Origin of the sequence: Streptomyces sp. NRRL F-5630, assembly GCF_000719475.1 — a bacterium.
Lineage (GTDB): Bacteria > Actinomycetota > Actinomycetes > Streptomycetales > Streptomycetaceae > Streptomyces.
Genome location: NZ_JOGO01000006.1, coordinates 1 through 56,897, shown reverse-complemented (window position 1 = coordinate 56,897; position 56,897 = coordinate 1). Strand labels below are relative to the sequence as shown.

General features: G+C 72.4%; 51 protein-coding genes, 1 tRNA gene and 1 pseudogene (1 of these 53 running past the window's edge). 36 read left to right on the top strand and 17 right to left on the bottom strand.

Annotated features, from left to right (window positions below; genetic code table 11):
* Together IF99_RS0104525 and IF99_RS0104520 are read right to left on the bottom strand one after the other, a co-directional pair.
* Positions 1-726 carry the 5' portion of a response regulator transcription factor gene (locus IF99_RS0104525; protein WP_030995013.1) on the bottom strand. The gene continues 12 nt to the left of window position 1, outside the view, so the window shows 726 of its 738 coding nt (coding positions 1-726); it begins with the start codon at positions 724-726; its stop codon lies beyond the left edge, outside the window.
* Positions 727-922: 196 nt separating this feature from the next.
* On the bottom strand, positions 923-1,645 hold the full coding sequence (locus IF99_RS0104520) for a spermidine synthase (protein ID WP_030995012.1): 723 nt from the start codon (positions 1,643-1,645) through the stop codon (positions 923-925).
* Between the two features lie 301 nt (positions 1,646-1,946).
* On the opposite strand from IF99_RS0104520, the gene lon reads away from it, so the two are divergent.
* Positions 1,947-4,361, top strand: coding sequence for an endopeptidase La (lon, locus tag IF99_RS0104515; RefSeq protein WP_030995011.1), 2,415 nt, complete (start codon positions 1,947-1,949; stop codon positions 4,359-4,361).
* 51 nt (positions 4,362-4,412) lie between these two features.
* Here the strand turns inward: lon and IF99_RS0104510 are convergent, their stop codons facing one another.
* Positions 4,413-5,246 carry a lysozyme gene (locus IF99_RS0104510; RefSeq protein ID WP_030995010.1) on the bottom strand — a complete coding sequence of 278 codons (834 nt, stop codon included), beginning with the start codon at positions 5,244-5,246 and terminating at the stop codon, positions 4,413-4,415.
* A 219-nt stretch (positions 5,247-5,465) separates the two neighbouring features.
* Between IF99_RS0104510 and IF99_RS0104505 the strand changes: the two genes are divergently transcribed.
* On the top strand, positions 5,466-5,891 hold the full coding sequence (locus IF99_RS0104505) for a MarR family winged helix-turn-helix transcriptional regulator (RefSeq protein WP_030995009.1): 426 nt from the start codon (positions 5,466-5,468) through the stop codon (positions 5,889-5,891).
* A gap of 77 nt (positions 5,892-5,968) precedes the next feature.
* Here the strand turns inward: IF99_RS0104505 and IF99_RS0104500 are convergent, their stop codons facing one another.
* Positions 5,969-6,811, bottom strand: a complete 843-nt coding sequence (locus tag IF99_RS0104500) for a protein phosphatase 2C domain-containing protein (RefSeq protein ID WP_030995008.1) — start codon at positions 6,809-6,811, stop codon at positions 5,969-5,971.
* A gap of 409 nt (positions 6,812-7,220) precedes the next feature.
* Between IF99_RS0104500 and IF99_RS0104495 the strand changes: the two genes are divergently transcribed.
* From IF99_RS0104495 to IF99_RS0104475, 5 genes are all read left to right on the top strand, one after another.
* On the top strand, positions 7,221-10,667 hold the full coding sequence (locus IF99_RS0104495) for a nitrate- and nitrite sensing domain-containing protein (RefSeq protein ID WP_030995007.1): 3,447 nt from the start codon (positions 7,221-7,223) through the stop codon (positions 10,665-10,667).
* Positions 10,664-11,284 (top strand): roadblock/LC7 domain-containing protein, encoded by a 621-nt coding sequence (locus IF99_RS0104490; RefSeq protein ID WP_030995006.1) that lies wholly within the window; start codon positions 10,664-10,666, stop codon positions 11,282-11,284. The genes IF99_RS0104495 and IF99_RS0104490 overlap by 4 nt, the downstream gene beginning before the upstream one ends.
* Positions 11,281-11,688 carry a DUF742 domain-containing protein gene (locus IF99_RS0104485; RefSeq protein WP_030995005.1) on the top strand — a complete coding sequence of 136 codons (408 nt, stop codon included), beginning with the start codon at positions 11,281-11,283 and terminating at the stop codon, positions 11,686-11,688. The genes IF99_RS0104490 and IF99_RS0104485 overlap by 4 nt, the downstream gene beginning before the upstream one ends.
* A complete protein-coding gene (locus IF99_RS0104480; RefSeq protein WP_030995004.1) occupies positions 11,669-12,334 on the top strand; it encodes an ATP/GTP-binding protein in 666 nt (221 codons plus the stop codon). The genes IF99_RS0104485 and IF99_RS0104480 overlap by 20 nt, the downstream gene beginning before the upstream one ends.
* 132 nt (positions 12,335-12,466) lie before the next feature.
* The gene (locus IF99_RS0104475) at positions 12,467-13,705 is read left to right on the top strand and encodes a styrene monooxygenase/indole monooxygenase family protein (RefSeq protein WP_030995003.1); all 1,239 of its coding nucleotides are present in this window, start codon (positions 12,467-12,469) and stop codon (positions 13,703-13,705) included.
* 208 nt (positions 13,706-13,913) lie between these two features.
* Here IF99_RS0104475 and IF99_RS0104470 read toward each other — a convergent pair whose 3' ends face one another.
* Positions 13,914-14,183 (bottom strand): hypothetical protein, encoded by a 270-nt coding sequence (locus IF99_RS0104470; protein ID WP_030995002.1) that lies wholly within the window; start codon positions 14,181-14,183, stop codon positions 13,914-13,916.
* A gap of 70 nt (positions 14,184-14,253) precedes the next feature.
* Positions 14,254-15,183: an AurF N-oxygenase family protein gene (locus tag IF99_RS0104465; RefSeq protein ID WP_030995001.1), complete on the bottom strand. Its 930-nt coding sequence runs from the start codon at positions 15,181-15,183 to the stop codon at positions 14,254-14,256.
* Positions 15,184-15,356: 173 nt separating this feature from the next.
* Here IF99_RS0104465 and IF99_RS0104460 point away from each other — a divergent pair, with 173 nt between their 5' ends.
* Positions 15,357-16,637 carry a hypothetical protein gene (locus tag IF99_RS0104460; RefSeq protein WP_037826451.1) on the top strand — a complete coding sequence of 427 codons (1,281 nt, stop codon included), beginning with the start codon at positions 15,357-15,359 and terminating at the stop codon, positions 16,635-16,637.
* 147 nt (positions 16,638-16,784) lie between these two features.
* Here the strand turns inward: IF99_RS0104460 and IF99_RS0104455 are convergent, their stop codons facing one another.
* The 5 genes from IF99_RS0104455 to ligD form a co-directional block, all read right to left on the bottom strand.
* Positions 16,785-18,257, bottom strand: coding sequence for a penicillin-binding transpeptidase domain-containing protein (locus IF99_RS0104455; protein ID WP_030994999.1), 1,473 nt, complete (start codon positions 18,255-18,257; stop codon positions 16,785-16,787).
* Positions 18,254-19,660, bottom strand: a complete 1,407-nt coding sequence (locus IF99_RS0104450) for an FtsW/RodA/SpoVE family cell cycle protein (protein WP_030994998.1) — start codon at positions 19,658-19,660, stop codon at positions 18,254-18,256. The genes IF99_RS0104455 and IF99_RS0104450 overlap by 4 nt, the downstream gene beginning before the upstream one ends.
* Positions 19,661-19,748: 88 nt before the next feature.
* Positions 19,749-20,153 (bottom strand): hypothetical protein, encoded by a 405-nt coding sequence (locus tag IF99_RS0104445; protein WP_030994997.1) that lies wholly within the window; start codon positions 20,151-20,153, stop codon positions 19,749-19,751.
* A 105-nt stretch (positions 20,154-20,258) separates the two neighbouring features.
* Positions 20,259-21,173: a DNA ligase gene (locus IF99_RS0104440; protein ID WP_051703370.1), complete on the bottom strand. Its 915-nt coding sequence runs from the start codon at positions 21,171-21,173 to the stop codon at positions 20,259-20,261.
* A 241-nt stretch (positions 21,174-21,414) separates the two neighbouring features.
* Complete coding sequence (gene ligD / locus IF99_RS0104435) at positions 21,415-22,296, bottom strand: non-homologous end-joining DNA ligase (protein ID WP_030994995.1); 882 nt, start codon at positions 22,294-22,296, stop codon at positions 21,415-21,417.
* Positions 22,297-22,379: 83 nt separating this feature from the next.
* Here ligD and IF99_RS0104430 point away from each other — a divergent pair, with 83 nt between their 5' ends.
* On the top strand, positions 22,380-23,351 hold the full coding sequence (locus IF99_RS0104430; RefSeq protein WP_030994994.1) for a Ku protein: 972 nt from the start codon (positions 22,380-22,382) through the stop codon (positions 23,349-23,351).
* Between the two features lie 69 nt (positions 23,352-23,420).
* On the opposite strand, the gene IF99_RS0104425 is transcribed toward IF99_RS0104430, so the two are convergent.
* The 3 genes from IF99_RS0104425 to IF99_RS0104415 all read right to left on the bottom strand — a co-directional run bounded on the left by IF99_RS0104425 (position 23,421) and on the right by IF99_RS0104415 (position 25,629).
* Positions 23,421-24,107, bottom strand: a complete 687-nt coding sequence (locus IF99_RS0104425; RefSeq protein WP_234340586.1) for a hypothetical protein — start codon at positions 24,105-24,107, stop codon at positions 23,421-23,423.
* Positions 24,108-24,840: 733 nt separating this feature from the next.
* On the bottom strand, positions 24,841-25,218 hold the full coding sequence (locus IF99_RS0104420; RefSeq protein ID WP_030994992.1) for a VOC family protein: 378 nt from the start codon (positions 25,216-25,218) through the stop codon (positions 24,841-24,843).
* 339 nt (positions 25,219-25,557) lie between these two features.
* Positions 25,558-25,629, bottom strand: a tRNA-Arg gene (locus IF99_RS0104415).
* Positions 25,630-25,809: 180 nt separating this feature from the next.
* On the opposite strand from IF99_RS0104415, the gene IF99_RS0104410 reads away from it, so the two are divergent.
* The 24 genes and pseudogenes from IF99_RS0104410 to IF99_RS0104295 all read left to right on the top strand — a co-directional run bounded on the left by IF99_RS0104410 (position 25,810) and on the right by IF99_RS0104295 (position 51,001).
* The gene (locus tag IF99_RS0104410) at positions 25,810-26,232 is read left to right on the top strand and encodes a response regulator (protein WP_078654987.1); all 423 of its coding nucleotides are present in this window, start codon (positions 25,810-25,812) and stop codon (positions 26,230-26,232) included.
* 75 nt (positions 26,233-26,307) lie between these two features.
* On the top strand, positions 26,308-27,288 hold the full coding sequence (nrtL, locus tag IF99_RS0104405; RefSeq protein ID WP_030994990.1) for an ArgS-related anticodon-binding protein NrtL: 981 nt from the start codon (positions 26,308-26,310) through the stop codon (positions 27,286-27,288).
* 21 nt (positions 27,289-27,309) lie between these two features.
* Complete coding sequence (lysA, locus tag IF99_RS0104400; RefSeq protein WP_030994989.1) at positions 27,310-28,707, top strand: diaminopimelate decarboxylase; 1,398 nt, start codon at positions 27,310-27,312, stop codon at positions 28,705-28,707.
* 201 nt (positions 28,708-28,908) lie between these two features.
* Complete coding sequence (locus tag IF99_RS33320; RefSeq protein WP_030994988.1) at positions 28,909-30,210, top strand: homoserine dehydrogenase; 1,302 nt, start codon at positions 28,909-28,911, stop codon at positions 30,208-30,210.
* Positions 30,211-30,216: 6 nt separating this feature from the next.
* Positions 30,217-31,278, top strand: a complete 1,062-nt coding sequence (gene thrC / locus IF99_RS33315) for a threonine synthase (protein WP_030994987.1) — start codon at positions 30,217-30,219, stop codon at positions 31,276-31,278.
* Between the two features lie 477 nt (positions 31,279-31,755).
* Positions 31,756-32,673, top strand: coding sequence for a homoserine kinase (gene thrB / locus IF99_RS0104385; protein ID WP_030994986.1), 918 nt, complete (start codon positions 31,756-31,758; stop codon positions 32,671-32,673).
* Between the two features lie 437 nt (positions 32,674-33,110).
* Positions 33,111-35,156 (top strand): transcription termination factor Rho, encoded by a 2,046-nt coding sequence (rho, locus tag IF99_RS0104380; RefSeq protein WP_030994985.1) that lies wholly within the window; start codon positions 33,111-33,113, stop codon positions 35,154-35,156.
* A gap of 312 nt (positions 35,157-35,468) precedes the next feature.
* Positions 35,469-36,398 (top strand): annotated as a pseudogene (locus IF99_RS0104375) (LCP family protein); the annotation flags it as partial.
* Positions 36,399-36,701: 303 nt separating this feature from the next.
* On the top strand, positions 36,702-36,929 hold the full coding sequence (rpmE, locus tag IF99_RS0104370) for a 50S ribosomal protein L31 (protein ID WP_030994982.1): 228 nt from the start codon (positions 36,702-36,704) through the stop codon (positions 36,927-36,929).
* A 153-nt stretch (positions 36,930-37,082) separates the two neighbouring features.
* On the top strand, positions 37,083-38,156 hold the full coding sequence (prfA, locus tag IF99_RS0104365) for a peptide chain release factor 1 (protein ID WP_030994981.1): 1,074 nt from the start codon (positions 37,083-37,085) through the stop codon (positions 38,154-38,156).
* A 115-nt stretch (positions 38,157-38,271) separates the two neighbouring features.
* The gene (prmC, locus tag IF99_RS0104360) at positions 38,272-39,117 is read left to right on the top strand and encodes a peptide chain release factor N(5)-glutamine methyltransferase (protein ID WP_030994980.1); all 846 of its coding nucleotides are present in this window, start codon (positions 38,272-38,274) and stop codon (positions 39,115-39,117) included.
* Positions 39,118-39,253: 136 nt separating this feature from the next.
* Positions 39,254-39,901: an L-threonylcarbamoyladenylate synthase gene (locus IF99_RS0104355; RefSeq protein ID WP_030994979.1), complete on the top strand. Its 648-nt coding sequence runs from the start codon at positions 39,254-39,256 to the stop codon at positions 39,899-39,901.
* Positions 39,898-40,542, top strand: coding sequence for a low molecular weight phosphatase family protein (locus IF99_RS0104350; protein WP_030994978.1), 645 nt, complete (start codon positions 39,898-39,900; stop codon positions 40,540-40,542). Before IF99_RS0104355 ends, IF99_RS0104350 begins: the two co-directional genes overlap by 4 nt.
* A gap of 214 nt (positions 40,543-40,756) precedes the next feature.
* Positions 40,757-42,106 carry an MraY family glycosyltransferase gene (locus IF99_RS0104345; protein ID WP_030994977.1) on the top strand — a complete coding sequence of 450 codons (1,350 nt, stop codon included), beginning with the start codon at positions 40,757-40,759 and terminating at the stop codon, positions 42,104-42,106.
* A 354-nt stretch (positions 42,107-42,460) separates the two neighbouring features.
* Positions 42,461-42,901 carry a hypothetical protein gene (locus tag IF99_RS0104340; protein ID WP_030994976.1) on the top strand — a complete coding sequence of 147 codons (441 nt, stop codon included), beginning with the start codon at positions 42,461-42,463 and terminating at the stop codon, positions 42,899-42,901.
* Positions 42,902-43,126: 225 nt separating this feature from the next.
* Positions 43,127-43,948 carry a F0F1 ATP synthase subunit A gene (gene atpB / locus IF99_RS0104335; RefSeq protein WP_030994975.1) on the top strand — a complete coding sequence of 274 codons (822 nt, stop codon included), beginning with the start codon at positions 43,127-43,129 and terminating at the stop codon, positions 43,946-43,948.
* Positions 43,949-44,024: 76 nt separating this feature from the next.
* The gene (locus IF99_RS0104330; RefSeq protein ID WP_030994974.1) at positions 44,025-44,276 is read left to right on the top strand and encodes an ATP synthase subunit C; all 252 of its coding nucleotides are present in this window, start codon (positions 44,025-44,027) and stop codon (positions 44,274-44,276) included.
* 41 nt (positions 44,277-44,317) lie between these two features.
* Positions 44,318-44,863 carry a F0F1 ATP synthase subunit B gene (locus IF99_RS0104325; RefSeq protein WP_030994973.1) on the top strand — a complete coding sequence of 182 codons (546 nt, stop codon included), beginning with the start codon at positions 44,318-44,320 and terminating at the stop codon, positions 44,861-44,863.
* Positions 44,860-45,675 (top strand): F0F1 ATP synthase subunit delta, encoded by an 816-nt coding sequence (locus tag IF99_RS0104320; protein WP_030994972.1) that lies wholly within the window; start codon positions 44,860-44,862, stop codon positions 45,673-45,675. Before IF99_RS0104325 ends, IF99_RS0104320 begins: the two co-directional genes overlap by 4 nt.
* Before the next feature lie 229 nt (positions 45,676-45,904).
* The gene (gene atpA / locus IF99_RS0104315) at positions 45,905-47,497 is read left to right on the top strand and encodes a F0F1 ATP synthase subunit alpha (protein ID WP_030994971.1); all 1,593 of its coding nucleotides are present in this window, start codon (positions 45,905-45,907) and stop codon (positions 47,495-47,497) included.
* 20 nt (positions 47,498-47,517) lie between these two features.
* On the top strand, positions 47,518-48,435 hold the full coding sequence (locus tag IF99_RS0104310; protein ID WP_030994970.1) for a F0F1 ATP synthase subunit gamma: 918 nt from the start codon (positions 47,518-47,520) through the stop codon (positions 48,433-48,435).
* Complete coding sequence (gene atpD, locus IF99_RS0104305) at positions 48,435-49,877, top strand: F0F1 ATP synthase subunit beta (protein WP_030994968.1); 1,443 nt, start codon at positions 48,435-48,437, stop codon at positions 49,875-49,877. The genes IF99_RS0104310 and atpD overlap by 1 nt, the downstream gene beginning before the upstream one ends.
* Positions 49,878-50,039: 162 nt before the next feature.
* A complete protein-coding gene (locus IF99_RS0104300) occupies positions 50,040-50,414 on the top strand; it encodes a F0F1 ATP synthase subunit epsilon (protein WP_030994967.1) in 375 nt (124 codons plus the stop codon).
* A gap of 140 nt (positions 50,415-50,554) precedes the next feature.
* Positions 50,555-51,001, top strand: a complete 447-nt coding sequence (locus IF99_RS0104295; RefSeq protein ID WP_030994966.1) for a DUF2550 domain-containing protein — start codon at positions 50,555-50,557, stop codon at positions 50,999-51,001.
* Positions 51,002-51,431: 430 nt separating this feature from the next.
* Here the strand turns inward: IF99_RS0104295 and IF99_RS0104290 are convergent, their stop codons facing one another.
* The gene (locus tag IF99_RS0104290) at positions 51,432-53,297 is read right to left on the bottom strand and encodes a glycoside hydrolase family 18 chitinase (RefSeq protein WP_030994965.1); all 1,866 of its coding nucleotides are present in this window, start codon (positions 53,295-53,297) and stop codon (positions 51,432-51,434) included.
* A 130-nt stretch (positions 53,298-53,427) separates the two neighbouring features.
* The gene (locus tag IF99_RS32015; protein ID WP_234340584.1) at positions 53,428-53,826 is read right to left on the bottom strand and encodes a response regulator transcription factor; all 399 of its coding nucleotides are present in this window, start codon (positions 53,824-53,826) and stop codon (positions 53,428-53,430) included.
* Between the two features lie 110 nt (positions 53,827-53,936).
* Between IF99_RS32015 and IF99_RS0104285 the strand changes: the two genes are divergently transcribed.
* Entirely contained in the window at positions 53,937-54,374 is a 438-nt protein-coding gene (locus IF99_RS0104285) for a PPOX class F420-dependent oxidoreductase (RefSeq protein ID WP_030994964.1), read from the top strand.
* An 89-nt stretch (positions 54,375-54,463) separates the two neighbouring features.
* On the opposite strand, the gene IF99_RS0104280 is transcribed toward IF99_RS0104285, so the two are convergent.
* On the bottom strand, positions 54,464-55,036 hold the full coding sequence (locus tag IF99_RS0104280; protein WP_030994963.1) for a cob(I)yrinic acid a,c-diamide adenosyltransferase: 573 nt from the start codon (positions 55,034-55,036) through the stop codon (positions 54,464-54,466).
* 292 nt (positions 55,037-55,328) lie between these two features.
* Here IF99_RS0104280 and IF99_RS0104275 point away from each other — a divergent pair, with 292 nt between their 5' ends.
* Together IF99_RS0104275 and IF99_RS0104270 are read left to right on the top strand one after the other, a co-directional pair.
* Positions 55,329-56,177, top strand: a complete 849-nt coding sequence (locus tag IF99_RS0104275; protein WP_030994962.1) for a 3-hydroxyacyl-CoA dehydrogenase family protein — start codon at positions 55,329-55,331, stop codon at positions 56,175-56,177.
* Positions 56,178-56,383: 206 nt separating this feature from the next.
* Positions 56,384-56,686 (top strand): STAS domain-containing protein, encoded by a 303-nt coding sequence (locus IF99_RS0104270; protein WP_007821973.1) that lies wholly within the window; start codon positions 56,384-56,386, stop codon positions 56,684-56,686.
* The last annotated feature ends 211 nt before the right edge of the window (positions 56,687-56,897 follow it).

The following is a 56,897-nucleotide window of genomic DNA, read 5'->3' as shown; positions in this document are numbered from 1 at the left end:
GGTCTCCAGCGCGTAGCCCACGCCGTGCACGGTCCTGATCCGCTCCGCGCCGATCTTCCGGCGCAGCGCCTTGATGTGGCTGTCGACGGTACGGGTCCCCGAGGCGTCCGCCCAGTCCCAGACCTCGGCGAGCAACTGCTCGCGCGAGAGCACCGCGCGCGGTGTCCCCGCCAGGCACACGAGCAGGTCGAACTCGGTCGGCGTCAGGTGCACGTCCTCGCCCCGCACCCGCACCCGTCGCTGCGCGTGGTCCACCTCCAGCTCGCCCAGCCGCAGCACCCCGCTGCGCGGCGTGGAGGCGGCGAGCGCGGCCCGCTCGACGCGGCGGAGCAGCACGTGCACGCGCGCCGCGACCTCGCGCATCGAGAACGGCTTCGTCATGTAGTCGTCCGCGCCCACGCCGAGCCCGACGAGCATGTCCGTCTCGTCGTCGCGGGCGGTGAGCATGAGGACGGGCACCGGGCGGTGCGCCTGCACGCGGCGGCACACCTCCAGGCCGTCGAACCCGGGCAGCATGACGTCGAGGACCAGCAGATCCGGCTGCCACGCCTCGGCGGTCTCCACCGCCGAGGGGCCGTCCTGCGCGGTCTGCACGAGGAAGCCCTCGGCGCGCAGCCGGGCCGCGACCGCGTCCACGATCGTCGGGTCGTCCTCGACCACGAGTACGCGCCGCTGTGCCCCGGCGGCCGGTGCCGCGCCGCTGTGGGAGGTCTGTGTCTGCTCCATCGCCCCGCCCTGAAGGTACGTGTGTCGTCCGTTCCGCTTCTGCCCCCGGCCCGCGAGGCCAGACATGAGTCTGCTCACTCGCGGGAACACGCACGGGAACACGTCCGTCCGACGCGCGCGCCCGGCCGTCAACACGGGGGCCGGGGGTGGGGGGTCCGCGGTCCGACAGAGCGTACGGGCAGGGGGTGCCGCTTAGCTATGCGGGCCGCAGGGCGAGATGCACGACGTCCGGAACGCCCCGGGCAACAGGGACTTCTTCGGTACGCACCCCCTGGAACCCGGCATTCCGCAGGGCTTCCTCGAAGGGCGGCGAGGGCTGGGCCGACCACACCGCGAGCACCCCGCCGGGCGTCAGGCGCTCCCGGCAGGCGGCGAGCCCGGCCGCGTCGTACAGCCCGCCGTTGCCCTCGTCGACCGTCCAGCCGGGGCCGTTGTCGATGTCGAGGCACAGCGCGTCGAAGCGCTCCCCGGGGGCGCGCAGGTACGCGACGAGGTCGGTGCGCAGGATCTCGGTACGGGGGTCGGCGAGTGCCCGCGCGGTGTACGCGCCGAGCGGGCCCGCGCGGTGCCACTCCACGATCGCCTCCTCGCGCTCGGCGACGGCGATCCGCCCCCAGCGCTCCTGTCCCGCCGCGCGGACGAGCGAGAAGCCGACCCCGAGCCCGCCGATGAGCACGGAGGGGGCGGGCCGCGCGTCGAGCGCGCCGAGCGCGGCGTCGATGAGCAGCCGCTCGGAGCGCCCGTCCGAGGTGTCCATGAGGAACGTGCCGTTGGCGATGATCTGGAGCAGGTCCCCGTGCCGTCGCAACACCACCTCGCCGTACGGCCCCTCGCGCCGGTCGAGCATCTGCGGCGGTGTGCCGGGTCCCGGGCCGAAACGGGCGCCGGGGAACTCCTCGTCCGGCAGAGCGGTGCTCATCGCACGTACCTCCTGTGTCGATCGCGCCCCGCCATCCTCCGGCGCCGGGCCCCGCCCTCGCAAACGGCCGCGCTCCCGAGCGGGCCGGGCCCCCTTCGGCCACCGGGGAGCGCGCCACCCGCGACGACGAGCGCTTCCGCGAGCAGGGAACAGGCGGGCCGGTCCGGGCGCTGGGGTACGGCACGGGGGGTTTCGCCCGGCCTTCCGGATGATCGCTGTGGGCGAACAAGCGAGCGGGAACACCAGGGGCTCCGCGGGCATTGAGTCGGTACAGCTCAACTTGACTGCCGAAGGGGAGATCATGGCTCTCACGTCCGCACCGCTCACCCTGCCCGTGCTGCCGCTCGACGACGAGGTCGTCCTGCCCGGCATGGTCGTGCCCCTCGACCTCTCGGACGGTGAGGTGCGCGCGGCCGTGGAGGCCGCCCAGGCCGCCGCCCGCTCCAGCGGCTCCGGGGGCAAGCCGGAGGTGCTGCTCGTGCCGCGCCTCGACGGGGACTACGCCGCCACCGGCGTGCTCGGCACCGTCGAACAGGTGGGCAGGCTCGCCGACGGCCACTCGGGCGCCCTCGTCCGGGGCCGCGGGCGCGTGCGCATCGGCGCGGGGACCACGGGGCCCGGCGCGGCGCTGTGGGTCGAGGGGACCCGGGTCGAGGAGACCGTGCCCGAACCGCTGCCGGGCGCCGTCACCGAACTCGTCACCGAGTACAAGGCGCTCGCCACCGAGTGGCTCAAGAAGCGCGGCGCCTGGCAGGTCGTGGACCGCGTCCAGCAGATCGACGACGTGGCAGCCCTCGCCGACAACTCCGGGTACTCGCCGTTCCTCACCACCGCCCAGAAGACCGAGCTGCTGGAGACCGCCGACCCCGTCGCGCGCCTCAAGCTCGCCACGCTCCAGCTCCGCGAGCACCTCGCCGAGCAGGAGATCGCCGAGACGATCGCCAAGGACGTCCAGGACGGCGTGGACAAGCAGCAGCGCGAGTTCCTGCTCCGTCGTCAGCTCGAAGCGGTCCGCAAGGAGCTGCGCGAGCTGAGCGGCGAGGACGGCGAGGACGGGAGCGACGACTACCGCGCCCGCGTCGAGGCCGCCGACCTGCCCGCCAAGGTCCGCGAAGCCGCGCTCAAGGAGGTCGAGAAGCTGGAGCGCGCGAGCGACCAGAGCCCCGAGGGCGCCTGGATTCGCACGTGGCTCGACACGGTGCTGGACCTCCCGTGGAACGAGCGCTCCGAGGACACGTACGACATCCGCGGCGCCCGCGCGGTGCTCGACGCCGAGCACGCGGGACTCGACGACGTGAAGGACCGCATCACCGAGTACCTCGCGGTGCGCAAGCGCCGCGCCGACCGGGGCCTCGGCGTCGTCGGCGGACGGCGCGGCGGCGCGGTGCTCGCGCTCGTCGGGCCCCCCGGCGTCGGCAAGACCTCGCTCGGCGAGAGCGTGGCGCACGCGATGGGCCGCTCCTTCGTCCGGGTGGCGCTCGGCGGCGTGCGGGACGAGGCGGAGATCAGGGGCCACCGGCGCACCTACGTGGGCGCCCAGGCCGGGCGCGTCGTACGGGCGATCAAGGAGGCGGGCTCGATGAACCCGGTGGTCCTCCTCGACGAGATCGACAAGGTGGGCTCCGACTTCCGGGGCGACCCGGCGGCGGCCCTCCTCGAAGTGCTCGACCCCGCGCAGAACCACACCTTCCGCGACCACTACCTGGAGGTCGAACTCGACCTCAGCGACGTCGTCTTCCTCGCCACGGCGAACGTCCTGGAGTCGATCCCCGAGGCCCTGCTCGACCGCATGGAGCTGGTCCGGCTCGACGGCTACACCGAGGACGAGAAGGTCGTCATCGCCCGCGACCACCTGCTGCCCCGCCAGCGCGAGCGGGCCGGGCTCACGGAGGACGAGCTGACCGTGGACGAGAGCGCGCTGCGCAAGCTCGCGGGCGAGTACACGCGCGAGGCGGGCGTGCGGAACCTGGAGCGGTCCCTCGCGCGGCTCCTGCGCAAGCTCGCGGCCCAGCACGAACTGGGCGAGCGGGAACTGCCCTTCACGGTGACGGAGGCGGAGCTGCGCCCGCTGCTCGGGCGGCCCCACCACGTGCCGGAGTCCGCGCAGGACCCCGCCGAGCGGCGCACGGCGGTGCCGGGTGTCGCGACCGGGCTCGCGGTGACGGGCGCGGGCGGTGACGTCCTCTACGTGGAGGCCTCGCTGGCCGACCCGGAGACCGGCGGCGCGGGGCTGACGCTGACGGGTCAGCTCGGCGACGTCATGAAGGAGTCCGCGCGGATCGCGCTCTCCTTCCTGCGTTCGCACGGCGCGGAGCTGGAGCTGCCCGTCGGCGACCTCAAGGAGCGGGGCGTGCACATCCACTTCCCCGCCGGGGCGGTCCCGAAGGACGGGCCGAGCGCGGGCATCACGATGACGACGGCACTCGCCTCGCTCCTGAGCGGGCGCCAGGTGCGGCCCGAGGTCGCGATGACGGGGGAGGTCTCGCTCACCGGGCGGGTGCTGCCGATCGGCGGGCTCAAGCAGAAGCTGCTCGCCGCCCAGCGCGCCGGAATCACGACCGTCGTGATCCCCAAGCGGAACGAGCCGGACCTCGACGACGTCCCCGCAGAGATCCTCGCGAAGCTCGACGTCCACCCGGTCACGGACGTCCGCCAGGTCCTGGAGCTGGCCCTCGCCCCGGCCGGCGCCGGGGAACGGGAGGCGCTGGCCGCCTGACGGGACGGTGGGCCGGGACCCGGGCGGGTCCCGGCCCACCGGAGTGCGGCCTCAGCCGTTGGCGAGGGCCCGGACGCGGTCCAGGGCGCCGTTGAACTTGTTGTGGTCGCCCACCGTGGGGCCCGTCGAGGTGTACTGCCACATCGTGTAGAAGCCCCAGCCGGCCGGCAGGGTCCCCACCGAGGAGGCGTAGCGGGCCACCCAGAGCGGGTTCGTGGAGCCGAAGGCGGCGGAGTTGCCCGTGCAGGTCTTCCACCAGCTCGTCGCCGTGTAGATCACGACGTCGCGCCCGGTGCGGGACTTGTACGTGTTCGCGAAGTCCTTGATCCAGCTGACCATCGCGGAGGCCGACTTGCCGTAGCACTGGGCGCCGTACGGGTTCCACTCGATGTCGAGGACACCGGGCAGGGTCTTGCCGTCCTTCGACCAGCCGCCGCCGTGGGCCACGAAGTAGTTGGCCTGCGTGCCACCGCTCGTCGTGTCCGGGGTCGCGAAGTGGTACGAGCCCCGGATCATGCCGACGTTGTACGAGCCGTTGTACTGCTGGGTGAAGGAGGGGTTGGTGTAGTACGTCCCTTCGGTGGCCTTGGTGTACGCCCACTTGACGCCGCTGTTCCACAGGGCGCTCCAGTTGACGTTCCCCTGGTAGCTGGAGACGTCGACACCCTCGGTCTGGACGGCCCGGGTGTCGCGGGGGAGTCCGCCCACGCCGTCGTGCTCGGCGACTCCCATGCCGAGGTAGGCGCTGCCGCGCTCGGGCACGGACGGCTCGTCGGCGGCCTGGGCGGCCACCGGCAGGGCGAGGAGGAGGGACAGGGCTGCGAGGAGAGGCCCGGCCGCTCTGAAGCGGGAGCGGCGGGCTGATCGGATCGTATGCACGGACATAGCGTGCCTCCGAGAGGTCCGGCTTGTGGGGAACCTGACGATATGTGCCGCGGCCGGGTCGGGGGCCGTGGTCATGTCAAAAACGGAAGCTACGCGAGTAGAGCCGGGGCGGGGTAGGGCACCTTTTGGCCGTCACTGGTCCAGTCCTGGGAAATACTGTGCAGGCTGCGATTTCACCCCCGAGAGAGGGCTGTTTTTCAGCCGCCAGGAACGGACGTCATGACCGAGAACGCCTTTCTCGCCCTGGAGCGCGAACTGAGCCTCCTCCTGCGCCGGGCAAGGGCCACGTCCGCCGAACTCGCGGGCGAGGTCCACCCCGGCCTGGAGTCGGCCGCGTACGGCTTCCTCATCCGTCTGGAGAGCGCCGGGCCCCAGCGCGCCACGGATCTCGCGCTGTACTTCGGCGTCGGCAAAGCGACCGTCAGCCGCCAGATCCGCGCCCTCGAACGCCTCGGTCTCGTCACCCGCGCCCCCGACCCCGACGATGGCCGCGCGAGCCTCGTACGTCTCACCCCGGAGGGTGAGGCCCGCTTCCGCCAAGTGCGCGAACGCCGCCGCGCCGGCTACGTCGAGGCGATGTCCGGCTGGCCCCCCGGCGAGGTCGCGGAACTGGCCCGCCTCCTTCACCGGCTGAACCGGCTCTGAGAGGACGAGCGGGGACGGGACGCTCCGGCCGAGCGGGTTCCGGCGCGCGCGGCAGAACCCCCCACTCCCCGCCCGCCTTATCCCCTCCCGCCCCCCACCTCCGCCAGGATCACGCTCGCGTCGTCGTGCCGCTTGCCGCGCTTCGCCCGCCCCTCCGGGGTGCGTTCCAGGCGGCGGACCTCCGCGAGGAGGGCGCGGGGGCCGCGGGTGCGGAGGAGGGTCGCGAGGGCGGTCCAGTCGCCCTGGTGGAAGCGCTCGGTCCAGCGGGTCGCGCCGTCGGTGAGGGCGATGAGGCAGCGCAGTTCCGCCAGAGGCGTCTCGCCGGTCAGGGCGCGCGCGGCGACGTCCGGGTCGGCCGCCGCCGTGAAGAAGCCGCCCTCGGCGTTGCGCAGAGACTCCACCGCGCTCGCGTACGCGGCCCGCGCCGCCTCGCGCTCCCCGTCCGCCGCGTCCCGCACCGCCGCCCGCTCCGCGGCGAGCGGGAGGTGGTCGAGGCGGTCGTCGAGCACGGGCCGCACCGCCCCGTCCCGCTCCACGAGCAGCAGTACCGAGTCCGACAGGACGAGGTGTTCGGCACGGGTGTCGTCCCACCGGGCGAGCACGACGGTGGCCTGCGGGGTGCGCGGGTGAGAAAGGTCACAGGTCGCCCGGTGGAGTTCCGCCGTGCGCCGGATGGACGAGGCCAGGACCTGACGGAGCGTCAGGTCCGGCCGGGAGACGGCCAGTTCGTTGAGGGCGCCCCCGAGCCGCGACACGTACCAGGGAACGCTGTGCGCGCAGCCCGTCGCTCCTTCGGGTGGTGTGACCCCGTCAAGGAGGACGAGACAACCACCCTGTCCGGAAGCGGGGAGCGAGACACAGGTGAAGTCCTCGTCGGCCCGGTCGCTCCCGCCGGGCTCGGTGACCAGTTCGGCGCGCATCAGGCCAGTCTGCACGAGCCCTTCACAGAGGCCCTGCCAGGCCCCGCCGGAAATGAATGCCGCTGGTCAGCGCGCGGTTTGGGGAGGAATGATCAGTTCCGGGACGCCTGCGGCGCGGTATCTTGCCAAAGCCCGCCGTGCGCGTCCAACCGGCGCTCCCCGCATACCGCCGTCCGGGGAATGGGAGACTTGCCCACCAACTCCCCGGGACGGTTCACTCCTTCGGGTGGCGGGGCAGGCGATGCGCGCGGCCGCCTCCCAAAGGCACTGGAATGGTCGCGAACGCAACGCGGGGCGCCTGCGCTGACAACCCGTCATTCAGGCGCAGGGGCAGGACGAGTCAGGAATGTGAGCACCGGTGCAGAAAACGCGGCCTCGGGGCAAGGGCGGAGCACGGAGCGAGGAGGAGGTGGCCACGGCGCAGGACCAGCCGATTCCCGGTCAGGTCGCGGGGCGGGAGGCCACGCGGCCCGGCGAGGACCGGTCGGCCTCCGCCCCGGACCAGCCGCCCCCCGCCCAGGACGAGCCGGTCCCCGGCCCGGACGGCGCGCGGGACGGCCAGGACGCACCGGCTTCCGCTTCCGCCACCCCCTCGCTCCGCATCCCCGGCCCGCGGCAGCCCGAGGGCTCCGTGCCCCCGCCGGTGGCGTCCACCGGACGCCGTCAGCGCGTCCGCTCCCGGCTCGTGATCGCCGTCGCCGTGGTCGTGGCGGCCGTCGCGGGCGCCGGAGCCCCGGCGCTCGTCGACGCCACCCACCGCGTGCACGAGGCGCAGCGGCTCGTGGACGGCGCGCGCGTCGCGCAGCAGTCCACCGCCCTCGCCCAGGCGCTCGCCGACGAGCGCGACGAGGTCAGCGCGTACATCGCCGCCGGCCGCCCGCGCGGCGACGGCCTCACCGAGCAGCGCAGCGCCCGCGTCGACCGGGGCGTGCAGGAGCTGGAGGCCGCCGACATCCCGAAGGGGCTGCGCGACCAGCTCGACGCGATCAGCGGCGTACGGCGCCAGGCGCTCACGGGCAAGGGCACGGCCCTGGCCGCGCACACCTCGTACAGCCGGATCATCGACCACCTGCACGCCCGCGTCGCCCTGCTCGCCGACGCGCTCCCGAAGGGCGCCGTCGAGGCCCCGCACGCGCTCGTCGACCTGGACACCGCCGTGACCGAGGCGGGCGCGGTACGGGGGCTGCTCCTCGCGGCGCTCGCCGTGCCCCGGCCCACCGGTACCGAGACCCGCGTCGACCCCGTGACGGGGCTCGCCACCACCGTGCCCGCCTCCGACCCGGCGGGCGAGCGGCAGCGCGACGCGCTCAGCCGCGCGGCTCACGAGGCGCAGATCCGTTCCGAGGCCGCGCTCGCCACCTTCCGCGCCACCGCGCGCGAGGCCGACCTCTCCGCGTACACCGCCACCGTCACCGGCGCCGACGTCAACGAGGCGGAGAAGTACCTCACCCGTCTCACCGACGAACCGAAGCTCGCCGACAGCGACCACGACCTCAAGACGTCCAAGGTCTCCGCCGTGCTCGGCGCCCGCATCGAGCTGATGCGCTCGGCCGACGCGGCGCTCGCCGTGGACCGCTCGCACCGCACCGAGGCGCTGCGCGACGACGAGGTGCAGTCGCTGGAGCTGCGGGTCGTCCTCGTCGGCGTCCTGCTGCTCGCCGCCGCCGGTGTGGGCATGGCCACCGCGCGCTCCCTGACCCGCCCGCTCGCGGTGCTGCGCCTCGGCGCGAAGCGCCTCGCGGACGCGGAGGACCCGGCCGCAGAGGAGCCGGTGCGCTTCACGGGCCGCAACGACGAGTTCGCCCAGGTCGTCCACTCCGTCAACCTCCTCCACGCGCACGCGAGCGCGCTCCACGAGCGGATCGGGACGCTGGAGGGCGACCGCAAGCACCTGATCGGGCAGCGCCGTTCCGTCGCCGCGGAGCGCGACCGGCTCCGCGCCGAGCTGGCCGGGGTCCAGGAGCAACTGGACGTGGCGAAGGGCTCGATCAACGGGACCTTCGTCAACCTCGCGCTGCGCACTCTCGGCCTCGTCGAACGCCAGCTCGGCGTCATCGAGAACCTGGAGGAGCGCGAGCAGGACCCCGACCGCCTCGCGACCCTCTTCAAGCTCGACCACCTCGCGACCGTCATGCGCCGCCACAGCGAGAACCTGCTCGTCCTCGCGGGCGCCGAGCACGGCGTGCAGAACCCGAACCCGGTCCCGCTCGTGGACGTGCTGCGCGCGGCGGTCAGCGAGATCGAGCGCTACGAGCGGGTACGCATCGCCGCGCTGCCCCCGCACGCGCACATCGCGGGCTTCTGCGCCGACGACCTGAGCCACCTCGTCGCCGAACTCCTGGAGAACGCGACGTCGTTCTCGCCGCCCGACGCCCAGATCGAGGTCTCGGCGTGGCTCCTGGAGAACGGCGAGGTCATGCTCTCCGTGCAGGACGAGGGCATCGGCATGTCCGCCGCGCGCCTCGACGAGGTCAACGCGCTCCTCTCCTCCTTCCAGCCGGGCGACACCCTCAAGGACGAGCAGGACGGACTCGGGCTCGGCCTCTACGTCGTCGCGCGCCTCGCCTCGCGGCACGGCATCCGGGTCCGGCTGCGCGAGCAGAAGCAGGGCGGTATCGCGGCCGTCGTGGTCCTGCCCCCGCCGATACTCGCGACCCCGGCCGCCGGGGTCGTCACCCCCCACGCCGGTGGCCACCTCGCGGGCGCGGCACCCGCGGTCGCCCTCCCCGGCTCCGAGGCCGAGGCCAACTCCAACGAACTCCCCGGCAGGGACGTCACCGGACCCACCGCGGGTGGTAGGGGCACGGGTCCCACCGGTACGGGCGGGAAGGCCCCCGTGGGCGGCACGGGGCACGAGGAGCCGCCCGCCGCTACGGGCCAGGACAGCCCCGCCGCTGGTACGGATGGGCAGGCTCCCGAGGCCGAGGGCGGCGCCGTTCCCGCGCCCGGCACGGACCCGCTCATCGCGGCGGCCGAGGCGAGCGTCGCGGCGGCGCGCGGCACGGCGGGCACGCGGCCCGCCGCCGCGAGCGCCCCGGACGGGAGCGCCCCTGCCACGGCGCCCGCCGAGGAGGCCCCCGCCGCGCCGCCCGCCTCGGGTCCCGGAGTCGCCCCCGCTCCCACGGTCGAGCCGTCGAGCGAGACCACGATGCTCCTGCACCTCCCGCCCGCCCCTGACGGCACCCCTGCGGGCGCGACCGACGAGGACGGTACGGGCACGGACCAGGTCCCGGCCGCCGGTGAGGCCGAGACCCCGGCCGCCGGAGAGGGCCGGACCCCGTCCGCGCGGGAGAGCGCCCCCGCCCCGGCACCGGAGCGGCCCCGCCCGGCCACCGAGCAGCCCCCCGTACCCGGGGAGGCAGCCCCCGCCGACGAGGAGCCGCCCGCCCGCGAGGAGCCGCCCGCGGCTCCCGCACCCGCGCCCCCCGCCTCCCCCTACGCCATAGGGCCCGACGCCCACGCGCGTATCCCGGACACCGCCGAGGCGGAGGCCGCGGCGGCGGAGCGGGTGGAGAGCTGGGACCGGGTCACCGACAAGGGCCTGCCCAAGCGCACACCGAAGATCTCGGCGCCCGTCCCCGCGCCCCGCGCCGCCACCCCCGGCATCGACGCCGAAGCCCTGCGCCGCAGGCTCGGCGGCTTCCGCCAGGGGGCGAGCCAGGGCCGCAAGGACGTGGAGGCCGCCCTCGCCGAGGAGGCCGGGAGCCTGACCCCTCCCGGCACCGAGGACGAGGAACCCGCCCGGGGGAGCGCCTCGGCGCGATCCGGGGACACCCGACCGCCCGCCGCCCCGACCACGGCGGACGCGCGTGAGGTTTCAGCCGAGGGGGACTCAGCCGAGGAGGAACGCAGGTGACTGCGCCCGGCCGTACGACAGGTACGGCACGCACCGTCGACTCAACCACGCCGGGCGGCGACCGGACCGGTTACGGCCTCAGCAAAGAGGCCCGTAACCTCCAGTGGCTGCTCACCAACCTCGTCGAGGAGGTACCGGGGCTCCTCTCGGTCGCCGTCGTCTCCTCGGACGGGCTGCTGCTGCTCTCCTCCGACCCCGTCCACCAGCGCGCCGCCTCCGAGGCGGACCGCCCGCAGGGCCCGCGCGGTTCCAGCGCCGACCTCGCCACGATCGTCTCCGGGCTCGGCAGCCTGTGCGTCGGCGCTGCCCGGCTCATGGACGCGGGCGGCGTCAAGCAGACGATGGTCGCGATGGCCGAGGGCGCGCTCTTCGTCATGGCGATCAGCGACGGCTCGCTCCTCGGGGTGCACGCCGCCGCCGACTGCGACATGAGCGTCGTCGCTTACCACATGGCCCTCTTCGTGGGCCGCGCCGGACACGTCCTGACGCCCGAACTCCGCCACGAGCTGCGGCAGTCGATGAAGGGCGAGGCACCCGGGGAGGCGCCAGGCGAGGCGCCCGGCGAGGCGTCCGCCGAGGTGCCGGACGCGAGTGCGGCGAAGGGAGCCGGCGAGTGAGCGAGGCCAAGAGTCCGAAGCTCCCGACCAGGGGAGCCGACCGCAAACCCTCGCGCGTGCGCCCGTACTCGCTCACCGGGGGCCGCACCCGCTTCGGGCACGTGCTGCTCGTGGAGACCTTCGTCGCCGCGCTCGAAGCGCCGCAGGAGCGCCCCGAACTCGTCAACGGCGACCTGCGCACCAAGGTCATGCCGGAGATGCGCGCGATCGTCGAACTGTGCCGCAGAATGCGCACGGTCGCGGAGATCGCGGCGCTCCTGCGTATGCCGCTCGGGGTCGTCCGTGTGCTCCTCAGCGACCTCGCCGACCAGGGAAAGATCCGCGTCTACGGCACCGGGCAGCAGCCCGGCCAGCCCGACCGCGCGCTGCTCGAAAGGGTGCTGAGTGGACTCCGCCGCCTCTGATCTCCTCGGCCGCCCCGCCTACGTGGGCACGCGCGCCCCGGCCCAGGCCCCCGCGCCCGGCGAGGAGGACCTCAAACCCTGGCAGCTCGACACGAGCCGCGCCCCCGCCTCGACGAAGATCGTGGTCGCGGGCGGGTTCGGCGCCGGAAAGACGACGCTCGTCGCCGCCGTCTCGGAGATCGTGCCGCTCCAGACCGAGGCCGTCATGACCCGCGCGAGCGAGGACACCGACGACCTCTCCGCGACCCCGGAGAAGTCGACGACGACGGTCGCGATGGACTTCGGGCGCATCACGCTCGACGACGACCTCGTGCTCTACCTCTTCGGAACGCCGGGGCAGCAGCGCTTCTGGTTCATGTGGGACGACATCGTGCGCGGCGCGGCCGGTGCCGTCGTGCTCGCCGACACCCGCAGGCTCGGGGACTGCTTCCCGGCGCTCGACTACTTCGAGAGCTGCGGGCTGCCGTACGTCGTCGCCGTCAACCACTTCGAGGGCTCGGAGCGGTTCGAAACCGGCGATGTGCGGGAGGCGTTGACGATCCCCGCGCACGTACCTGTGATGATCATGGACGCGCGGCGCAGGATATCGGTCGTCGAGACCCTGCTCGCGCTCGTCGGTCACGCGCTCGACGCCCTGCCCGAGTAGGCGGCGTGACGGTCTCCGTACAGGGGTAGGACGCCCCGTACGGGGACCGGGCCGGCGACGACGTCCCGTACACCCCGGGCGCCCCGCTTCGCGGCCCAAGGACGCCCGCCCAGGCAAGGAGAACCGCAAGGCATGCGGAAGGTACTCATCGTGGGGGCCGGGCAGTCCGGTCTCCAGATCGCGCTCGGCCTCCAGTCCCATGGCTACGAGGTCACCCTCATGTCGAACCGCACGGCCGACGAGATCCGCTCCGGCCGGGTCATGTCGACGCAGTGCATGTTCCACACCGCCCTCCAGCACGAACGCGACCTCGAACTCAACTTCTGGGAGAACCAGGCCCCGCGCATCGCGGGACTCGGGGTCTCGGTCGCGGCGCCCGACTCCAGTCGTGCCGTGGACTGGGTGGGGAAGCTCGACGGCTTCGCGCAGTCCGTCGACCAGCGCGTCAAGATGGCCGGGTGGATGGAGACCTTCGCGCAGCGCGGCGGCCAGGTCGTCATCCACGGCGCGGCCGTCGGGGACCTCGACTACTTCTCGCGCACCTACGACCTCGTGCTCGTCGCCGCGGGCAAGGGCGAGCTGGTCTCGATGTTCGAGCGGGACGCCTCGCGCTCCGTCTTCGACGCCCCGCAGCGCGCCCTCGCCGTCGTCTACGTGCACGGCCTCGGCCCGCGTCCCGAGCACCCGGACTTCGACGCGGTGCGCTGCAACCTCGTGCCCGGCGTCGGCGAATTCTTCGTCATGCCGACCTTCACCCGCACGGGCCGCGCCGACATCCTCTTCTGGGAGGGCGTCCCGGGCGGCCCGCTCGACGCGTTCAAGGGCGTCAAGGATCCCTCAGAGCACCTGGCGCTGACGCTGGAGCTGATGGAGAAGTTCGTGCCGTGGGAGTACGCGCGCGCGACGAGGGTCGAGCTGACGGACGCGAACGGGACCCTCGCGGGCCGGTACGCGCCCACCGTCCGCAAGCCGATAGGGCACCTGCCGGGCGGGGGCGCCGTCCTCGGTGTCGCGGACGTCGTCGTGGCCAACGACCCGATAACGGGGCAGGGTTCGAACTCGGCCTCCAAGTGCGCGGCGAGCTACCTGTCCTCGATCATCGAACACGGCGACAAGCCCTTCGACGAGGCGTGGATGCAGTCCGCCTTCGACCGCTACTGGGAGACCGCCCAGCACGTCGTCAAGTGGACCAACGCGATGCTCGGTGTCCCCCCGGAGCACGTCCTCAACCTGATAGGCGCGGCGGGCCAGTTGCAGCCCGTCGCCGACCGGTTCGCCAACGGCTTCGACGACCCGGCTGACTACGAGAACTTCTTCTTCGACCCCGAGAAGACGAACGCCTACCTGGCGTCGGTGCAGGCCGCGGCCTGACCGCGGCCTGACCGCGGGTCACGAGCGGCCCGGGTCCGCCCTCCGCCTCCGTGAGGGCGGACCCGGCCCGGGGCGCCGGGGCTGTGAAGGGGACGGGCGAGTGCGCGCAGCGGTACGGGCAGGGCCGGGGCGGAGGGTATCCGGGAGGCGGGCCGAGCCGTCGCCCCCGAGCCGGCCCACCGGCGCCGTACGAGGGGCGGCTCCGGCCTCACGCCTCCTTGGGGCGGGGCCGCCAGGGCCACCGCCGCCGCTCGACCCGGCCCTCCGGGTCGTACACGTACCGCCAGCCGCGCGCCATGCCGAGCCTGCTGCCCGGACGCAGCAGCGGCTCGCGGTTGTAGACGAGCAGGGTCTCCCCGGCGGGGCCGGGGACGGGGACCTTGTACTGCTTGGGCGGCTGCCCGGTGGGGCCGGTCAGCACCGGCAGGCTGCGGCCGTCCAGCGGACCGCCCACGAACACGACGTTCTCGGTCTTCACGCGTCCAGTGTCGCCGAGCGGCGGTGCGGACGCGCCGCTCGCGCCCGCACCGCCCCTGGCGCGGCGGTCCTCAGGCCAGCAGCCCCGAGGAGCGCCACAGGCGGCGGCCGACGCCCTCCATGAGACCGATGTCGTCGAGGAAGTCCGTCAGCCGCTTCGCGCCGTTCTGCATCACCTCGCGGCGGTGCGCGCTCGCCTTCACCTGGCGCAGCGCCTCGCGCTTGTCGAGCCCCGCGTTCGTGTAGACGTCCGGGTTGACGAAGGCGACGGAGAAGACCCGCGCCGCCTCGCCGGCCGAGAGCCGCGTCAGATGCCGCTCCCACTTGGGCGCCGTCACCATCTGCCGCCGCAGCTCCTCGCGCGCGTAGCGCACGTGCCGCGCCTCCTCGATGACGTGGATGCGGGTCACACCGCGCACGAGCGGCTGCACGCGCTCGTCGGGGAAGGTGAGCCGCTGCATCCAGTCGAGGATCTCCTCGCCGAGCAGCGTGCAGGCGAAGGAACCGGGCGTCGTCGAGATCGTCTTGAGGACGCGGCCCATGTTGTGGTTGAAGCGCGTGACCGGGTACGGGTCCACGCCGCCCGCCTTGACGAGGCGCGCGAACATCATCGAGTGCCGGCACTCGTCGGCGATCTCGGTGAGCGCGTACCGCGTGTGGGCGCTCGTGATGTCCTTGTCGTAGATGTGCCGCACGAGCAGCTGCATGAGGATGATCTCGAACCACACGCCGAGCGAGGCGAGCGAGGCCGCCTCGTGCATCGAGAGCGTGATGCGCTGCTCCTCGCTCATCCGCTCCCACATCGGCGTCCCGTAGAGCGAGACCAGCTCGGGCGGCCAGAACCACTTGCCCGGCTCGAAGGGCGCGTCCCAGTCCAGTTCCTTGTCCGGGTCGAAGGAGTGCTTCGCCGAGGACTCCAGGAGCCGCTCGGCCACCGCTTCCCTGTTCTTGAGCGTCCCCAGCGCGTCACGGAGGAGCTCGAAGTCCGTCACCGTCGCCATGTCTTGCCACCCTCGTTCTCCGTCGTGCCGGCTCCGGCCGCGTTACCGGCGGTCACACCACTATGAGACTCCGTGTCAGTAAGGGCGTCAATCCCCCTGGCACAACTTTGCGTTGAGGCGCGCGGCGGGGGACGCGTGTCCCGGCGGTCCCGCGCATCGCCTACCGTTTGGCCATGTCCACGCCTCCGCCGCCGCAGCCCCCGTACGGAGATCCCCACGGAACCCCCTACGGCGAGCCGCCCGCGCAGCCCCCGTACCCCTACGAGCAGCAGCAGCCCTATCCGCAGGAGGGCGCGGGCCACGGCTACCCGGCCCACGACCCGTACGGGAACCAGCAGTCCCAGCAGCCCTACGGGGAACAGGCGTACGGGGGACAGCCGTCGTACGGGAGTCAGTACGGCGGCCAGTACGGGGAGCAGGCGCCCGCGCCCTACGGCGAGCAGCAGCCCTACGCGGCTCCCGACGCCTACGAGAACTGGTCCCAGACCCCGCAATCCGGCTACGGCACCCCGGAACCGGCCCCGCAGCCGCAGCCGTACGGCGCCCCTTACGGCCCCCCCGAGTCCCCGCCCCCCGGGCAGGAGGCGGCGGGCTCGCAAGCCCCGGCCCCCGGGACGCCGGACGCGCAGGCCCCGGCCCCGTCCTCCTCGTCGGGCCCGAAGCCCTCGTACGGAGCCGGCTACGACTCCCTGTACGGCCCCGACGCGGCCCCCGGCGCCGCCGCGGCGGCGGCGCCCGCCTTCGGCGATCCCGCCCCGCCGGCCCCGCGCAAGTCGAAGCGCAATCTGTTCCTCGGGGCCGGCGCCGCTGCCGCCGTCCTCGCCGTCGTCGGTGTGCTGCTCGCCACGCGGGGCGGTGGCGGCGGCTCCGACCCCGACGAGGGCTTCCCGCAGGTCCACCAGCGCCTCGCGCCCCCCGCGGCCCTCCTCGACGGTGCCTACACGCGCGACCAGGACCTCTCGCGGAACGAGGGCGCGAAGATCAACACCGAGGCGCGCGGCGCCAGCGACGTGCGCGACGCCTCGGCCGTCGTCGTCACCTACGTCGGCGAACCGGCCGACGGCGGAAGTGGTTCGCTCGTCGTCTCGGGGTTCAACGGCCGCATCCGCAACCCCGACGAGACCCGCGCGGCGATGCTGAAGGGCGCGGCGGGCGCGAAGGGCGCCGAACTGCTCGCGCCCGCGAAGAGCTTCGGCGGCGCGGAGGGCGCCGCGAAGGGGAGCAAGGTCGTGAGCTGCCAGACGATGTCCACGACGCAGGGCTCCGTCACCGTCGTCTTCCCCATGTGCGCCTGGGCGGACGACAACACGGCGGCGACGGTCGCCGAGATCACCCCGAAGAGCGTCGCGGCGAAGGCCGCCGACATCGACCTCGCGGCGGCGGCGAAGCGCGTCGCCCAGTTGCGCACCGAGATGACGAAGCCGTACTGCCCGGACGGCAAGGGCACGTGCTGAGCGGGGTGGACGGCGGGGAGCGGGGCGGGCGGAGGCGGTAGGGGAGCGGGGGCGCGCGAGCCGGGACGCGGCAAAGGGTGAGCGGGCCGGGCGGAGGGGTGACGCCGAGGGGCGAGGTCGCGCCGTGGGCAGGAGGCCCCCCGCCCCTCAGCGCTTCGCCGCCCCCTCGCCGACCACCGCCGCCATCACCGCGCGGGCGATCGGGGCCGCGTTGCCGCCCCCGCTGATCTCGCCCCGGTCCGCCGAAGCGTCCTCGACCACGACCGCCACGGCGACCTGCGGCGAGGGCGCGTCGCGCCCCTGCGCCCACGAGACGAACCACGCGTACGGGGTCCCCTTGTTGCCGACCCCGTGCTGCGCGGTGCCCGTCTTGCCGCCCACCGTCGCCCCCTCGATCGCCGCGCGCCGCCCGGTCCCCTTCTCGACCGCGTCCACCATGAGGTCCCGCAGCCGTGCCGCCGTCGACGCGGTCATGGCCTGCCGCAGCGTGTGCGAGGGCGGCGCGTCCACGAGGCGCCCGCCGTGCGTCGTGGTGCGCTCGACCAGCCGCGGGCGCGGCACCGAGCCGCCGGACGCGACGGCCGAGGCGACCATCGCCATCTGGAGCGGTGTGGCACGCGTGTCGTACTGCCCGATCGAGGAGAGCGCGAGCTGCGCCTTGTCGAGGCGCGTGCCGAAGACGGAGCGCACGACGGGCGAGGGAATGCCGAGCCCGGACTCGTTGAAGCCGAAGCGCCCGGCCGCGCGCGCCATGTCGCCGAGCCCGGTCCGTACCCCGAGCGCCGCGAACACCGTGTTGCACGACCAGCGGAAGGCGTAGCGCAGACTCGCGTCCCCGCACCCCTCCACCTCGTTCGCGAGCCTCGTGTCGCTCCCCGGCAGCCGGTACGGGTCCGGCGCGTCCGTCTCCTCGTCCACGTCGCGCACCGTGCCCGAGTCCAGTGCCGCCGCCGCCGTCACGATCTTGAAGGCCGAGCCCGGCGGGTAGGTCTGGCGCAGCGCGCGGTTGAGGAGCGGCTGCGCCGGATCGGCCGTCAGGCGCGCCCAGGCCGCCGTTGCGGAGCGGCTCGTCCCCGACAGCTCGCCGGGGTCGTACGAGGGCGAGCTGACCAGTGCGAGGACGCGCCCCGTGGACGGGTCGAGCGCGGCGACGGCGCCGGTGCGGCCCGCGAGGCCCTCGTACGCGGCGCGCTGCGCCTTCGGGTCGATCGTCGTGACGACGTTCCCGCCCCCGGGCCGCGCGCGCACGAGGTCGTTCCACAGCGGGAAGGCGCGCAGCCCGGGAGCGGTGCCGGTCAGCAGGCCGTCCTCGGCGCGCTCCAGGAGCGTGCTCCCGTACACCTGCGAGGCGAAGCCCGTGACGGGCGCGTAGAGCGGCCCTTCGGTGTACGTGCGCTCCCAGCGCAGTTGCTCGTGCGTGTCCCGCGAGCCCGTGACGGGGTGGCCTCCGACGAGGATGTCCCCGCGCGGGCGGTCCCAACGGGCGATCGCGGCACGGCGGTTGGCGGGGTTGCTGTCGTAGGCGGAGGCGCGGACGAGCTGGACGCGGACGGCGTTGAGCACGAGGGCGACCAGGAGCAGGAGGCAGAAGAAGGCGGCGCGCCGCTGGTAGCGGCTCACGCCCCCTCCCCGTCCCGCGCGTCCCCGGCCCGCGCCTGCCCGTCCGGTGGCTCCCGCACGTCACCGACGCGCGCCGCCCGGTCGCTCATGAGCAGCAGCAGCGCCACGATGATCCAGTTCGTGACGACCGAGGAGCCGCCCTGGGCGAGGAAGGGCATCGCCATGCCCGTGAGCGGGATCAGCCCCGTCACGCCGCCCGCGATGACGAAGACCTGGAGCGCGACGATCGAGGCGAGCCCGGTCGCGAGCAGCCGCCCGAAGGTGTCGGGGAGTTCGAGACCCGTACGGAAGCCGCGCGCGACGAGCAGCGCGTAGAGGAGGAAGAGAGCCGTGAGGCCCGCGAGGCCCAGCTCCTCGCCCGCCGTCGCGAGGATGAAGTCGGACTTCGTCGCGAAGCCGATGAGGAGGGAGTGCCCCGCGCCGAGTCCCGTGCCCGTGAAGCCCCCGGCGGCGAAGGCGAAGAGGGACTGCGCGAGCTGGCCGGGGCCCTCGCCCGCGTCGATCGAGGCGAAGGGGTGCAGCCAGTCCTCGACGCGCTGGTGCACGTGCGGCTCCAGGGTGCCCACCGCCCACGCCCCGAGCGAGGCGAGGACGAGCCCGGCCGCGATCCACCCCGTGCGCCCCGTCGCGACGTACAGCAGCACGACGAAGAGCCCGAAGAAGAGCAGCGAGGTCCCGAGGTCGCGTTCCAGGACGAGCACACCGACGCTCAGGAGCCACACCATCAGGACGGGGCCGATGACGCGCGCGCTCGGCAGCCGCGTCCACAGCAGCCTGCGGCCGGTGTGGCGCAGCGCCGCGCGGTTCGCGGCGAGGTAGCTCGCGAAGAAGACGGCGAGCAGCACCTTCGCGAACTCGCCCGGCTGGAACGAGAAGTCCCCGAAGCGCAGCCAGATCCGCGCCCCGTTCACGGCGGGGAAGAAGATCGGCACGACCATCAGGACGAGCGCGGCGGCCATCGCGAGGTAGGCGAAGCGCTGGAGGAGGCGGTAGTCGGGCAGCAGCGCCACGACGCAGAGGAACAGCGCGAAACCCGTCATCGACCACACCAGTTGCGCGGGCGCCGCGCGATCGCCCGGGGTCTGGAGGTCGAGGCGGTAGATGAGGACGAGGCCGATGCCGTTGAGCAGCACGCCGATCGGCAGCGGGAGCGGATCGGCGTACGGGGCGCGGAGGCGGACGAGGAGGTGCGCGAGGAGCGCGAGGCCCCCGAGCCCGGCGAGATTGCGCAGCGCGTCCGGCGGGACGCGGTCCTCGCGCGTGAGCCCCACGGCGACGTACCCGAGCAGCACGAGCCCCACGGCGAGCACGAGCAGTCCCAGCTCGACCCCCCGCCGGCGGACGGGCGGCACGGCGCGCGCCGCGAGGCCCGCCGCCGCGTCGGCCGTCCTGGTTCCGGTCATGCCGGGAACGTAGCAAGCGGGGTACGCAATGTCCCGTTATGCGAGGTGGAGTCGGCGGGAGGCGGGTCCGCGGTCGCGCGGGACGGGTTCAGCAGGGGCGCGGCACGCCGTCGGTCTCGATCGACCTGCTCGGCGTCGCCACCCAGGTCCCGTCCGTCAGGAGGTACCAGCGGTCCTCGCCGTGGACGCGCTCGCCGAGCATGGCGCAGTGGATCGCGACGCTGTCGCCGTACGGGCGGCGCCCGACCTCGGTCCCCGCGCGGCGCGGGGCGTCGCGCAGGGTCAGGCCCTCGCGCGCCACGACGCGGCCGTGCGCGCTGGCCGGCGTCTCGCCGAAGACGGCGCGGGGGCCCGCACCGGCGCCGGGAGCCGTCTGGGCGTAGGGGGCCCTGCCGCCGTCGGGGGCCGTGTCGGCGTGAGCCGCGGCGGCGGGGGAGAGGAGGGCGGCGGTGGCGGTGAGGAGGGCGAGTGCGGCGGGTTTCCGGTGCGGCATGGAAGGACTCCCTGGAGTGTGACGAAGCGACCACATATGGTCATGAATCAACGTAAAAGGCGCATGGAGAGATCGCAAAAGACCGCAAGGTGTCACGGCGAGCGCTCACTCCCCGGGCCCGCCCCGGAACCGCACGGCCTCCACCGTCCCCTGCCGTGTGGTCTCCTGCCGCACCTCCACGACCCCGCCGGGCCGCACCGCCGTGTACGGGACCTCCCCGACACCGGCGGCCGTGACCACCGCCTCCGCCGCGCCCTCCTCGTCGGCGGGCAGCGCGGCCGAGGCCCCGGCGCGCAGCGCGGGGGAGAGCGGCCGGGAGGCGACGGGGGTGCCGTCACCCGGCAGGGCGAGCACGAGCAGCCGCGGCGCGCGCCGCGCGCCGACGTACCCGAGGACGAGCGCGTCCTTCGTGTCGCGGTGCCGCACCTTGCGCCACGCCCGCCGCCCGCCCTGGTAACCCTGCCGCGCCCGCTTGGCGACGATGCCCTCGACGCCGGTTCCCGCGAGCGCCTCGTACCACTGGAGCGCCGTGTCGCGCGCGTACGTCGCGGGCACGGCCTGGAGCGGAGGCCCGAGCGGCGTGAGCAGGCTGACGAGCCGGGCGCGGCGTTCCTCGTACGGCCGCCGCCGCAGGTCCTCACCGTCGAGCGCGAGGAGGTCGAAGGCGGCGTACGAGGCGGGCAGCGCCCGCGCGAGCGCCGGGGCCCGCGCTGCGGTCGCCGCGGCCCGCCGCTGCACGGCGGCGAAATCGGTGCGCCCCTGCGTCCACACCACGACCTCCCCGTCGAGCACGGTCCCCTCGGGCAACCGCTCCGCGGCCTCCACGAGATCGGGAAAGGCGCCGGTCACCCGCCGCCCCGACCGTGCCTGCAACACGACGTGCTCCCCCCGCACCACGAGCATCCGGTGCCCGTCGAACTTCGGCTCGTACACCCACCCGGCCCCACAGGGCAGCCGGTCGACGGCCTCGGCGAGGGCGGCACGGAGAGGCAGCTCGAAGCCGGGAGGCAGCCCGCTCACGAGCCCCACCCCGTCCGGCGGCCCGGCCGGGGACACCGCACCGGCCGCCGCCACGCGGGCCCCGTACGCGCGCGGTCCCGCCCGCCGGGCGCGGCGGCGCACCCGGTGTGCGCCGGGCGGGCCGTCGCACCGGTGTCGCCGCCGCCCCACCCGTCCGCGGCGGTTCCTCCGCCGCGGTATGCCTCCGCGGCGGTTCCGCCGTCGTGCTCCCTCGCGCCGGTCCTCCCGCCCCCGCGCGCCCTCACGGCAGTTCCCCCGCTCCCTCGCCCGCCACCAGTGGCGCGAGGAGCTCGCCGTGCTTCTCCAGGCGGGACGGGATGTCCTGGGCCAGGACCACCAGGTCCTCCGGGTCCTCGCAAGCCTCGACCTCCGCCCAGGTCAGCGGGGCCGAGACGGTGGGGTAGTCGCGGGCGCGGACGGTGTACGGGGTCGCCGTCGTCTTCGCTGCCGCGTTCTGGCTGAAGTCGACGAAGACCTTGCCCGCGCGGAGCTTCCTCGTCATGCGGTGCAGCGCGAGGTCCGGGAGTTCCTCCTCCGCCTCCACGGCCAGCTTCTTCGCGTACGCCGTGACCTCGGACGACGGCGCGGGGACGAGCGGCGCGAGCAGATGCAGGCCCTTGGAGCCCGACGTCTTCGCGTAGGCGGTCAGTCCGTCCCGCGCCAGCCGCTTCCGCAGCCACCGTGCGACGATCCCGCACTCGACGATCGTCGCGGGCTCGCCGGGGTCCAGATCGAGCACGAGCCGGTCCGCGAGCCCCTGCGCGTCCAGTCGCCACTGCGGCGTATGGAACTCCGTCACCAGGTTCGCCGCCCACATGAGCGAGGCCAGGTCGTCGATCACCACCTGCTCGCCCGCCCCCTCCGAGCGCTCGACACGGGCGACCCTTACCCATTCGGGCGTACCGGGCGGCGGATTCTTGGAGAAGAAGCGCTGGCCCGAGGGCCCGTCCGGATACCGCAGGAAGGAGACGGGCCGGTTCCGCAGGTGCGGCAGCATGACCTCCGCCACCCCCGCGTAGTAGTGCAGCACCTCCCCCTTCGTGAAGCCGTCGCCCGGGTACAGCACCTTCTCCAGATTGCTCAGCGCGAGCCGTCGCCCCGCCACATGTGTGATCGGCGTCATACGATAAGAATTCCACGCAAAGCGGGCGCCCACCCTTCCCGGCGCGAGTCCACGGCGGGAGCCCTCCGGCGAAAGGCAGCCACGTGCGATCGATCTGGAACGGCGCGGTCTCCTTCGGCCTGGTCAGCATCCCGGTGAAACTCGTCAACGCCACCGAGAACCACACCGTCTCCTTCCGCCAGATCCACACCGAGGACGGCGGCCGGGTCCGCTACCGCAAGGTGTGCGAACTGGAGGACAAGGAGATCCCGGGCGACGAGATCGGCAAGGCGTACGAGGACGCGGACGGCAGCCTCATCCCGATCACCGACGAGGACCTCGCCTCGCTCCCGCTGCCGACCACCAAGACGATCGACATCGTCGCCTTCGTTCCCGCCGACAGCATCGACCCGCTCCAGATGGACGCCGCCTACTACCTCGCCTCGGGCGGCTCGAACGCCGCGAAGCCGTACACGCTGCTGCGCGAGGCGCTCAAGCGCGGCAACCGCGTCGCACTCGCGAAGTTCGCCCTGCGCGGCAAGGAGCGCCTCGGGATGCTCCGGGTCGTCGGCGACGTCCTCGTCCTGCACGGCCTGCACTGGCCCGACGAGATCCGCGCCCCCGAGGGCGTCGCACCCACCGAGGACGTCAAGGTCCGCGACAAGGAACTCGACCTCGCCGAGTCCCTCATGGACACCCTCGGAGAGGTCGACGTGAACGACCTCCACGACGACTACCGGCAGGCCGTCGAGGAGATGATCGCGGCGAAGACCGAGGGCCACGAACTCCCGGCCCCCGAACGCCCGGCGGGCGGCGGCAAGGTCATCGACCTGATGGCGGCCCTGGAGAACAGCGTGAAGGCGGCCCAGAAGTCCCGCGGCGCGGACCCCTCGGAGGAGGAGGTCGCCGAGGTCCACCAACTGGAGGACAGGAAGAAGAAGGCGGCCCCCAAGAAGAAGACGGCCTCCGCGAAGAAGACCACCCCGGCCAAGAAATCAGCCCCGGCGAAGAAGACGGCCGCGAAGAAAACAGCCCCGAAGAAGAAGACACCCCCCTCCCGCAAAAAAGCCTCCTGACCCCACCGGGCCCCTTCCCGGCGTTCGACAGGGGGAGGGCGAAGCCGCTGCGGGGTGGGGCGAGGGGGGCTACGCGGAGGGTGAGGAATCTTGGTGCAGCGCCGAGGGGAAGACGGCCCGCCCCGCGGGCGAAGTGACCACCGAGGTGCCGTCTGCCGGGGCCGGGCACTCCGCCAGCTCCAGCCATGCGGTCCGGACCAGGGCCCAAAGGCCCGGCAGATTCCTTGCGGCGACAGCGCCGCGTGACTTGCTGGCGGCAAGGTTCCTGGGACGCCACATGCCGTCCCGGTGCCGTCGCCGACTGTTGAGCGGGGGCGTAAAGGTCAGCTGGAGCAGGTACTCCAGGGCCAGTCCCGTGACGATCTCGTCGCCATCCGCCGCTGCCTTCTGGTCCCCGGCCGGTGCCCCGTCCAGGAGGACCGGCCAGCGCACGACCACGACTCTCTCCCACAATTCGGGAGGCACGGTATTCGCGAGGTGGTGGCTCTCACCCACCGGCAGGTCGTTGAGGCGCCGCTCCGCATCCCGGGTCTGCCCGACGTAACAGAGCCCCGTCGACGGCAGAAAGACCCCGTACAGAGCGGGGCCGGTCAGAGCCGGCGTCTCGCCGGACGCCTTGGTGAGAACCGCCCCCAACTCCCAGGCGAACCGGTAGCGCCGCTCCTGCCACGCGGCCAGCCGACCGGCATCCGACAGCAACACCCCCAAGGACGCCCGCCACTGCCTGTACGCCTCGTCCTGCTCCCACTCCTCCATCAGGGCAGTGTGCTCCATGCCTGCGGAACAGCCACAACCGGGCAGCCCGCGCGGTGGCCCGTACCTCGCCGGCGAAGCCCAGCAGCCGGCGCCACCTGCCTCAGACCTCGTCACCCGAATCGTCCGGGGGCCGTGCAAGACCTGGTCGGTTGCGTGCCCGCCTGCCGGGAGCCTTCGTGCAGCCGAGGCGGCCCCGCGGTCACCCCCGCTCCCACCTGCTGCTCGCGTCTTCTTCTTCGTCAAGGGGGATTGGCGCTCCTACTGGAACTGCTGACGCTCTCCGCCTGGTGGGGTTTCATTCGCGTCATCGGCTGGGCGGGTCCCTCGCCCGACGGGTGGCTGCGCCGCTTGCCGCGGCCGTGTTCCGAAGAATGTTCGCCTCGCTGAAAGCACGGTCCACGATCCCGCGCGCGGTTCAACTCCCCACGTACGCAGCGGCCTTCGGCGCCACCACCCTGGCGCTCCTCGCCCTCGGACAGGCGGCGCCGTTCCTCTGGTTCAGCGCGGCCGTCGTTCCCCCCTCAGCCTTCACCGCCTACCATCACGCACGTCCCGGAACAGCACGGCCTGACACCCAAGCCCAGGCCGAAGCGCCATTGGAGCCGGGAACCCCGCCCACGCGGGCGGTCTTCGCCAGCCCATTCCGACGGCGGGGCCCAACTGGCTTGAACCTCCCCCACAGCCCACACACTTCACGGTGATCAACGGGTGGCCGCACCCTGCGGCGCCTGCTTCAGTGCCGGACGAGACAGAACGGGTGCCCTGCGGGATCCGCGAAAATCCGCCAACTCCGCTTTCCATCACCCGCGTCGAGCAGTGTGGCGCCCTGTTTGAGGATCTTTTCCTGGGCCTGGCCCAAGTCCTCGACCTCCAGGTCGAGGTGGAACTGCTGGGGCCGAGAGGCATCCGGCCACTGTGGCGGCCGATGAGCCACCACCCTCTGGAAGGCCAGCACGAACCCATCATCGGCATGGAGCGTCGCCCAGCCCTCGCCGAGTGACCACCGCGGATCCGGCTGGTTCACCACACCGCCTAGAAGCGACTGGTAGAACCCGGACAGCTCAACGACATCCGCACAGTCCAACACCACACACTGCAGCTTGGCGAGCATGAACGTCAGCGTCTCACGACGCCAGATCACCATTTCCAGCCGGAGTAGGAGGCGGAACTGCAGCGCAGCAGTCGAGCTTCGGCTCAGCCCGGCGCGGTGCACGTTCGAGGCGTTGTCCCGGGGCCGTCCCGGCGGCGCGCCTCTCCGGGCTGTGGGGTGGATCTACTGCGTCTCCACCGTGAGGCTGTGAGCTGGGCAGTATGCGCGCTTGCCCGCAGTGGCTCACACGCGAACGGTGGGAGGGAACGAGAAAGGGCGGGAGTCAGTGAAACTGACTCCCGCCCTCTCCTCTCGGCATCCGCCCAGCTCAGCGCCGTGTTTCCGCTGATCTCTGGCGAGTGCCCCCGGCAGGATTCGAACCTGCGCACACGGCTCCGGAGGCCGTTGCTCTATCCCCTGAGCTACGGGGGCGTGTCGGCCGCTGTGGGGCGGCGACGGGTAGAACAGTATCAGCTTCGGGTGGGTGGGCGTGACCAGGTATTCCGGGGCTGGGGGAGGGGGTCCGTACGGGCGTCCGGGTGGGTCCCTCCGTGGAGGTGGATGTGGGGAAAGCCGGGACGAGGGGCGAGGAGCGCGCCTAGGCTCGGGGTTGTGCCAGGGGCGACCGGCCGGGTTCTTGTCGTCGATGACAACAAGATGATCCGGCAGCTGATCAGGGTCAATCTCGAACTGGAAGGCTTCGAGGTCGTGACCGCGGCCGATGGTGCCGAGTGCCTGGAGATCGTGCACGAGGTGCGGCCCGACGTCATCACGCTCGACCTTGTCATGCCCCGGCTCGACGGGGTCCGGACCGCCGAGCGGCTGCGGGCCGATCCGCGTACGCGCCACGTCCCGCTCGCCATGGTCAGTGCCTCCAGCGTCGGCGAGGCCGGGCGCTCGCTCACCGAGATCGATCTCTTCGTCGCCAAGCCCTTCGAGCCCGAGTGCCTCGTCGCCGCCGTGCGCGAACTCGCCGAGCGCGGGCGCAGGGTCTCCGTCGAACGAGGAGAGGGCGGCGCGGACGAGGGCGAGTGAGCCGCCCGTCCACATTCCGGGACCTCCTCCTTATCCATTCGCCCCCACCCCTCCCCCCTCCCCTACGCTGGACCCGTGACCCCCGCAGAACTCTCCCGCACCGTCCTCGGTGCGCTGCGGTGTGCCGTCGCCGACGGAGAGGTCGCCTCCGTGCCGCAGGAGGTGCTGGGGCGGGTCACCGTCGCCGTGCCGCGGCCCGGGGGGTACGGGGACTACGCCTGCAACGTCGCGCTCCTCGCGGCCGGGCCCGCGCACACGTCCCCGCTCGTCCTCGCCGGTATCCTCCGCGAGCGGCTGCGGCACGATCCGCGCCTCGCCGACGTCCGCGTCACGGGGCCCGGCTTCCTCAACTTCGCGCTCTCCGACCCCGCCACGTACGAGCGCGACCTCGTCGCCGAGACCCTCGCCCCCCGCCGCGGCGACGCTCTCGCCGGGCACCGCGTCACGCTCCGTCCCCTCGGCGAGCGCGCCCACGTCCTCGCCGAGGCCGTCGTACGCCTCACCCGCGCTCAGGGCGGCCAGGCCGACGTGAGCGAGACGACCGGCGAACCCCTCCGCGCCGCGCCCCCCTACGAGCGGACCGCCCCCCTCGATCCCGAGTCGCGCCGCTGGGCCCTCCTGCACACCGCCCCCGCCGACCGCCCGCGCCTCGACGCCGCCCTGCTCGTCCAGCGCGTCGAGAACCCCCTCTTCCTCGTGCGGTACGCGCACTCCCGCGCCCTCGCCCTCGTGCGCAACGCCGCCGCGCTCGGATACGCCCCCGAGCCCGGGGACAGCGGCCCGCACGCCGCGCCACTGCTCGCGCTGCTCGCCGAGCACCCCGTCGTGCTGCTGCGCGCCGCCGAGCACCGCGCGCCCGACCGGCTCGCGCGCCGTCTCGTGCGGGTCGCCGACGCCCTGCTCGACCTCCACGACCGCACCGGCGGGCTGCTCCCGCTCGGCGGGCTCAAACCCGGGGCCGCCCACCGCGCCCGGCTGGCCCTCGCCGAAGCCGCCGGGACGGTGCTCGCCGGTGGCCTGACCCTGCTCGGCATCAGCGCGCCCCCGTACGTCTGAACGATAGAGAGCACGACAGCCATGAGCCGTTCCGCCCACCCCGCCGGTCCCCGCCACGGAGACGTCCTCCCCGAGGGCCACTACGCGGCCCCGCCGGCCGACCTCAACGCCCTCGACCCGAAGGTCTGGGCCCGCACCGTCCGCCGCGACCCGGCCGAGGAAGGCGCGCTCAGCGTCGGCGGCGTACCCGTGACGCGCCTCGTCGAGGAGTTCGGCACGCCCGCCTACTTCCTCGACGAGGAGGACTTCAGGGCCCGTTGCCGCGACTGGCGTTCCGCCTTCGGCGAGGGCGCCGACGTCTTCTACGCGGGCAAGGCGTTCCTCAGCCGTGCCGTCGTGCGCTGGCTCCACGAGGAGGGGCTCAACCTCGACGTGTGCTCGGGCGGGGAGCTGCTCACGGCGCTCGACGCGGGGATGCCCGCCGAGCGCATCGCCTTCCACGGCAACAACAAGACGGCCGCCGAGATCGAGCGCGCCGTCGCCGCCGGGGTCGGCCGCATCGTCGTCGACTCCTTCCAGGAACTCGTCCGCGTCGCGCACACCGCGCAGGCGCTCGACCGCGTCCAGCGCGTGCAGATCCGTGTCACCGTGGGCGTCGAGGCGCACACCCACGAGTTCATCGCGACCGCGCACGAGGACCAGAAGTTCGGCCTCGCGCTCGCCGGGGGACAGGCCGCCGAGGCCGTGCGCCGCGCGCTCACGCTCGACGGCGTCGAGCTGGTCGGCATCCACTCGCACATCGGCTCGCAGATCTTCGACATGGCGGGCTTCGAGGTCTCCGCGCGCCGCGTCGTCGGACTGCTCGCCGAGATCCGCGACGAGCACGGCGTCGAACTGCCCGAGATCGACCTCGGCGGCGGCCTCGGCATCGCGTACACCTCCGACGACGACCCGCGCGAGCCGCACGAGATCGCCAAGGCGCTCGGCGACATCGTCACGCGCGAGTGCGAGAGCGCCGGGCTCGCCGTGCCCCGCATCTCCGTCGAGCCCGGCCGGGCCATCGTCGGGCCCACCGCCTTCACGCTGTACGAGGTCGGCACGATCAAGCCGCTGGAGGGACTGCGCACGTACGTCTCCGTCGACGGCGGCATGTCGGACAACATCCGCACCGCGCTCTACGACGCCGAGTACTCCGTCGCGCTCGCCTCCCGGGTCTCCGGCGCCGAGCCGATGCTCGTCCGCGTCGTGGGCAAGCACTGTGAGAGTGGCGACATCGTCGTGCGCGACGCCTTCCTCCCCGCCGACCTCGCGCCGGGCGATCTGCTCGCCGTGCCGGCGACGGGCGCGTACTGCCGCTCGATGGCGAGCAACTACAACCACGCGCTGCGCCCGCCCGTCGTGGCCGTACGGGACGGGCGGGCCCGCGTCATCGTGCGCCGCGAGACGGAGGAGGACCTGCTCCGGCTCGACGTCGGCTGAGCCGGGGCGAGGGCGCGGGGCGTCGTGGCGGGGCGGGTCACGGCGCCCCGCGGGCGTACGGAATGCTTGTCTCACGCATCGGACGCGGGGCGGAAACCCCCGGGTCGTGCGTGAGACTGGAACCACCGCGACACAGAGGCTTCCGCGCCACGGAACACGCGGAAGCCCGCGGAACGACACGGAAAGACGAAACGAGGTCGGATGATGCGCACGCGTCCGCTGAAGGTGGCGCTCCTTGGCTGTGGGGTAGTCGGCTCAGAGGTGGCGCGCATCATGACGACGCACGCCGACGACCTCGCCGCCCGCATCGGAGCCCCCGTCGAACTCGCGGGCGTCGCCGTGCGCCGCCCCGACAAGGTGCGCGAGGGCATCGACCCCGCCCTCATCACGACGGACGCGACCGCGCTCGTCAAACGCGGCGACCTCGATGTCGTCATCGAGGTCATCGGCGGGATCGAGCCCGCCCGCACCCTCATCACGACCGCCTTCGCGCACGGCGCCTCGGTCGTCTCGGCGAACAAGGCGCTCCTCGCCAAGGACGGCCCCGCGCTGCACGCCGCCGCCGTCGAGCACGGCCGCGACCTCTACTACGAGGCCGCCGTCGCGGGCGCCATCCCGCTCCTGCGTCCCCTGCGCGAGTCCCTCGCGGGCGACCACGTGCACCGCGTCCTCGGCATCGTCAACGGCACGACCAACTTCATCCTCGACAAGATGGACTCGACCGGGGCGGGCTACCAGGAGGCCCTGGACGAGGCCACCGCGCTCGGCTACGCGGAGGCCGACCCGACGGCCGACGTCGAGGGCTTCGACGCCGCCGCGAAGGCCGCGATCCTCGCGGGCATCGCCTTCCACACCCGCGTCGGCATCGACGACGTGCACCGCGAGGGCATGACCGAGGTGACCGCCGCCGACTTCGCCTCGGCACGCGCCATGGGCTGCACCATCAAGCTCCTCGCGATCTGCGAGCGCGGTGCCGACGGCAGCGGCGTCAGCGCGCGCGTGCACCCCGCGATGCTGCCGCTCAGCCACCCGCTCGCGGGCGTCCGCGAGGCGTACAACGCCGTCTTCGTCGAGTCCGAGGCGGCCGGACGGCTCATGTTCTACGGGCCCGGGGCCGGCGGCGCGCCGACCGCGTCCGCGGTGCTCGGCGACCTCGTCGCGGTGTGCCGCAACCGGCTCGCGGGGGCCACCGGGCCCGGCGAGTCCGCGTACGCGGGACTGACCGTCTCCGGGATGGGTGAGGTCGTCACGCGCTACCACATCAGCCTGGACGTCGCCGACAAGCCCGGTGTCCTCGCCCAGGTGGCGACGGTCTTCGCCGCGCAGGGCGTGTCGATCGACACCGTGCGCCAGCAGGGCCGGGGCGACGGCAGCGGCGAGGCGAGTCTCGTCGTCGTCACCCACCGGGCCCCCGACGCGGCCCTCAGCAGCACCGTCGAGGCGCTGCGCAAGCTCGACACCGTCCGGGGCGTCGCCAGCATCATGCGGGTTGAAGGAGAGTAGGCAGTCATGGTCCACCAGTGGCGCGGCATCATCGAGGAGTACCGGGACCGGCTCCCGGTCAAGGACACGACCGAGGCCGTCACGCTCGGCGAGGGCGGCACACCCCTCGTCCCCGCCCAGGTGCTCTCCGAGCGCACCGGGTGCGAGGTGTTCCTCAAGGTCGAGGGCGCCAACCCGACCGGGTCCTTCAAGGACCGCGGCATGACGATGGCGATCACGCGCGCCAAGGAGGAGGGCGCCAAGGCCGTCATCTGCGCCTCGACGGGCAACACCTCCGCCTCGGCCGCCGCCTACGCGGTGCGCGCCCGCATGGTCAGCGCGGTGCTCGTGCCGCAGGGCAAGATCGCGCTCGGCAAGATGGGCCAGGCCCTCGTGCACGGCGCCAAGATCCTCCAGGTCGAGGGGAACTTCGACGACTGCCTGACTCTCGCCCGCGCGCTCGCCGACAACTACCCGGTCTCGCTGGTGAATTCGGTCAACCCGGTGCGCATCGAGGGCCAGAAGACCGCCGCGTTCGAGATCGTCGACGCGCTCGGCGACGCACCCGACATCCACGTGCTGCCGGTCGGCAACGCGGGCAACATCACGGCCTACTGGAAGGGGTACCGCGAGTACGCGGCCGACGGCGTCGCGCGCCGCACCCCGCGCATGTGGGGCTTCCAGGCGAGCGGTTCGGCGCCGATCGTGCGCGGCGAGGTCGTGAAGGACCCCCGTACGCTCGCCACCGCGATCCGCATCGGCAACCCCGCCTCCTGGGCGCAGGCGCTCGCGGCGCGCGAGGAGTCGGGCGGCCTCATCGACGAGGTGACCGACCGCCAGATCCTCGCCGCGTACCGGCTGTTGGCGGGGCAGGAGGGTGTCTTCGTCGAGCCCGCCTCCGCCGCCTCGGTCGCCGGGCTGCTCAAGGCCGCCGAGCAGGGCCTCGTCGACCCGGGGCAGCGCATCGTCTGCACCGTGACGGGCAACGGCCTCAAGGACCCCGACCGCGCGACCGAGGGCGCCCCGCGCCCCACCGTCATCCCGGTCGACGCCGCCGCTGCGGCGCACCGCCTCGGCCTGACGGGCTGACACGCGCGGACGCCGCCGTCCCTGTGCGGGGACGCTCCCCGAACGAGGGACGGCGGCGCCCCGCCCCGCGCCGGCGGGAACCCGCGCGCGCCCATCATCCGCCCTGCTGAATCCGGACAAGACGTGCGGGACCGTCAGAAGTCGCGGGGGTCGCACTGCCTCCCGGCGACACGCGTCATGCGCCTCCCGTGCGCCCTATGTCGCGGCGGGCGCTTCCTTCGATAGGCTGTGCCTCACCTGCCCCGCCGCTTGTGCCGCGGTGCCGCTGCCGTTGTGGCCGTACGATCCCACGCGCCCGGATGTGATCCGGACGTTCCGGGGGGGATTCGCCGGAAGCGTGGAAATCCCCGCCCCCGCACCCCAATCCCCACCAGCCCGCCCCGCGACAGTCACCGCGAGGGCTGCCGCCTCCAGCGGCCCGCCCCGCGCCGCACGGTGCAGTCCCCGCCCGAGGAACACAAGGAGAGTCCCCACGCGATGGCCGGTCCCGCCTTTCGCGCCGCCGCCGTCCGGGTGCGCACCCCCGCCTCCAGCGCCAACCTGGGTCCCGGCTTCGACGCCTTCGGGCTCGCGCTCGGCCTCTACGACGACGTCGTGGTGCGGGTCGCCGACTCGGGACTGCGCATCGACATAGCCGGTGAGGGCAGCGAGACGCTGCCGCGTGACGAGAAGCACCTCCTTGTCCGGTCCCTGCGCGCCGCCTTCGACCTGCTCGGCGGGCAGCCGCGCGGCCTGGAGATCGTCTGCGCCAACCGCATCCCGCACGGGCGCGGGCTCGGCTCCTCCTCGGCGGCCATCTGCGCCGGGATCGTCGCCGCGCGCGCCGTGACGACCGGCGGCGAGAGCCGGCTCGACACGCAGGCCCTCCTCGAACTCGCCACCGAGATCGAGGGCCACCCCGACAACGTCGCGGCCTGCCTGCTCGGCGGGTTCACGCTCTCGTGGATGGAGGGCGGGCTCGCCCGGGCGGTCCGGATGACGCCCGCCGGCTCCGTCGTCCCCGTCGTCTTCGTCCCCGGGCGCCCGGTGCTCACCGAGACCGCCAGGGGACTCCTCCCGCGCACGGTGCCGCACACCGACGCGGCGGCGAACGCGGGGCGCGCCGCGCTGCTCGTCGAGGCCCTGACCAGGCGCCCCGGGCTGCTCTTCGCGGCGACAGAGGACCGTCTCCACCAGGAGTACCGGGGGCCGGCGATGCCCGAGTCGCTCGCCCTGGTGGAACGGCTGCGGGCGGACGGGGTGCCCGCGGTGATCTCCGGCGCGGGACCCACCGTCCTCGCGCTGGTGGACGAGGAGGCGGCCGACAAGGTCGCCGGGCTCGCGGGCGAGGAGTGGGCAGCGGCCCGCGTCCCCGTCGACACCGCGGGCGCGAGTGTGCTGCCGCTGGCGCCGTGACCCCACGGTCGCCGCACAGGAGAGGGGGAATATGTGTTGGATACGGTATTGTTAGTCTCAACTGCGCACCCGATCGCCCTACGGCGAGGTGCCACGTGTCTTCGCCAGGGATCCGGGGCCACCCGGAGCGCCGATTTTTCTCGGGGCGCCGGTTTTCCCCGAAACACACGGGCGGGACATCTCATCTTCCGGGAGCCCCCGTATCGCGACGTGCCACGCACGCAGCGGCACCGAAGCGCTCCGGAACGGGCGTGACCCAGTCCCGTGACACGCACTTCTGGTGACACGGCTGAGTCAGTCGTCTTCACCACCGTATTCCTCCGCCTCTTTGGCGGTCCATCGCCCCGGCGCATCCCCTTCACAGAGGACCACAGCCGGACAGCACAACCGGTCGCCGAGCCAGACAGGCCGACGTCCGCTCCAGGGAAGGACCCTTCGTGAGCGACACCACCGATCTGATGGGCGTGAGTGCCGACAGCGCGGCCGAGGCTGCGCCCACCACGGACGCCGCCCCCTCCACAGGGACCCGGCGCCGCCGCGGCACAGGGCTTGAGGGCATGGTGCTGGCCGAACTCCAGCAGGTCGCCTCAGGGCTCAAGATCAAGGGCACCGCGCGGATGCGCAAGAGCCAGCTGATCGACGCCATCAAGGAGGCGCAGTCCGGCACGGGCGCGCCCGCGGCGGAGCCGGGCGCCGAGACCAAGCCGAAGCGCCGCACCACCTCCAAGGCGCGCACCGGCGAGGAGGCCCCGAAGGAGGCCGCCCCTCCCGCCACGGAGCAGGCGCAGCCCTCCGAGGCCGGACAGCAGCAGATCGACATCCCCGGCCAGCCCGCCAGCGAGGTCCCGGGCGGCGAGCAGCGCCGCAGGCGCCGCGCCACGGCCGAGGCCGGCAGCCCCGAGGCCGCCACCGAGCAGCCGCAGGCCGCCGAGCAGCCGCAGCGCGAGAACCGCGACGACCGCGGGAACCGCGAGAACCGTGACAACCGCGCCAAGCAGGACCGCCAGGACGGCGGCCAGCAGGGCGGGCAGCACGGTCAGCACGACGGCGACAACGCCGAGGGCCGCTCGGGCCGCGACCGCGACCGCCGCAGGGGCCGCGACCGCGACGGCCGCGACAACAACCGCGACGGCCGCGACCGCGACAACAACCGCCGCGGCAACAAGGGCGACGACCAGCAGGGCGGCGGCGGCAACCAGAACCGCCAGAAGCAGCACGACAACCGGCCGCAGGACGACTTCGACGACGACGGCGGACGCCGTGGCCGCCGGGGCCGCTACCGCGACCGCCGGGGCCGTCGCGGGCGCGACGAGATCAACGAGCCGCAGGTCAACGAGGACGACGTCCTGATCCCCGTCGCGGGCATCCTCGACATCCTCGACAACTACGCGTTCATCCGGACCTCCGGCTACCTGCCCGGCCCGAACGACGTGTACGTCTCGCTCGCCCAGGTCCGCAAGAACGGCCTGCGCAAGGGCGACCACGTCACCGGCGCGGTGCGCCAGCCCAAGGACGGCGAGCGGCGCGAGAAGTTCAACGCGCTCGTGCGCCTCGACTCGGTCAACGGCATGGCGCCGGAGACCGGGCGAGGCCGCCCCGAGTTCCAGAAGCTCACCCCGCTCTACCCGCAGGACCGGCTCCGCCTGGAGACCGACCCCGGGGTGCTGACCACGCGGATCATCGACCTCGTCGCCCCGATCGGCAAGGGCCAGCGCGGGCTGATCGTGGCCCCGCCGAAGACCGGCAAGACCATGATCATGCAGGCGGTCGCCAACGCGATCACCACGAACAACCCCGAGTGCCACCTCATGGTCGTCCTCGTCGACGAGCGGCCCGAAGAGGTCACCGACATGCAGCGCTCGGTGAAGGGCGAGGTCATCTCCTCGACCTTCGACCGGCCCGCCGAGGACCACACCACGGTCGCCGAGCTGGCGATCGAGCGGGCGAAGCGGCTCGTCGAGCTGGGCCACGACGTCGTCGTGCTCCTCGACTCGATCACCCGCCTCGGCCGTGCCTACAACCTGGCGGCCCCGGCCTCCGGGCGCATCCTCTCCGGTGGTGTCGACTCCACTGCGCTCTACCCGCCCAAGCGCTTCTTCGGCGCCGCGCGCAACATCGAGGACGGCGGCTCGCTCACCATCCTCGCCACCGCGCTCGTCGAGACCGGCTCGCGCATGGACGACGTGATCTTCGAGGAGTTCAAGGGCACGGGCAACATGGAGCTCGTCCTGGACCGCAAGCTCGCGGACAAGCGGATCTTCCCCGCGGTCAACGTCGACGCCTCCGGCACCCGCAAGGAGGAGATCCTCCTCGCCGGTGACGAGCTGGGCATCGTCTGGAAGCTGCGTCGGGTGCTCCACGCGCTCGACCAGCAGCAGGCGATCGAACTGCTCCTGGACCGGATGAAGAAGACCAAGTCCAACGCGGAGTTCCTGCTCCAGATCCAGAAGACCACGCCCGGCACCGGCAACGGTGGCGAGTGAGGTCCCGAGGACCCGCGGGGACCTGAGCGAAGGCCGGGGGCCGCTTTCCCACGAGGGAGGGCGGCCCCCGGCCTTCGCGCTGCCCGCGCCCGTCGGCCCTGCCCCCGGCCGCGTGTCCTTCGCCACAGCGCGTGAGCGGCCCCGTTCCCGTGCCGGGCCGGAAAACCGCAGGCAGCTCGCGTGTAAGAGGCACGGACCGGTCGAGGCGGGCTCCGTCGTGCGCACAGCCCGTTGTGCGACGCTGGCACGATCCGGGCGCGCCGACGTGAGCCGCCCGGGACGGGGGAGCCACGCGACAGAGCTGAGGAGCGCATGACCGACACCCCCGCAAGCCCCGAGGAGGGGTCCCGCCCCCGCAGGGGCGGCAAGGGGCGCCGCCGCAAGCCGCGCGCCCGCCGCAAGGGCCTCCTGATCGCCGCCTGGGCGGCCGCCGGCGTCGTCGTACTCGGCGGCTCGGGCCTCGGCTACGCGTACTGGCACCTCGACCACAACATCAAGGGCGTCGACATCGACGCGGCGCTCGGCAAGGACCGGCCCGCCGACACCGACAACGGCTCGATGGACATCCTCGTCCTCGGCTCGGACTCGCGCTCGGGCAGCAACGGCGAGTACGGGCGCGACGAGGGCGGCGCGCGCTCGGACACGGCGATGGTCGTGCACGTCTACGAGGGCCACAAGAAGGCGAGCGTCGTCTCGATCCCCCGCGACACCCTCGTGGACCGGCCCGCGTGCACCACGGACGACGGGAAGAGCGTCCCGGCCGCGAGCGAGGCGATGTTCAACAGCGCCTACGCGGCCGGCGGGCCCGCCTGCGCCGTCAAGACCGTCGAGTCGATGTCCGGCATCCGCATGGACCACTACGTCGAGGTCGACTTCACGGGCTTCAAGAAGCTCGTGAACGCGCTCGGCGGCGTCCCGCTCACCACCACGAAGCCCATCCAGGACGCCTCCAGCCACCTCGACCTCACCGCGGGCAAGCACACCCTGGACGGCGAGCAGTCGCTCGGCCTCGTCCGGACCCGGCACGGCGTCGGCGACGGCAGCGACCTCGGCCGCATCCAGCTCCAGCAGGCGTTCGTCAAGGCGCTCATGGAGCGCGTCAAGCACGTCGGCGTGCTCGGCAACCCCGCGAAGGCGTACAAGCTCGCGGGCGCGGCGACGAGCGCTCTCACGACCGACTCGGGGCTCGACTCGGTGAGCGGGCTCGCCAGGTTCGGCACCTCGCTCAAGGGCGTCAAGACCGTCGGGGGAGCACGCGGTTGGCGTTCTGGGGGTCGTAGGCGACGGGCAGCGTCACCATCGTCGTCCCGGAGGCCTTGACCCCCTTGAGGGGGGTGGCGGGGGGGCGGTGGGCGGCCGCGGGCCCTCGCCCCCCCCCGGGCCGCCCGCCGGTACCGGCGGGCGCCCCCCGGACGGGAATACGAGCGCCCCCACCCCGGTTTTGGGGGATGCGGCCAGTGCTGGCAAACTGGTACGTCGGTCCCGGTTCACGTGGCGCCATTCCCGGCTCCGCGACCCGGCACCCTCCAGAACCTAGGAGACACCTTGAAGCGCGACATCCACCCCGAGTACGTCGAGACGCAGGTCAGCTGCACCTGTGGCGCGTCGTTCACGACCCGTAGCACCGTCCCGTCCGGCACCATCCGCGCCGACGTGTGCTCCGAGTGCCACCCGTTCTACACGGGCAAGCAGAAGATCCTCGACACCGGCGGCCGCGTGGCCCGCTTCGAGGCCCGCTTCGGCAAGGCCGCCGCCGGCTCCGCCAAGAAGTAGCGAGCCGAACGCGCCGGTCCTCGGCCGCCCCTCGGGGCGGCCGGGGCCGGCGCTTTTTCGGCGGTGGCGCCCCCCGGCGCCACCGGCCCCCAGCGGTCCCCCCTCGCGGTTCAGCCCGCAGCCCTCCCACGTACGCGATTTGGAGCCCGGAGAATGTTCGAGGCGGTCGAGGAACTCATCGGCGAGCACGCCGAACTGGAGCAGAAACTCGCCGACCCCTCCGTCCACGCCGACCAGGCCAACGCCCGGCGGCTCAGCAAGCGCTACGCCGAGCTGACGCCCATCGTCGGCACCTACCGGGCCTGGCGCGCCACCGGGGACGACATCGCGACGGCCCGCGAACTCGCGGCCGAGGACCCCGAGTTCGCCGCCGAGGTCAAGGAGCTCGACGAGCGCCGCGAGGAGCTGACCGAGAAACTGCGCCTCCTGCTCGTCCCGCGCGACCCGAGCGACGACAAGGACGTCATCCTGGAGATCAAGGCGGGCGCGGGCGGCGACGAGTCCGCTCTCTTCGCCGGGGATCTGCTGCGCATGTACCTGCGGTACGCCGAGCGGGTCGGCTGGAAGACCGAGATCCTCGACGCCACCGAGTCCGAGCTGGGCGGCTACAAGGACGTCCAGGTCGCCGTGAAGACGAAGGGCAACGCCACCGCCGAGCCGGGCCAGGGCGTCTGGGCGCGGATGAAGTACGAGGGCGGCGTGCACCGCGTGCAGCGCGTGCCCTCGACCGAGTCCCAGGGCCGCATCCACACCTCGGCCGCCGGGGTCCTCGTGACCCCCGAGGCCGAGGAGGTCGATGTCGCGATCAACCCCAACGACCTGCGCATCGACGTCTACCGCTCCTCGGGCCCCGGCGGCCAGTCCGTCAACACGACCGACTCGGCCGTGCGCATCACGCACCTGCCCACCGGCGTCGTCGCCTCCTGCCAGAACGAGAAGAGCCAGCTCCAGAACAAGGAGCAGGCCCTGCGCATCCTGCGCTCCCGGCTCCTGGCGGCGGCCCAGGAGGAGGCCGAGCGCGAGGCGGCGGACGCGCGCCGCAGCCAGGTGCGCACCGTGGACCGCTCGGAGAAGATCCGGACGTACAACTTCCCCGAGAACCGCATCTCCGACCACCGCGTCGGCTACAAGGCGTACAACCTCGACCAGGTGCTCGACGGGGACCTCGACGCGGTGATCCAGGCGTGCGTGGACGCGGACTCCGCGGCCAAGCTCGCCGCGGCGTGACCGTGCGCGGGGCCGCTCTCCGGTCCCGTACGACGTCCTACGAGCGTGTGACCGAAGCCGGCCCCCCGCGGGCCGCGGCAGCCGGCGGCGCCGGCGCCACAGGAAGGACAGGCGCGTGAACCTCCTGCTCGCCGAGGTGGCCCAGGCCACCCAGCGGCTCGCCGCCGCCGGTGTGCCCTCTCCCCGCAACGACGCGGAGGAACTCGCCGCGTACGTGCACGACGTCAAGCGCGGGGAACTGCACAGCGTCCCGGACGCCGACTTCGACGCCCGCTACTGGGAGGCGATCGCCCGCCGCGAGGCGCGCGAACCGCTCCAGCACATCACCGGCCGGGCCTACTTCCGCTACCTGGAGCTCCAGGTGGGCCCCGGGGTCTTCGTGCCCAGGCCGGAGACCGAGTCCGTCGTCGGCTGGGCCATAGACGCCGTCCGCGCGATGGACGTCGTCGAACCGCTGGTCGTGGACCTGTGCACGGGCTCGGGGGCCATCGCCCTCGCCCTCGCGCAAGAGGTGCCGCGCTCCACGGTGCACGCCGTCGAGCTGAGCGAGGACGCCCTCGTGTGGACCCGCAGGAACGTCCAGGGCTCCCGCGTCCAGCTGCATCAGGGCGACGCCTTCGCGGCCCTGCCCGAACTCGACGGGCAGGTCGATCTCGTGATCTCCAACCCGCCGTACATCCCGCTCACCGAGTGGGAGTACGTGGCGCCCGAGGCCCGCGACCACGACCCCGAGATGGCGCTTTTCTCCGGCGAGGACGGTCTCGACACGATCCGCCGCATCGAGCGCACCGCGCACCGCCTGCTGCGCCCCGGCGGGGTCGTCGTCGTCGAGCACGCCGACACCCAGGGCGGGCAGGTGCCGTGGCTCTTCACCGAGGAGCGCGGCTGGGCCGACGCGGCCGACCACCCCGACCTCAACAACCGCCCGCGCTTCGCGACGGCCCGCAAGGCCCTGCCGTGAGCCCGGACCCGCGCGACCCCCGCCGGAGCCCGCACGACCCCGCCCAGCGCCCGTGCGGCCCCGTCCAGCCCCCGCACGACCCCGCCAGGACCCCGTACGACCCCCCGCACCTTCCCCGCGAACAGGAGACCCGCTGATGGCACGGCGATACGACTGCGACGACGCGACCGACCGCGCCACCGGCCTGCGCGAGGCCACCGCCGCCGTCCGTCGGGGCGAACTCGTCGTCCTGCCGACCGACACCGTCTACGGCATCGGCGCCGACGCCTTCAGCAGCGAGGCGGTCGGCGACCTGCTCACCGCCAAGGGCCGCGGACGCAACATGCCCTCGCCCGTGCTCATCGGCTCCCCGAACACCCTGCACGGCCTCGTCACGGACTTCTCCGAGACCGCCTGGGACCTCGTCGACGCCTTCTGGCCCGGCGGTCTCACGCTCGTCGCCCGCCACCAGCCCTCGCTCGCCTGGGACCTCGGGGAGACCCGCGGCACCGTCGCGGTCCGTATGCCGCTGCACCCCGTCGCGATCGAACTCCTCACCGAATTCGGCCCGATGGCCGTCTCCTCGGCCAACCTCACCGGGCACCCCGCGCCCGAGACCTGCGACGCCGCCCAGGAGATGCTCGGCGACTCCGTCTCCGTCTACCTCGACGGCGGTCCCACGTCCGGAAACGTTCCTTCCTCCATCGTCGACGTGAGCGGCGAGGTGCCCGTCCTCCTGCGCGCCGGGGTCATCGACGCCGAAGAGCTGCGCAAGGTGGTACCCCATCTCAAGGTGGCCAGTTGACGGCCCCCGGCGAAGGACGGGACATACCCGGGGACCCGCCCGACCCTCCCTTCCGCATCCTCCACGTCAGCACCGGGAACGTGTGCCGCTCGCCGATCACCGAGCGGCTGACCCGTCACGCCCTGGCGGCCCGGCTCGGGACGCGGGCGGGCGCCGAGCTGATCGTGGAGAGCGCGGGCACGTGGGGGCACGAGGGCGCGCCCATGGAGGAGAACGCGGCGGCCGTGCTGAGCGAACTGGGCGCCGACCCGGCGGGCTTCCGCGCCAGGGAGCTGCTCGACGGGCACGTGATCCACGCCGACCTCGTCCTCACCGCGACCAGGGACCACCGGGCCCAGGTGATCTCGATGGGGCACTCGGCGGGTCTGCGGACCTTCACGCTCAAGGAGTTCACCCGTCTCGTGCGGGCGATAGACCCCGCGACGCTGCCGGACACCGCCGACCTCGCGGGCCGTGCGCGCGCGCTCGTACGGGCCGCCGCGGCGCTGCGCGGCTGGCTGCTCGCGCCCACGCCCGAGGCGGACGAGGTGCACGATCCCTACGGGGCGCCGCTGACCTTCTTCGAGGCGATCGGCGGGGAGATCAGCGAGGCCCTCGATCCCGTGATCAACGCCCTGACCGGCGCCGAACTGGCCCGCTGAGGCGGGAAGACGCCCGGGCGGACGGGGGCCGCGCGCCCTCAACCGCCTGCCGTCCGGGGGCGGAGGACGTCCCTCGTGCGACGGATGTGCGGTGCGGGGAGTTTGGGGCGCTCCGTGAGCCCGTGACCCGCTACGGGGGCCTTTCGGGACAACCAGAGGGGCTACCCGGAAGGTCAAGGCGGTATGCGCGCGAAGCTAAGGTGTGCGCTGGAGGATGGCCGCTCGATCTGTGGGGAAGCCCGTGCGTGAATACCTGCTGACGCTCTGCATCACGATGGCGGTGACCTATCTGCTGACCGGACCGGTGCGGAAGTTCGCCATCGTCGCGGGTGCCATGACCGAGATCCGGGCCCGGGACGTGCACCGCGAACCGACACCCCGGCTCGGGGGCATCGCGATGTTCGCGGGGCTGTGCGCGGGGCTGCTCGTCGCCGACCACCTCACGAACCTCAACAGCGTCTTCACGTCCTCGCACGAGCCCAGGGCCCTGCTCTCGGGCGCCGCGATCATCTGGATCGTCGGCGTGCTCGACGACAAGTACGAGATCGACGCCCTCGTGAAGCTCGGCGGTCAGCTCATCGCGGCCGGTGTCATGGTCGTCCAGGGCCTCACCATCCTGTGGCTGCCGATCCCGGGCGAGGGCACGATCCTGCTGAGCGCCTGGCAGGGCAATCTGCTCACGGTCGCGCTCGTCCTCGTCACGGTCAACGCGGTCAACTTCGTGGACGGCCTCGACGGCCTCGCGGCCGGCATGGTCTGCATCGCGGCGGGCGCGTTCTTCCTGTACGCCTACCGCATCTGGTACGGGCACGCCATCGAGGCGGCGGCACCGGCGACGCTCTTCTCGGCGATCCTCATCGGCATGTGCCTCGGCTTCCTGCCGCACAACATGCCTCCCGCCCGGATCTTCATGGGCGACTCGGGCTCGATGCTCATCGGCCTCGTGCTCGCCGCGGGCGGCATCTCGATCACCGGGCAGGTCGAGCCGGACGCCCTCAACCTCTTCACGGGTTCCGAGCGGGCCTCGGTCCACGAGATGGTGCCCTCGTACATCCCGCTCCTGCTGCCCCTGTCGATCATCGCGGTGCCCGCGGTGGACCTCGTGCTCGCGGTGGTGCGGCGGACGTGGCGCGGCCAGTCGCCCTTCGCCGCCGACCGGGGCCACCTCCACCACCGTCTGTTGCAGCTCGGCCACTCCAAGTCCCGGGCCGTGCTGATCATGTACTTCTGGTGCGCGCTCATCTCCTTCGGGACGCTCGCCTACTCGGTGAACTCGGCCTCGATGTGGATCGTGCTCGCGATCATGGCGGGGAGCGCGGTCGGTCTCGTCCTGCTCCTGCTGCCGCGTTTCCAGCCCCGGGTGCCCCAGTGGGCGGAGAAAGCCGTGCCGCCGCGTTACCGGCGGCGCAGGGCGGCGCTGCGGCGGGCCAGGGCGGAGGCAGCGGCGACCGCCGTGGACGCGGCGGCGGAGGGGGACGCCCCGGCGCGTACCGCCCACGGGGCGACGGCACTCGGCGCCTACGAGAAGCGGGACCCGGCGCACTCGGCGGGCTCGCGGCAGTGAGAGCGGGAAAAGGTCACGGGCTCCGCGGGGAGTTCACCTGGACGTGCTGAGCCGTCTCAACCGCTGGCAAAATCCCCTTAATAGCAGACAAGTTGAGGGAGGGTCACGCGCTGCGCGGTGAATTAGCGCTCACGTGTGACAACTAGCACACGTTCGAGGTAAAGACCTCATCAAATAGTTTGTGATAGCGTTCACGAGGCCGGGGGAACGGAGTCGAAGAGCCCTGCTGTGACGGCTCGTTGACCTTTGTCACCCGGAGGTTTCCGCCTCCCGCCCGGTCTACGCTCGTCCCCGACGAGACCCCCTTGTGCAGTACCCCTGTGCTTTGCCCACCCACGTAGCGGAGTTGCCGCCATGCCCTCCCAGGACACCCTCCTCCTCCAGCGGACCGCTGTGCCCACAGCCGCCGCCGGCGCGGTCGCCGCTGTCGTCAGCGCGCTCGTGGCAGGCGGAAAGGGAGCCCTCGGCGCCGTGGTCGCGACCGTCATCGTGCTGCTGTTCATGGGCGGTGGCCTCGCGCTCCTGCAGTGGGTGGGCCGCACGTACCCGCAGATCTTCCAGGGCATGGGGCTCGCGCTCTACACGGGCCAGCTTCTGCTGCTCTTCGTGTTCGTGGCCGTCTTCAAGGACACCGATCTCTTCGACCCCAAGGTCTTCGCCGCCGTCATCGTGGCGGGGACCTTGATCTGGGTCGCGGCACAGGCCCGCGCGCACACGAAGGCGAAGATCCTCTACGTCGACCCGGAGGCCGCCGACAAGGCCGGGAACGGGCCGAAGACGGGGTCCCGCGCATGAGGGGTAGGGGCGGGATAAAGGGTCGCCGACGCGACTGCTATTGTCCGGTTCCAACTGCGGCATCGCGGACGCGGCCATCCGAGCCTCGTCCTGCTGGACCGCGAGGCTCGTCGAGCGAGAGCCGTCCCCACACCCGTAACACCAGTCCCGTGCCGACCAGCGGCTCCGCGCCGCGCCGACACCACGAGGTTGCCGTACCTATGCGCCACGCTGAAGGAGCCCGCGGTGAGTGCTGACCCGACGCAGGTGCTCGCCTTCGAGACCGACTGCCACATCTTCGAGGGATGCGGCTTCCCGGCCCCCGGCCTGCACTCGTTCCTGTTCAAGCCGCTCTGGGGCGACGCGGACAGCAGTCTTTACTTCAACAAGACGATGCTGCTCGCGCTTGTGGGCTCGCTCGTCATCGTCGGCTTCTTCTGGGCCGCCTTCCGCAAGCCGAAGGTCGTCCCCGGCAAGCTCCAGATGGTCGCGGAGGCCGGTTACGACTTCATCCGGCGCGGGGTCGTCTACGAGACCATGGGCAAGAAGGAGGGCGAGAGGTGGGTCCCGCTCGTCGTCTCCCTCTTCTTCTTCGTCTGGATGATGAACCTCTGGTCGATCATCCCGGTCGCCCAGTTCCCGGTCACGGCGATCATCTCCTACCCCGCCATCCTCGCTCTCCTCGTCTATGTGACCTGGATCAGCCTCACCTTCAAGCGGCACGGCTTCGTCGGCTTCTGGAAGAACGTGACCGGCTTCGACAAGTCGCTCGGCCCGGTCGCCTACCTCGCCGCCTTCATCGAGCTGTTCTCGAACCTGCTCGTGCGTCCCTTCACGCACGCGGTCCGACTCTTCGCCAACATGTTCGCGGGCCACACGCTGATCCTGCTCTTCACGATCGCGAGCTGGTACCTGCTGCACGGCATCGGCTTCGCCTACGCCGGCATCTCGTTCATCATGACCATCGTGATGACCGCCTTCGAGCTGTTCATCCAGGCCCTTCAGGCGTACGTCTTCGTTCTCCTGACCTGCACTTTCCTCCAGGGCGCCGTCGCCGAGCACCACTGAGCGACCCCTCGTCCAGCCCCCCTGAACGTCCGGTGGCCAACCCCCACCGGCCCATGAAAGAGAAGGAAGAACCGGCATGTCCGCTCTCCAGACCCTCGCCGCCTCTGGCGTTACCGGTGACCTCAAGGCTCTCGGGTCCATCGGCTACGGCCTCGCGGCCATCGGCCCCGGCGTCGGCGTCGGCATCATCTTCGGCAACGGCACCCAGGCGCTCGCCCGTCAGCCCGAAGCGGCCGGCCTGATCCGCGCCAACCAGATCCTCGGCTTCGCCTTCTGTGAGGCGCTCGCCCTCATCGGTCTGGTCATGCCGTTCGTCTACGGCTCCTGATCACCCCGATCACGTACGCCCACTAGACGGAAGGCACCCAAGTGAGCTCACTGCTGATGCTCGCGGCTGAGGACGCGGAGAACCCCCTCGTCCCGCCGATCCCCGAGCTGGTCATCGGCGCCCTCGCCTTCGTCATCGTCTTCGGCCTCCTCGCCTGGAAGCTCCTCCCGAACATCAACAAGGTTCTGGACGAGCGCCGTGAGGCCATCGAGGGCGGGATGGAGAAGGCCGAGGCCGCTCGTACCGAGGCCGACAGCGTGCTGGAGCAGTACAAGGCCCAGCTCGCCGAGGCCCGCCACGAGGCCGCCCGGCTGCGGTCCGAGGCGCAGGAACAGGGCGCCACGCTCATCGCCGAGATGCGCGCGGAAGGCCAGCGGCAGCGTGAGGAGATCATCGCCGCCGGTCACGCCCAGATCGAGGCGGACCGCAAGGCCGCGGCGACCACCCTGCGCCAGGACGTCGGCCGCCTGGCGACCGAACTGGCCGGCAAGCTGGTCGGCGAGTCCCTCGAGGACCACGCCCGCCAGAGCCGCACGATCGACCGTTTCCTCGACGAACTCGACGCGAAGGCTGAGGCGGCACGATGAACGGAGCGAGCCGCGAGGCGCTGTCGGCCGCGGTCCAGCGTCTCGACGCGCTGACGGACTCGACGTCCGCCGACGCCACGACGCTGGCCGAGGAGCTGACGGCGACCACCACGCTGCTCGACCGCGAGGTGTCCCTGCGTCGGGTCCTCACCGACCCGGCGCAGCCCGCCGAGGCCAAGGCGCAGCTCGCCCAGCGCCTGCTCGGCGGCCAGGTCAGCGGTCCCACCGCCGACCTCGTCGCCGGTCTGGTGCGCTCCCGCTGGTCGCGTTCGCGCGACCTCACGGACGCCCTGGAGGAGCTGGCGAACCTCGCCGAGCTGACCGCCGCGCAGCGGGCCGGCGGCCTGGACGACGTGGAGGACGAGATCTTCCGCTTCGGCCGGATCGTCGTCTCCGACCACGCGCTGCGTGCCGCGCTCACCGACGACTCGGCTCCGGCCGAGGCGCGTGCGGGCCTGGTGCGCAACCTTCTCGCGGGCCGTGCCCACGCGAGCACCGAGCGTCTTCTCGCCCGGCTCGTGGCACACCCCCGAGGACGTAGCCTGGAAAGCGGACTGGAAGCGCTCGCCCGGCTCGCCGCCGAGCGCCGCAACCGGCTCGTGGCCGTGGTCACCTCCGCGGTACCCCTCAGCGTCGCCCAGCGCGACCGCCTCGCGCGGTCCCTGGCGAAGCTGTACGGCAAGGAGCTGCACCTCAACCTCGATGTGGACCCGGAAGTCCTCGGTGGCATCCGCGTCCAGATCGGTGACGAGGTCATCAACGGCTCTCTCGCCGACCGTATCGAAGAGGTCAGCCGCCGGATGGCGGGCTGACCGGCCACGGCGCCCGGCCGGCGCGGCCGGGTCCGCGGACCCGAGTGGTCGCGGAGACCGAGCGGCCCCGGCCCGGACGCCGAGCGGCTTCGGCGCCCGGCGCCGAGCAGCTGTAGACATGCACGATCAAACGGCCCGGTTGGGCCGTCCACAGGATGAAGAAGTTCTGGGGGGTTCCCCCAGGAACCCCCAAAGACTTCGGGCCCAACAAGGAGAGCAGGGAACTCAGATGGCGGAGCTCACGATCCGGCCGGAGGAGATCCGGGACGCACTGGAGAACTTCGTCCAGTCGTACAAGCCGGACGCGGCCTCGCGCGAGGAGGTCGGCACTGTCACCACCGCGGGCGACGGCATCGCCCGCGTCGAGGGGCTGCCCTCGGCGATGGCGAATGAACTTCTGAAGTTCGAGGACGGCACCCTCGGCCTCGCCCTCAACCTCGAGGAGCGCGAGATCGGTGCCATCGTCCTCGGCGAGTTCAGCGGCGTCGAGGAGGGACAGCCGGTCACGCGTACCGGCGAGGTCCTCTCGGTCGGCGTCGGCGACGGCTACCTCGGCCGTGTCGTCGACCCGCTGGGCAACCCGATCGACGGCCTCGGCGAGATCGAGACCAGCGGTCGCCGCGCGCTGGAGCTTCAGGCTCCCACCGTCATGCAGCGCAAGTCGGTCCACGAGCCGATGGAGACGGGCTACAAGGCCGTCGACGCCATGACCCCGATCGGCCGCGGCCAGCGTCAGCTGATCATCGGCGACCGCCAGACCGGCAAGACCGCGCTGGCCGTCGACACGATCATCAACCAGCGGGCCAACTGGGAGTCGGGCGACCCCAAGAAGCAGGTCCGCTGCATCTACGTCGCCATCGGCCAGAAGGGCTCCACCATCGCCTCGGTGCGCAGCTCCCTCGAAGAGGCCGGCGCGCTCGAGTACACGACGATCGTCGCCTCGCCGGCCTCCGACCCGGCCGGCTTCAAGTACCTCGCCCCGTACACCGGCTCGGCCATCGGCCAGCACTGGATGTACGACGGCAAGCACGTCCTGATCATCTTCGACGACCTGTCGAAGCAGGCCGACGCCTACCGCGCCGTCTCCCTCCTGCTGCGCCGCCCGCCGGGGCGCGAGGCGTACCCGGGTGACGTCTTCTACCTGCACTCGCGTCTCCTGGAGCGCTGCGCGAAGCTCTCCGACGACCTGGGCGCCGGTTCGATGACGGGTCTGCCGATCGTCGAGACGAAGGCCAACGACGTCTCGGCGTTCATCCCGACCAACGTCATCTCCATCACCGACGGCCAGTGCTTCCTGGAGTCCGACCTCTTCAACGCCGGTCAGCGTCCCGCGCTGAACGTCGGTATCTCGGTCTCCCGCGTCGGTGGCTCCGCCCAGCACAAGGCGATGCGGCAGGTCTCCGGGCGTCTGCGCCTGGACCTCGCCCAGTACCGCGAGCTGGAGTCCTTCGCGGCCTTCGGTTCCGACCTGGACGCCGCCTCGAAGGCGCAGCTCGCCCGCGGTCAGCGCCTCGTGGAACTGCTCAAGCAGGACCAGTACCAGCCGATGGCCACCGAGGACCAGGTCGTCTCCATCTGGGCCGGTACCAACGGCAAGATGGACGAGGTGCCCGTCCCCGACGTGCGCCGCTTCGAGAAGGAGCTGATCGGCTGGCTGCACCAGACGCGGCAGCCGCTCCTCACCTCCATCAAGGAGGGCGCCAAGATGTCGGACGACACCCTCACGGCGGTCGGCGACGCGGTCGACGAGTTCAAGAAGCAGTTCCAGACCTCGGACGGCAAGCTGCTGGGCGACGACGCCTCCGCGACCGCCGCCAAGTGACGACCGAAGGGACCTGACTCATGGGAGCCCAGCTCCGGGTCTACAAGCGGCGTATCCGGTCCGTCTCGGCGACCAAGAAGATCACCAAGGCGATGGAGATGATCGCCGCCTCGCGCATCGTCAAGGCGCAGCGCAAGGTGGCGGCGTCGACCCCGTACGCGACCGAGCTGACCCGCGCGGTCACGGCGGTCGCGACCGGCTCGAACACGCAGCACCCGCTGACCACCGAGGCCGAGAAGCCCGTCCGCAGCGCTGTCCTGGTACTCGCCAGCGACCGCGGTCTGGCCGGTGCCTTCAACGCCAACGCGCTCAAGCAGGCGGAGCGGCTGACCGCGAAGCTGGAGGCCGCGGGCCGCACGGTCGACATCTATGTCGTCGGCCGGCGCGGCATCGCGCACTACAACTTCCGTGAGCGTGCCCTCGCGGGTTCGTGGACCGGCTTCACGGATGAGCCGACCTACGCCGACGCCAAGACGGTGGCAGCGCCGCTGATCGAGGCCATCGAGAAGGACACGGCCGAGGGCGGCGTGGACGAACTCCACCTGGTCTACACCGAGTTCATCTCGATGATGACGCAGACCGCGCGGGACGACCGGCTCCTGCCGCTCAGTCTCGACGAGGTCAAGAAGGAAGCGGCGCCGGAGGGCGAGATTCGCCCGCTCTTCGACTTCGAGCCCTCGGCGGAGGACGTCCTCGACGCCCTGCTGCCGCGGTACGTCGAGAGCAGGATCTACAACGCGCTGCTCCAGTCCGCCGCCTCCAAGCACGCTGCCACGCGGCGCGCGATGAAGTCGGCCACGGACAACGCCGGAGAGCTGATCAACACGCTGTCCCGGCTCGCCAACCAGGCCCGCCAGGCCGAAATCACCCAGGAAATCAGCGAGATCGTCGGTGGCTCCAGTGCCCTGGCCGACGCGAACGCGGGGAGTGAAAAGTAATGACGACCAGTGTGGAGACGGCCGTCGCGACGGGCCGCGTCGCCCGGGTGATCGGCCCGGTCGTCGACGTGGAGTTCCCCGTCGACGCGATGCCGGACATTTACAACGCGCTGCACGTGGACATCGACGACCCGGCCGAGGAGGGCACGCGCAAGACGCTGACCCTCGAGGTCGCCCAGCACCTGGGTGACGGCCTGGTCCGCGCGATCTCCATGCAGCCCACCGACGGCCTGGTCCGCCAGGCCCCGGTGACCGACACCGGCGAGGGCATCAAGGTCCCGGTCGGCGAGTTCACCAAGGGCAAGGTGTTCAACACCCTCGGCGAGGTGCTGAACAAGCCGGAGGAGAACGCGAACATCGGCGAGCGCTGGGCGATCCACCGCACCGCGCCGAAGTTCGACGAGCTCGAGTCGAAGACCGAGATGTTCGAGACCGGCATCAAGGTCATCGACCTGCTGACCCCGTACGTCAAGGGCGGCAAGATCGGTCTGTTCGGTGGTGCCGGTGTCGGCAAGACGGTGCTCATCCAGGAGATGATCTACCGCGTCGCCAACAACCACGACGGTGTCTCGGTGTTCGCTGGTGTCGGTGAGCGCACCCGTGAGGGCAACGACCTCATCGACGAGATGAGCGACTCGGGCGTCATCGACAAGACCGCGCTGGTCTTCGGCCAGATGGACGAGCCCCCGGGGACCCGTCTGCGCGTCGCGCTCGCCGGCCTGACCATGGCCGAGTACTTCCGCGACGTCCAGAAGCAGGACGTGCTGTTCTTCATCGACAACATCTTCCGCTTCACGCAGGCCGGTTCCGAGGTCTCCACGCTGCTCGGCCGCATGCCCTCCGCGGTGGGCTACCAGCCGAACCTGGCCGACGAGATGGGTCTCCTCCAGGAGCGCATCACCTCGACCCGTGGTCACTCCATCACCTCGATGCAGGCGATCTACGTGCCCGCCGACGACCTCACGGACCCGGCCCCGGCGACCACCTTCGCGCACCTCGACGCGACGACGGTGCTCTCCCGCCCGATCTCCGAGAAGGGCATCTACCCGGCCGTGGACCCGCTGGACTCCACGTCCCGCATCCTGGACCCGCGGTACATCGCGAAGGACCACTACGACACCGCCATGCGGGTCAAGAACATCCTTCAGAAGTACAAGGACCTCCAGGACATCATCGCCATCCTCGGTATGGACGAGCTGGGCGAGGAGGACAAGCTGGTCGTCTCGCGCGCCCGTCGTGTCGAGCGCTTCCTGTCCCAGAACACCCACGTCGCCAAGCAGTTCACCGGCGTGGACGGCTCGGACGTGCCGCTGGACGAGTCGATCGCGGCCTTCAACGCGATCTGCGACGGCGAGTTCGACCACTTCCCGGAGCAGGCGTTCTTCCTCTGCGGTGGCATCGAGGACCTGAAGGCCAACGCCAAGGAGCTGGGCGTCTCCTGACCCCGCCGCTCCACCGCCGTCCGGCCGGGCACCGTCCCGGCCGGCGGCACCCGGGGCGCGTGTGCCCCGGCCCGGGGTTCGCGCCCCTGGGGCCGTACCCGCCCCGTAGAATCTTTTCCCACACCCGGCCGGCGCGCCGGGTGGTGACCCGAGGAGCACCTCTTGGCTGCTGAACTGCATGTCGAGCTGGTGGCCGCGGACCGCAGTGTCTGGTCCGGCGAGGCCACCCTCGTCGTCGCCCGCACCACCTCCGGCGACATCGGCGTCATGCCCGGTCACCAGCCGATCCTTGGTGTGCTGGAGTCGGGCCCGGTGACGATCCGTACCACCGAGGGCGGCACCGTCGTCGTCGCGGTGCACGGCGGCTTCCTGTCCTTCGCGGACAACAAGCTGTCGCTGCTCGCGGAGATCGCGGAGCTGTCCGAGGAGATCGACGTCCAGCGTGCCGAGCGCGCGCTGGAGCGTGCCAAGTCGGACGCGGACGCCTCCGCCGAGCGCCGGGCCGAGGTCCGGCTGCGGGCGGCGGCGTCGCACTGACCGCACGCGCGATAACGTAGTACCTCAGCCGCGGCCCGGCCTGGATCCGTCCAGACCGGGCCGCGGCTGAAACCATAGGGTGAGCCCTTTTCCCGGGGGCCCGCACAACCGTCATCGAAGAGGCGAGGAGGTCGGTACTGGTGTTCCTCACTCTCCTGGTGTGCGGGCTGGTCGTGGTCCTGGTGGCGGCGGGACTGTTCGTCTTCGGGCTGCGCCGACGGCTCATCCAGCGCTCGGGCGGCACCTTCGACTGCTCGCTGCGGTGGAACGCGCCCGCGCGCGGCGACGCGAACGGCAAGGGCTGGATCTACGGGGTCGCCCGCTACAACGGCGACCGCGTCGCCTGGTTCCGCGTCTTCTCCTACTCGCCGCGCCCGCGCCGGCTCCTGGAGCGCTCCGAGATCGAGGTGACCGACCGCCGCCTGCCGGAGGGCGAGGAGGAACTCGCGCTCCTGTCGGACGCGGTGGTGCTCGGCTGTCTCCACCGGGGCACGCGGCTCGAACTCGCGATGAGCGAGGACGCGCTGACCGGCTTCCTCGCGTGGCTGGAGGCGGCCCCTCCGGGACAGCGCGTGAACGTGGCGTAGCAGCGGGGGGCGAGCGCTGGTCAACCTCGCGTGGGGCGGGGGCACTTCGGGCGTACGAGCGAGAGCTGGCCTGTGCGGGGAGCGTGCTGTGGCCCGCGGGGCGGTGCCGTGGCGCGTGGGGCATGGCCTGTGGTGCGGCGTGGTGTGCCGTGTTCCGTGGTGGCCGGGGAGGCGGGCCGCCGTCCGACCGGGAGGCCGGGCCCGCCGCGACCGCGCCACGCGTGGAGCCGGGCCGCCGGGAGATCGGCCCCCGACGCCTGGTCGCGTGACCCTGACCCGGTGCACCTGGTCCCGCGACCCCGGCGCCGTGAACCCGGCCGCACGACGCGTCCCTCCGACCGCGCCGCACGACGCGAGAAGCCGGGGAGGCGGGGGGCGTTCCCGTCTCCCCGGCTTCGTTCGCGGGGGGTGGCTCAGTGGTGCGTGCGGATCACTTCAGGCCGTCGTTGATCGCCGTGACGAGTTCGCCGTTGCTGGTGTCGCCGCTGAACTCCCAGAAGAAGGCGCCGCCGAGGTTCTGGCTCTTGGCCCACGCCATCTTGCTCTTGATCGTCGCCGGGGTGTCGTAGCTCCACCACTGGGTGCCGCAGTGGGCGTACGCGGTGCCCGCGACCGTGCCGGTGGCCGGGCAGCTCGTCTTGAGCACCTTGTAGTCCTCGATGCCCTGCTCGTACTTGCCGGGGGCGGGCCCGCTCGCGGTGCCGCCGGGGGCGTCCTGCGTGACGCCGGTCCAGCCGCGCCCGTAGAAGCCGATGCCGAGCAGGAGCTTCGCGGCCGGGACGCCCTGCGCCTTGAGCTTGGCGATCGCGTCGGCCGAGGTGAAGCCGGCCTTCGGGATGCCGCTGTACGAGGTGAGCGGGGAGTGCGGGGCGGTCGGGCCCTGCGCGTCCCAGGCGCCGAAGAAGTCGTACGTCATGACGTTGTACCAGTCGAAGGACTGCGAGGCGCCCGCGTAGTCGGCGGCGTCGATCTTGCCGCCCGCGCTGCCGTCCGCCGTGATCGCGGCGGTGACGAGGTAGTCCTTGCCGAAGGTCGTGCGGAGCGCGGAGGCGAGGTTCTTGAGCGCGGCCGGGCCGCTCGTGTCACAGGTGAGGCCGCAGGCGTTCGGGTACTCCCAGTCGATGTCAATGCCGTCGAAGACGTCGGCCCAGCGCGGGTCCTCGACGAGCGCCTTGCAGGACTGGGCGAAGGCCGTCGGGTTCTTCGCCGCGTCGGTGAAGCCGCCGGACCAGGTCCAGCCGCCGAAGGACCACAGGACCTTCAGGCCGGGGTGCTTGGCCTTGAGCTTGCGGAGCTGGTTGAAGTTGCCGCGCAGCGGCTGGTCCCAGGTGTCGGCCACGCCGTCCACGGACTGGTCGGCGGTGTACGCCTTGTCGGTGGCCGCGTAGGAGTCGCCCATGACGCACTTGCCGCCGGTGACGTTGCCGAACGAGTAGTTGATGTGCGTGATCTTCCCGGCGGAGCCCGAGGTCTCCAGGTTCTTCACGTGGTAGTTGCGGTCGTAGACGCCCCACTCGGTGAAGTACCCGAGCTTGACCTTGCCGCCGCCGGTGCCCGGGTTGCCCGGGTCAGTGCCGCCGCCACCCGTCGTGCGGACCTTGACGGCGCCCGAGACGGGGCCCGTCTGGTCGGCGGTGTCACGCGCCTGGACGGTGTAGGAGTAGTCCGTACCGGCCTTGAGGGAGGAGTCGGTGTACGAGGTCGTCGTCACCGTCGCGACCTTGGCGCCGTCGCGCAGCACGTCGTAGTTCTTGACGCCCTTGTCGTCGCTCGCGGCGCTCCAGCTCAGCTTGGCGGAGGTGTCCGTGATCGCCGAGGCGGTCGGCGTGCCCGGCGCGGTGGGCGGGGTGTCGCCGGGGGTCGTCGTGCCGTCGCAGGAACCGCCGTTGAGCTTGCAGCCGGCGGGGGAGCCGGAGCCCGTGCCGTTGAAGCCGAAGGAGACGGAGGCGCCGGGGGCGAGGCTGCCCGCCCAGCTCTTGTTCTTCGCGGTCCAGTGGTCGCCCGAGTTGGTGACGTCCGCGTCCCAGGCCGAAGTGACCTTGGTGCCGGAGGGGAAGTCCCACTCCAGGGTCCAGCCGCTCAGGCTCGTGGTGCCGGTGTTCTTCACCGTCCACTTGCCCTCGAAGCCGCTGCCCCAGTCCTGGGTACGGGTGTAGCTCGCGGTGGCGCCTTCGGCGGCCTGCGCGGGGGACGCGCCGAGACCGACGAGGGCGGTCAGGGGGAGGATCAGGGTCGTGAGTCCGGCGAGGACTCTGTTGCGCAGACGGCCCGGTCTGCGGGGAGTTCCTGAACTCAAGGTGTACTCCAGGAGTTGAGCACCGACGGTGGGGGTGGAACCCTGCGACGCCCGTGAACACGCCGTCCTCGGGGGAGGGGTGACATGCTCACCGCAGATGGGGGGAGCGTAGAAAGGTCTGGACCAGCGGTCAAGAGGTCTGGACCAAAAGTAGCCGGGGGCGCACGGGTGAGCGGCCCCGCGACGGGCGTACGGTGGGCCGTCCCGCCTGAAGGCTCAAGTCCCTGGCCAGGGCAGATGCTTGAAGGCGGTCGCGTGGCCCGGGCTTCGCGAGCAGTTGGCTTACGTCGGGTGTCACCGTGCCCTCGGCGACGCCGGTCCGCTCCGCGATCTCCGCGTTCCCGCTCCCTTCCCCGAGGCGGCTCAGCGCCTCCCGCTCGCGGGACGTGAGCGCGTCGCGAGGCTCACGGGCACCGGTCGCTCCCGCCCCGTACCGCCGCGCGCGCGTTCCGCGAGCAGCCGAGGCGTCACGGTGGGGCCCACGACACCGCCCCGGCGGCCACGGTCCTTGCGGTCGCGACGAGTTCACCGGTCCCGGCGGTCGGGCCGGGTACGGTCGCCTGGCCACCCGGCGCGACCGTGGTCCGTGACCGTGACCTCGGGCGCCGGACTCCGCAGCGACCGAACGAAGGACCGGACATGCCCTCGAACGACGCCCGCACCTCTGTCCTCGCGCTCCTCGGCGAACGCGGCCGGGGCGGCGTGCTGACCCTGAAGAAGGACGGCCGCCCCCAGGTCTCCACCGTCGACTTCGCCCACGACCCCGCCACGGGCCGCGTCCGCTTCTCCACCACCCACGACCGCGCCAAGGTCCGCAACCTGCGCCGCGATCCCCGTATCAGCCTGTACGTCACGAGCGCGGACGGCGGCGCCTACGGCGTCTACGAGGGGACCGCGACGCTCACCCCCGTCGCCGCCGCCCCGGACGACGCGACCGTGGAGGAACTCGTCGACCTGTACCGCGCCGTCGGCGGCGAGCACCCCGACTGGGACGAGTACCGCCGGGTCATGGTCGAGGACGGCCGCCTGGTCGTCTCCTTCACGATCGACCACGCCTACGGCTGGGGCGGCGTCTGAGCGCGAGCCGGATGCCACGAGGCGGGACTCCGGCGGGGGCTCGGCGCGGGCGGGCGCGCCGGGCCCCTCCTGTCTCCCGCCTCAGGGGACTAGCGCTCCCCGCCCGGCACCCACAGCACGTCCCCGCGTTCCGTGTTCGCCGTCCGGGCCAGGATGAAGAGCAGGTCGGAGAGGCGGTTGAGGTACGTCGCCGTGAGCGGGTTCATCGTCTCGCCGAACGTCTCCAGGGCCGCCCACGTCGAGCGCTCCGCGCGCCGTACCACCGTGCACGCCTGGTGCAGCAGCGCCGCGCCCGGCGTGCCACCCGGAAGGATGAAGCTGTCGAGCTTGGGGAGCGGTGCGAGGAAGCGGTCGCAGTCCGCTTCGAGACGGTCCACGTACGCCTGCTCGACGCGCAGCGGCGGGTGCGCGGGGTTCTCGACGACGGGCGTGCACAGGTCGGCGCCCACGTCGAAGAGGTCGTTCTGCACCCGCGTCAGGACCGCGGCGATCTCCGCGTCGAGCCGCCCGAGCGCGAGCGCCGTGCCGAGCGCGGCGTTCGCCTCGTTCGCGTCCGCGTAGGCGGCGATGCGGGGATCGGTCTTGGCGGTACGGGACATGTCGCCGAGCGCCGTCGTGCCCTTGTCGCCGGTGCGGGTGTAGATACGGGTCAGATGGACCATGCGGCCAGCCTAACGGGAGCGCCGCGCACGACCTGGTTCGGGCGATTGTGTGATGTACGTCCCGGGGGACGTGACGCGCATCTCTTCGTCACCACCGGGCGCCGCAACGGCGTTAACCTCCGCCCGGGGACGGTGACTGAACCGGCGTCACCGGCGGGCGGCACGAGCGGCGCCCGCCGCCGTCACGGCGGCACGACCGCGGGGCGGCCCCGCAGGGGTCCGCGTTGCCCGGCCACGCGCCGGAACAATACGGGCCGTCAACACAGCCGAATCGACACAAAGAGGTGCGGAAGTGGCAAAGAAGCTCGTCGTCGTCGGGGCGGGGCTCATGGGGTCCGGCATCGCGCAGGTCGCCGCGCAGGCCGGCTGGGAGGTGGCGCTGCGGGACGTCACCGACGCGGCACTGACCCGGGGCACGGACGCCATCAAGGCCTCGTACGACAAGTTCGTCTCCAAGGGCAAGCTCGCCGCCGACGACGCGGAGGCCGCTCTCGCGCGGATCACCACGACCACGGACCTCGACGTCGCCGCCGAGGCCGGGATCGTCGTCGAGGCGGTCTTCGAGAAGCTCGACGTCAAGCACGAGATCTTCCGCGCCCTCGACGGCCTCGTGAAGGACGACGCCGTCCTCGCGTCGAACACCTCCGCCATCCCGATCACCAAGATCGCCGCCGTCACCTCGCGCCCCGAGCGCGTCGTGGGCACGCACTTCTTCTCGCCGGTGCCGATGATGGCGCTCTGCGAGCTGGTGCGCGGGTACAAGACGAGCGACGAAACCCTCGCCCGCGCAAGGGAGTTCGCCGAGTCCGTCGGCAAGACCTGCATCGTCGTCAACCGCGACGTCGCCGGTTTCGTGACCACCCGGCTCATCACCGCGCTCGTCGTCGAGGCGGCCAAGCTGGAGGAGTCCGGCGTCGCGAGCGCCGAGGACATCGACCTCGCCTGCAAGCTCGGCTTCGGCCACGCGATGGGGCCGCTCGCCACCGCCGACCTCACGGGCGTCGACATTCTGCTGCACGCCGCCGACAACATCTACACGGAGTCGCAGGACGAGAAGTTCGCGGCTCCCGAGCAGATGCGCCGGATGGTGGACGCCGGTGACATCGGCCGCAAGAGCGGGCAGGGCTTCTACACGCACTGATCTTCGCGGGGGTCCTCCCGGGGCCTTCGTAAGGGCCTTCGGGCGACGGGGAGTGGCGGCGTTCCTCGTGGACGCCGCCTCACCCTTCGGGGTGAATTCGGTATCGGTTCGCTCACAGGCGGCAACTTCTGTTCCGGGACGACAGTCAGTTGCTGTGACATACAGGGACACGCGTTGGCTGACATGGACACATCGGGGAGTGGGTTATGCACATCAGGGGCGACCACAGCGAGCTGGTCGTCGGGGGCCGCCTCGATGTCCGCAGCGCGGCGGACGCCCGTTCGATCCTGCACTCCGCGGTGGACGACGGGGTGGGGGATCTCGTGCTCGACCTCTCCGAGCTGGACTCCTGGGATGCGACGGGGCTCGGGGTGATCATGGGAGCGCACCGCAGGGCGGGGCGGTGCGGGCGGCGGCTCGTGCTGCGGGCGGTGCCGGCGCAGATGCAGAGGCTGTTGGTGGCGACGCGGTTGCACCGGATTCTGGCCATCGAGGCGGTTGCGCCGTAGCGGATGCCGGGGGTGGGGGCGGGGGCGTTGGTGCGGGCTCGCCGGGGGTGCCGTCACGGGGCTTCGCCCCGGGCCCCGGTTTCGGGGCTCCGCCCCGGGCCCCGCTCCTCAAGCGCCGGAGGGGCTTGTTTTTTGGTGCGGGCCGGATTTTCGGTGCGAGGCGTGCTTCTTCGGTGCGGGACGGAATTCTTCGGTGCGGGGGGAATTGTGG

What these genes read in the sequence shown, in the direction of transcription:
- IF99_RS33320 (WP_030994988.1), top strand. Translation starts at nt 28,909, where the DNA reads ATGATGCGCACGCGTCCGCTGAAGGTGGCGCTCCTTGGCTGTGGGGTA.
- IF99_RS0104280 (WP_030994963.1), bottom strand. Translation starts at nt 55,036, where the DNA reads ATGGTCCATCTGACCCGTATCTACACCCGCACCGGCGACAAGGGCACG.
- IF99_RS0104475 (WP_030995003.1), top strand. Translation starts at nt 12,467, where the DNA reads ATGCGGAAGGTACTCATCGTGGGGGCCGGGCAGTCCGGTCTCCAGATC.
- IF99_RS0104285 (WP_030994964.1), top strand. Translation starts at nt 53,937, where the DNA reads ATGCCCTCGAACGACGCCCGCACCTCTGTCCTCGCGCTCCTCGGCGAA.
- IF99_RS0104420 (WP_030994992.1), bottom strand. Translation starts at nt 25,218, where the DNA reads ATGCTCGCCAAGCTGCAGTGTGTGGTGTTGGACTGTGCGGATGTCGTT.
- IF99_RS0104500 (WP_030995008.1), bottom strand. Translation starts at nt 6,811, where the DNA reads ATGCGCGCCGAACTGGTCACCGAGCCCGGCGGGAGCGACCGGGCCGAC.
- IF99_RS0104320 (WP_030994972.1), top strand. Translation starts at nt 44,860, where the DNA reads ATGAACGGAGCGAGCCGCGAGGCGCTGTCGGCCGCGGTCCAGCGTCTC.
- IF99_RS0104510 (WP_030995010.1), bottom strand. Translation starts at nt 5,246, where the DNA reads ATGTCCGTGCATACGATCCGATCAGCCCGCCGCTCCCGCTTCAGAGCG.
- thrC (WP_030994987.1), top strand. Translation starts at nt 30,217, where the DNA reads ATGGTCCACCAGTGGCGCGGCATCATCGAGGAGTACCGGGACCGGCTC.
- IF99_RS0104340 (WP_030994976.1), top strand. Translation starts at nt 42,461, where the DNA reads ATGCCCTCCCAGGACACCCTCCTCCTCCAGCGGACCGCTGTGCCCACA.
- IF99_RS0104465 (WP_030995001.1), bottom strand. Translation starts at nt 15,183, where the DNA reads ATGGCGACGGTGACGGACTTCGAGCTCCTCCGTGACGCGCTGGGGACG.
- IF99_RS0104345 (WP_030994977.1), top strand. Translation starts at nt 40,757, where the DNA reads ATGGCCGCTCGATCTGTGGGGAAGCCCGTGCGTGAATACCTGCTGACG.
- IF99_RS0104450 (WP_030994998.1), bottom strand. Translation starts at nt 19,660, where the DNA reads ATGACCGGAACCAGGACGGCCGACGCGGCGGCGGGCCTCGCGGCGCGC.
- IF99_RS0104505 (WP_030995009.1), top strand. Translation starts at nt 5,466, where the DNA reads ATGACCGAGAACGCCTTTCTCGCCCTGGAGCGCGAACTGAGCCTCCTC.
- IF99_RS0104445 (WP_030994997.1), bottom strand. Translation starts at nt 20,153, where the DNA reads ATGCCGCACCGGAAACCCGCCGCACTCGCCCTCCTCACCGCCACCGCC.
- prfA (WP_030994981.1), top strand. Translation starts at nt 37,083, where the DNA reads ATGTTCGAGGCGGTCGAGGAACTCATCGGCGAGCACGCCGAACTGGAG.
- IF99_RS0104460 (WP_037826451.1), top strand. Translation starts at nt 15,357, where the DNA reads ATGTCCACGCCTCCGCCGCCGCAGCCCCCGTACGGAGATCCCCACGGA.
- IF99_RS0104270 (WP_007821973.1), top strand. Translation starts at nt 56,384, where the DNA reads ATGCACATCAGGGGCGACCACAGCGAGCTGGTCGTCGGGGGCCGCCTC.
- IF99_RS0104355 (WP_030994979.1), top strand. Translation starts at nt 39,254, where the DNA reads ATGGCACGGCGATACGACTGCGACGACGCGACCGACCGCGCCACCGGC.
- ligD (WP_030994995.1), bottom strand. Translation starts at nt 22,296, where the DNA reads ATGACGCCGATCACACATGTGGCGGGGCGACGGCTCGCGCTGAGCAAT.
- atpD (WP_030994968.1), top strand. Translation starts at nt 48,435, where the DNA reads ATGACGACCAGTGTGGAGACGGCCGTCGCGACGGGCCGCGTCGCCCGG.
- thrB (WP_030994986.1), top strand. Translation starts at nt 31,756, where the DNA reads ATGGCCGGTCCCGCCTTTCGCGCCGCCGCCGTCCGGGTGCGCACCCCC.
- IF99_RS0104310 (WP_030994970.1), top strand. Translation starts at nt 47,518, where the DNA reads ATGGGAGCCCAGCTCCGGGTCTACAAGCGGCGTATCCGGTCCGTCTCG.
- IF99_RS0104425 (WP_234340586.1), bottom strand. Translation starts at nt 24,107, where the DNA reads ATGGAGGAGTGGGAGCAGGACGAGGCGTACAGGCAGTGGCGGGCGTCC.
- IF99_RS0104330 (WP_030994974.1), top strand. Translation starts at nt 44,025, where the DNA reads ATGTCCGCTCTCCAGACCCTCGCCGCCTCTGGCGTTACCGGTGACCTC.
- lysA (WP_030994989.1), top strand. Translation starts at nt 27,310, where the DNA reads ATGAGCCGTTCCGCCCACCCCGCCGGTCCCCGCCACGGAGACGTCCTC.
- lon (WP_030995011.1), top strand. Translation starts at nt 1,947, where the DNA reads ATGGCTCTCACGTCCGCACCGCTCACCCTGCCCGTGCTGCCGCTCGAC.
- atpA (WP_030994971.1), top strand. Translation starts at nt 45,905, where the DNA reads ATGGCGGAGCTCACGATCCGGCCGGAGGAGATCCGGGACGCACTGGAG.
- IF99_RS0104520 (WP_030995012.1), bottom strand. Translation starts at nt 1,645, where the DNA reads ATGAGCACCGCTCTGCCGGACGAGGAGTTCCCCGGCGCCCGTTTCGGC.